The sequence below is a fragment of the Canibacter zhuwentaonis genome, assembly GCF_018531145.1.
In the GTDB taxonomy this organism is placed as follows: Bacteria; Actinomycetota; Actinomycetes; order Actinomycetales; family Microbacteriaceae; genus Canibacter; species Canibacter zhuwentaonis.
In genome coordinates this window covers 346,029-403,699 of sequence record NZ_JAHDSZ010000001.1, presented here as the reverse complement: position 1 = coordinate 403,699, position 57,671 = coordinate 346,029, and the positions used below count along the sequence as shown (strand labels likewise).

Genomic DNA, 57,671 nt, shown 5'->3' with positions numbered 1-57,671 from the left:
GAGATCAGAGGACGCCTGGGATTTAACCGGAAGAAGCGAGAGATACTAGGTGGCAAGCGCGAAAAAAAAGCCGGTGTGGGTAAATGGGCCGAATATTTTGACGTTGCTCAGAATACTGGCGACTCCCGTGGTGCTCTGGCTGATTCTTGAAGATAACGGCTGGAAAGGCGAGCTGCGCGTGTGGGGTGCAGCGCTGTTTATTGTGTTTATGATTAGCGATGGAATTGACGGTTACTGGGCGCGGTCGCGCAACCTCGTAACCGATTTGGGGCGCTTGCTTGACCCGATTGCCGACAAGTTTTTAACGTGCGGCGCGCTTGTTGCACTCTCAATTTTACAGGAGCTGCCCTGGTGGGTGACCGCGCTGGTACTGCTGCGCGAAATCGGGATAACGGCTGATCGGATTGTGCGGGCGAGCGCCAAAGAAATTGTAGCGGCCGCCTATTTGGGAAAGATAAAGACCGTGCTGCAGTCGATTGCGATTCCGCTGGCTCTGATGCCGCACCAGTTTGTTACAGGTGCTCTGCCTGGCTTCTGGCTTAATGTCATCACGATGACCCTGGCGGTTGTGTTTACAATTGTTAGCGGTCTTGACTATATTTGGCGTGCGACTAGAAAAAAGCGTGATGCGCGGTGATTAACGCCGATAGTTTTTGCCGGGAGGTTGTCGCTCTGAGCGATGCGGAGCTTGGGCAAAGCGCTGCGGATTTAGCCGCAGAGGTTGTTGCTCTGGCGGTATCTCAAGGCGCACGGGTGGCAGTGGCTGAATCACTTACGGGCGGACTGCTCGCCGCTGAGCTGGTTGCGGTGTCGGGCGCTTCTGCTGTGGTAACCGGAGCCGTTGTAGCCTATGACACTCGCATTAAAGCCAGTGTTTTAGGAGTGTGCCGGAAGCGGCTGTTACAAACAGGACCCGTTGACTGGCAGATTGCTGCCGAAATGGCGCAGGGGGTTGTGCGGTTGATGCGCGGTGATGGTGATGCTTGTGATGTTGATCGTGTCGACGATACGGGCGATGTTTACCGTACAGTCGGTGGTGGCGTTGCCGGTGCTCATGGTGAGGGCACATCGCTGCTAGGAATTGCGACAACCGGGGTTGCCGGGCCCGCTGTAGATTGGCAGAGTGGCGCGGAACCTGGGCTGTTCTACGTCGGTTTTTGTGCGCCAAATCGTGCTGAGAGCGTGCGGTTTTATGTTCCGGGTGAGCGTAACAGGGTGCGGAAAACGGCAGTTTTTGCGGGTCTTGTAGTTTTGAAACGGCTGTTGCAGCTGGAATCCTGCGCGGCTTAAAAATTGGTGTCTTACCCCGGGGATACTATGTTTCATAAAGTTACTCGCCTTCAGGTTTTATTGGATCGATGTCGGGTATTGTGGTTGATATTATTTTAGTAGGAGGCTCTCTGGATGGTGCTTTTGCGACAGCAAATTGGTGATGTGCTGCGAGACTTTAGAATGCGACGAGGTGATACCCTGCGTAAAGTTGCTGGTAGCGCTAGTGTTGCGCCTGGCTACTTAAGCGAGCTTGAAAGGGGGCAAAAAGAGGCTTCTAGCGAGGTGCTTGCCTCCATCGCTGATGCGCTCGAGGTTAATCTTTCAGAGGTTATTAACGAAGCTGGGCAGCGGCTTGCGCTGAGCGAGGCGCTTACGGTTTCCTTTGATGAGTCTGTGATGTCTGTGACCGATTTCAAAGAGTTTAGCGGGCGCTTTGTTGAGCGCGAACTCGTGTGAATACTTTGCGACTGAGCGAGTTTAAGCGTGCCTGTGAGCTTGAGTTTGGGGTCGCACAGGCGACGGTTTTAATCAGTGAATACTGGCTGCCGCAGTTGCGGGCGACCCCGGCAGAGGCGCTCTCCTCAAACGCCGATGTGAGGCGTGTTTGGCTGGCGCTGTGTGAAGAGATGAACGTGCCAGAAGAGAGACGCCACGGTGCGGGTAAAAACATCTAGCGCCACAAAGTATTTAGATACGCGCAACTTATTGGTAATTTTGTTCGATTTGTTGTATTGTTTTTAACAGGTCGTAAAACAGTAACTTTTGCACAGGTAAACCGTTAAAAAAATTACTGTCCTACCCCTTGTTTATCATGTAATTAGCGAGTTTGTTTGCTGCTTTAACTTGAGCAGAAAACCAGCTTGTTACTACAGGCGTTGTAAAACGCGCTAGCTAACCACCTTAGGAGTACACAATGAGTGATGAAAACAAAATCGCTTCGCTTGAATCAGCGCTTGCTGAAATTGATAAACAGTTTGGCAAGGGCGCGATTATGCGCATGGGTAAAATAGAGCGCCAGCAGGTTGATGTGATCCCCACGGGTTCAATTGCGCTTGATGCCGCTCTCGGCATAGGCGGTTTGCCGCGCGGTCGTATTGTTGAGATTTACGGCCCTGAGAGTTCCGGCAAAACAACTCTAACACTGCACGCAATAGCAAACGTACAACGCAAAGGCGGTATTGCCGCGTTTATTGATGCTGAGCACGCACTAGATCCTGTTTACGCATCAAAACTCGGTGTTGATATTGATGAGCTGCTTGTTTCACAGCCGGATACGGGAGAACAAGCACTTGAAATCGCTGATCTTTTGATTCGATCAGGCTCTGTTGATCTGGTTGTTGTTGACTCTGTTGCAGCTCTTGTGCCTGCGGCTGAGATTAAAGGCGATATGGGAGATTCTCATATTGGCCTACAGGCGCGTTTAATGTCGCAGGCACTGCGTAAAATAACGGGTGGGCTTAACAGCACTAATACCACCTGCATTTTTATTAATCAGCTGCGTGAAAAAGTGGGGGTTTTCTTTGGCAGTCCTGAGACCACCTCCGGCGGTAAGGCGCTGAAATTTTACGCTTCTGTGCGGTTAGATATTCGTCGTGTGCAGACTCTAAAAGAGGGCACAGAGGCTGTTGGTAACCGCACTAAGGTGAAAGTTGCTAAAAACAAAATGGCGCCGCCGTTTAAGGTTGCTGAGTTTGATATTTTATACGGTGAGGGAATCTCTCACGAGGGCTCTCTTATCGAGCTGGGGCAGGAGCATAAAATTGTTAAGAAGAGCGGCTCCTGGTACACCTACGAGGGAGATCAGCTGGGGCAAGGGCTTGAAAAAGCACGGCGCTTCCTAAAAGAAAATAAGGACGTGGCGGCTGAAATAGAGGTCAAAATAATGAAGGCTATGGGAATTGCTCAGGGTGAGGGCGAAGTCGATGAGCCGCAGGTTGCTGATACGACTGTGACCGAAATCAAGAAGGCAGTAGCATAGGTGAGTGTAAGACGGGAGGAATTGCAGCGCGCGGGCGCAAATGCTGATGGCACAAAGGTTGTCAGCCTTAACAGCTGGCGTTGTTACTCGTCAACCGCAGAAGCGTTAAAGTCTGTTTTATCCCTTGATGGGGCGCGCAAGGGTGAACAGGTGCTAGCTGAAATCAGGGATTTAGTAGCGTTAAAGAATGCTAAATTTCAGAGTGATGAAGCCAGCCCGGGTGAGGATTATCAGGATGCGCTCGCAGTAGCCTATAAAAAACTGTCACGCAAGGCTTTATCTGCACGGGAGATACGCCGTGAACTTAAGAAGCTTGACTACGCAGAACACACTGTGGAGCTAGTAGTTACTGAGCTGCTCGCCAGTAACTATATCGATGAGTTAGCAATGGCAGAAGCTATAGTTATTAAGCTGAGCGGAGCACAGGGCTCGAGCAAAGCAGAGATTCAGAGAAAACTTGCGCAGCGAGGTATTGCGGGTGAGGTTATCGATAAAGTCTTAAGCGGAATCGATAACGATGCCGAGCTGGAGCTGTTAAAAACAATAGCCTATAGTCGCGCATCAAAACTTACCGATCTGGACTATCAGGTTGCGTTGCGCAGGCTACTGGCATATCTTGCGCGACGCGGCTGGTCGGGGTATCAAGCCTTAGAAATAGCAAAAGAGGCTCTCGAAAACTGCCGACAGCGTCAATAGGTGTAGCTAAACTGTGTTTAATCTGAGGCTGTTTACGCTCTAGAAAGTTATAGCGGATAAAATGAAGGTATGAAAACTCAGTTGCTCGATGAGCCAGTTGATATCAAGCCGTCACTAGCAGCAGTGCGTGCTGACGGTGGTCGGCGCACATACGAGGTCGTTACTTACGGCTGTCAAATGAACGTGCACGACTCTGAGCGTCTTGCCGCATCTTTAGAAACCGCGGGATACGTTGCAAAACAGGCGGCTGAGCGCGCAGATGTAATTGTTATAAACACCTGTGCTGTGAGAGAAAATGCCGATAACAAACTATATGGCAATCTTGGATACTTGGCCAGTGTTAAACGTAAACACGAAGGAATGCAGATAGCTGTTGGGGGGTGTCTGGCGCAAAAAGACCAGAACAAGATTATTGAAAAAGCACCCTGGGTTGATGTTGTTTTCGGCACTCATAACATGGGTTCTTTGCCCGTTCTGCTCGAGCGCGCAAGACACAATAACGAGGCGCAAGTGGAGATACTGGAGGCACTTGAGGTTTTCCCTTCAAGTCTGCCCTCAAAGCGCGAGAGCGTATCAAGCGGATGGGTTTCTATTTCGGTAGGGTGCAATAACACCTGTACTTTTTGTATAGTTCCGAGTCTGCGCGGTAAAGAAAACGACCGTCGCCCGGGCGACGTGCTGGCAGAAGTGCAGGCGCTCGTTGACGCGGGTGCTATTGAAGTTACCCTGCTGGGGCAAAACGTTAATAGCTACGGCGTGGCCTTTGGCGACAGGCAGGCGTTTAGTAAACTATTGCGTACTCTGGGCACGGTAGAAGGGCTTGAGCGTGTTAGGTTCACAAGCCCGCACCCGGCGGCTTTCACTGACGATGTGATACTTGCTATGTCTGAAATAGCAAATGTTATGCCCCAGCTGCATATGCCGCTGCAGTCCGGTTCTGACCGTGTTTTACGGGCAATGCGGCGTTCTTACCGCAGTAAAAAGTTTTTAGGTATTCTAGAGCGAGTGCGAGAAGAAATACCAGATGCCGCGATTACAACGGATATTATCGTGGGATTCCCCGGGGAAACAGAAGAAGACTTCCAGCAGACACTGGAAATTGTTGCGCAATCAAGATTCCAGAGTGCTTTTACCTACCAGTATTCTGTCCGTCCGGGCACTCCTGCGGGCATAATGCAGAATCAAATTCCGAAAGAAATTGTGCAGGAGCGATACGAGCGTTTAACCGCGCTGCAAGATCAAATATCGCTTGAAGAAAACCAAAAGCAGATCGGCAAAACGGTTGAAATTATGGTAACACCAAGCTCCGCAGGGAAACAAACCTCGCGCCTCTCAGGCAGGGCTCGCGATAACAGGCTTGTGCACTTTAGCGTGCCCGAGCAGGCGGAAACGCCGCGCCCAGGGGATATTGTGAATGCAACCGTTACCGAAGCCGCGCCGTTCTTTTTAATAGCTGATGAACTAAGCAACTATAGTTTGCGTAGAACCCGTGCAGGAGATGCATGGGATCTTAGCCAGAAGGATAGCTGCGGTGCGCCCACACCGCAAACCGCCGGTAAGGGGGCTGTCAACCTTGGTATGCCCGAACTTCGGATTCGTCCGCGCACCTAAGCAACAGCATGGAGCATAAAGTCCCCCCGGTTATTACCGTTATCGGAGCAACAGGGGTTGGAAAAAGCGGATTTGCAATCAATCTTGCCCAAAAACTGCGCGCCGCCAACATTAGAGCTGAGATTATAAACGCCGACTCAATGCAGCTATATCGTGGCATGGATATTGGCACGGCAAAACTACCGCTTGCGCAGCGTGCAGGAGTTATGCACCATATGCTCGATGTTTTAGAGCCGAACGCTGAGGCAACAGTTTCAGCATATCAAAAGCAGACGGGTAAGTTAATTGATAGCCTGCGCACAGCAGGCATAGCGCCAATTTTGGTTGGCGGCAGCGGGCTCTACATAAACTCTGTTCTGTACAGAATGGATTTTGCGCCGCACAACGAAGAAATTCGAGCTCAGCTTGAAAGCCGGTATGCCAGCAGCGGTATTGATCCGTTAATTATAGAGCTTATAAAACGTGACCCAACAGCTGAAAAAATGCTCGACTTACAAAATCCGCGGCGGGTTATCCGCGCCCTTGAGGTGCTGCAAATTACAGGCAAGACTATTGCGGCGCAGCTGCCCCAAAAACCGGAGCTTTTAAGACCTACCAGACTGTACGGCATTTACGAGGATCGTGCGGTGCTTGTGGAACGGCTAGCCGAGCGTACGAGCGCAATGTGGCAACAGGGGCTTATTGATGAGGTTGCAGGGCTTCTTGACCTAGGAATACTAAAGAGCCGCACGGCGAGTCAAGCAATTGGCTACGCGCAGGCCATTGCCCAGCTGGCAGGTGAGCTGACACAGAGCGAAGCCATTGCGCAAACGCAGCTGCTAACTCGCAAGTATGCGCGCAGACAGGTGAGCTGGTTTAAGCGGCTGCACGATGTGACGTGGATAACATCCGCGCAGAGCTGCGATGAAAGGCAACTGCATGAAATCGGGGCAGATATCGCAGCTTCTGTGAACACTGAGATATAGAATTTTAGAGTGCTAGATTTTACAAAAGTTTCTGTTTTAGGGAACGACTTTATAGTTTTTGTGTCAGAAGCTGGCAATCTAAAGTTTGATCAGGAGCGTTTGGGCGGGCTGTGCGATAGGCGTAACGGGGTAGGCGGTGACGGTGTTCTGACCGCCGTTAAAATAGCGGCGGCAGATAACGGCGGTGCTAGTCTCAGCTACCCAGACCCTATCTGGCGGGTGTCGCAGTATGACCGTTTTGGTGCGATTGAAAAACTGTCGGGTAACGGCGCGTGCGCGGTTGTGCACTGTGTTAAAGAAAAAGGTTTAGTGGCGCATAAAAGGCGGGATACGATCGCGGTTATAAACGGCGAGCAGATTTTTGACGTGCTCGTGGGAGTTGGCGGCTACGGAGTCAACTTAAGCAGGTGGCAGCTGCTTACAAGCAGCGCGTCAAAATCGCACAGTGACGTAGAGCGCCGCGACGCTGACGGTCTTGATATTAGCATTGGTAAAACTCACAGGGTTGTACAGCTCGTTAATAAAACTGAGCTGCAGAAGATAGACTCTGGCGAGTTTAGTGAAGCTTGTCGGGTGAGCGGCTTTGATGCTGCCGTGTTTGCCTGCCTAGAAGAAAATCCTGTGCAAGACGGCATAGGGCAGATCCGCGCGCGATTTTATACCGGCAAAAACGGTGAATTGCCGGCTGATGCTGAAGCGGCAGCAGCAGCCGCGCTAACACTGCGCCGCAGTTTTGGGCGCGGCGGACTGTTGGTGCACAATTGGCGAGTTATTGTGCCGGGCGGGCAGGTTGCTGTGCGGATGTTTCCCACTCAGGATGGTGAGCATGTGTCGGTACGCACTCGCGCGGAAACGGTTTTTACCGGCAGCGTGGCGACTTAGTCGCGGGTTATTGCGAGCACGTGCCGGTACGCACCCGGGCGCGGGTGCTTTTTACTGGCATAGCGGAGGTTTATTACGGGTTACCGCGAGCACATAAAACCCCTTAGATTTTACGTGCAACTCGGTTGTAAAATCAGTAAAAGTGTCCGCGAGCCAGCGCTGCAGCGATGGCGCGCCCAAAGATTTGGCAACGACTAGGTACGCGGTGCCGCCTGACGCAAGCCGCGGCAGCCAGGTTAAAAGCAGCGCGTGCAAATGCTTTTTACCAATGCGAATAGGAGGATTAGAACGAATCTCTGAGAACTTCACACCTTCTGGAATCTGCTCCGCCGTTACAGTCTTTATGTTTGGCAGCTGCAATTGCTTAGCGTTCTGCGAGGTTAGCTCCAGGGCACGCTCGTTAATATCAAGCGCCCAAACTGTAGCTGCGGGGTTTTTCAGCGCGGTATCAAGCGCGATAGCGCCCCATCCGCACCCCATATCTAGAATATTACCGGCCTGCGGATCGGGTGTGTGCTGCAGCAGCACCGCGGTGCCACGATCCACTCCGGCACTACTAAAAACACCGGTATCGGTTGTGACAGTAACAGACCTGTTGCCAAGCTGCGTCTGAATCTCGCGCGCCTGCGATTTAACAAGCGGATTTTGGCTGAAATAGTGTTCGCTCACCATAAAAGTATGCCATTTTAGTGGCTTAAGCGCTAGCGAGCCATGCACTTAATTTTTCAGATTCTTTGAGTAATCTTAGAGTTAATGGATGATGAAGACGAATTTGATCCGCTTAAAAACGCGATCGAGCAAAGCGGTGATGGTTATTTTATTGACTCGGCAGATGCTGTGCGGGAGCTTTCTATAGCGGATATGCGGCGGATCATCTCCGCAACACAGAGTGCGGCGCACGTTATTACCGACGGCAAAGCGCAGGCGCTAGGTGATGCGAGCTATGACCGGTTGAGTGACGGCGACACCGATATTGCGCTTGAGCGTGAAGAGCGAGCCGGATTGCGTAGGGTTTCCGGGCTGTCAACGCAGCTTGACGATATTACCGAGGTGGAGTATCGCGAGCTGCAGCTTGAAAACGTGGTTTTAATCGGAGTGTATTCCCGCGGCAGCCTGCAGGATGCCGAAAACTCGATGCGAGAGCTGGCAGCGCTTGCAGAAACGGCCGGGGCGAAAGTTCTTGACGGGTTGCTGCAGCGCCGCCCGCACCCGGATCCCGCAACGTATCTGGGGCGGGGCAAAACGGAAGATTTGCGGGAGCTTGTAGCCAAGCTGAAGGCCGACACGGTTATCGCCGATTCTGAGCTGGCGCCGAGCCAGCGCCGCGCGCTGGAAGACGCGGTTAAGGTCAAGGTTATTGACCGTACTGCGGTGATTCTGGATATTTTCGCCCAGCACGCAAAAAGCCGCGAGAGCAAAGCGCAGGTGGAACTTGCGCAGCTTGAGTATTTGCTGCCGCGGTTGCGCGGCTGGGGGCAGTCAATGTCTCGGCAGGTCGGCGGTCAGGTTGGCGCGACCGGTGTCGGAATGGGGTCGCGCGGCCCGGGTGAAACCAAAATCGAGCTGGATCGTCGCAGAATCAACGCCAAAATGGCAAAATTGCGACGCGAAATCGCGCAGATGAAGCACTCGCGTGAGACTAAGCGAGCAATGCGAACGCGCTGTAAAGTCCCGGCGGTCGCTATCGCGGGATACACTAATGCTGGCAAGTCGAGCTTGTTAAACCGACTCACATCGGCTGGTGCGCTGGTGCAAAACGAGCTGTTTGCCACGCTCGACACCGCCGTGCGGCAGGCGACAACCACCGACGGCAGAATCTTCACCTACATTGACACCGTCGGTTTTGTGCGGAGCCTGCCGCACCAGCTGGTTGAGGCTTTCCGGTCTACTTTTGAAGAGATCGCCGCGGCGGATCTGATTCTGCACGTTGTTGATGGCTCGCACCCCGATCCTGCGGCTCAGTTGAAAGTTGTGCGTGAGGTTATCGCGGAGGTTAACGCATCAGAGATTATCGAGATTGTGGTTTTTAATAAAGCGGATCTAATTTCTGATAATCAACGCCTTGTTTTACAGGGGCTCGCAAGTGACGCGGTGTTTGTTTCTGCAAAAACCGGTGCGGGAGTAGCCGATCTGTTAGCGCGTATTGACGAGTTTTTACCTAAGCCAGAACATGATATTACTGCGATTGTGCCCTATGATCGGGGTGATCTTGTAAATCAAATGCACGAACACAATAGGGTTATTAGTTTTGATTATGTGACAGCGGGAACTCTTATGCACGCGCAGGTTAGTGATGAAATGCTGGCGCGGTTGCAGCAGTATTTAGTTTCTTAGTAGTGCGTTTAGTCTTTGACTTGGTACGCGGCGTTCTTATAGTGCCCGGAAAACCGCAACAACTTTACCTAAAATAGTTGCTTCGTTACCGAGAATCGGCTCAAACTGCGTGTTTTGCGGCAGCAGCCAAAGGTTTCCGTCACGGCGCTTAAGCGTTTTTACCGTTGCTTCTTCGTCAAGCATTGCGGCAACTATGTCGCCGTTTTCAGCGTCCGCCTGTTCGCGCACAACAACATAGTCGCCGTCGCATATAGCGGCGTCTATCATCGAGTCTCCAACAACTTTAAGCATAAAAATATTGCCGCTACCAACGAGTGATTTTGGCAGTGCCATAGTATCTTCAACGTGCTGCTGCGCGGTTATTGGCACGCCCGCTGCGATCTGCCCAACTAGTGGCACCGCAACATTTGAGCTGTCAATATCGTACGCCTCCGCAGTGCCGTACGATGTGTTTTGAGCGTCTGCTGTTTGCGCCGCTGGGGCGTCTACTATTTCAATAGAACGGCTTTTGCCGGGAGCGCGGCGGATGTATCCCATCGATTCCAGGCGGCTGAGCTGGTGTGAAACACTGGAAATTGACGCGAATCCACAGTGCTCTGCTATTTCACGCATTGACGGAGGATACCCGCGCAGAGTGTTTTCTGATAACAGATAGTCGTAAACGCGCTGCTGCTTTGCCTTGAGGAGCGGTTTTAAGCTGTTTGAGCTGTTTTGCAGCAAGGTGACCTCCTGCGGGGTGGTAAGCAGAGTAAATATTTGTTCTAAAAAAATAATACTTTAGTTTCGATAATAATTGCAACATAACCGGATATTCGAAACTTTTTCTCGAACACTAATTCGACAAACTTGCTATTAGGGTGTAATCTTGAAGCAGTGAAACAAATGTTCGATTTTGGAGTTTTGATGACCAGAGTAACCACAGTACCTGAAACTGCTTGTGGCGCAGTCGCAAGCGATGCTAGCTTGGGTGTTGCCTCGCATAAAATTACTCACACCAGAGGGCGTTTAGCGCGCGTTAGGCTAACGCCAAAGGGGTGCGTCTTTTTTGTTACGCTCAGCTTGCTAAGCGCAGGCATTGTGTTTGGTTTAACAGCTTTGGTGTTAAACACCTCGGCTGCGGTGGCTTCAAACGAGTCTACACACGAGCAGCAGTTTAGTTATATTATGCCTCTGCCGGGTGAGACCCTGTACGAGATCGCGCAGGAGCTTGATCCCGAGCGTGATCCGCGAGATACTGTGGCTGAGATTATTAAACTAAATAATCTCAGTGGTGGTCTCTTAAAAGCTTATGAGCCTATTGCGATTCCACTGCAGTACTCTGACTCTAAGATTACAGTTAGTGCGGCGGATGTCGGGCGATAATAGCGACGCGGCTTGATACCGCTAGAGAGTTTAACAAGAGAGCGCCGCTACAATAAAAGCGTCAGCTTTAAGTTTTCTTTTCACAACAGGATGTTGTTTTGCGTACAATAACTTTGCTTCCGGCTATTGACATTAAAGACGCGAAAGCCGTGCGACCTGTGCGCGGGGGTGTTGATCAAAGTATTGGTGAGAGCAATCCGCTGGCAATCGCCAGAGAGTTTATTGCTTCGGGAGCTGCCTGGCTGCACATTGTTGACCTTAACGCAGCCTACGAGAACGGGGGAAACACCTCTGTTATTAAAAAGTTGATAGCCGAGTGCGGTGGTGTGAAAATTCAAGTTTCAGGCGGCATATCATCCACGGCGGGGCTTACTCGAGCGCTGGCGCTGCAGGCTGACAGAATCAACTTCGCAAGTGATGCTCTGGGAGATGTGAACTGGCTAAAAGAGGCTTTTGCGCGGCTGGGTGACAGGGCGGCGGTCAGCCTTGACGTTTGCGGCGAGCAGGTACAAGCGCGCGGCACCGACCGCAAGTTTGGTAGTCTGTTGCGCTACCTAGAAGAGCTATCGGCTGCCGGGTGCGCGCGTTTTACCGTTACTGACGTAACCCGCGACGGTAATTTACAGGGGCCTAATCTCGAGCTTTTACGCACCGTGGCACAGCACACTGACGCAAATATTACCGCATCGGGAGGTATTGCAACGCTTGCTGATATTGCCGCCCTCAAAGAAATAAAGGGCGTTGATGCTGTGATTGTGGGTAAAGCGCTGTACGCAAACAGGTTTACGCTGGGTGAAGCGCTTGCAGCTGCGGTATAATTGGTTGTACTTGTTACTATGGCTATTAGAAAACTTCGTTCAACCGGCGATATACCGCAAAACTCAAAAACTCGTTCGGGGCTGCCGGAAGGTATACTGCCCGGAGGGTTAGCTGATTCCGCTGGCATAGCGTGGGCGGGCAGAACATTTGACCATCACAACACCGCGTTTGCTGATGATGACGGGCTTGCTTATCCGCAATACACCGAGGCGGTTGCAATTTTACGCGCCGCAGCTCAGCGTTATCGTGACAAACAGCTCAGCGGTGACGCACAGCAGATTTCGGCAAGTTTCCAAGAGCTGCTTAAAGCTCAACAAAAGGTGTTGCGAGCATTACAAGAGGTGCGAGTGCTTGTGCCGCTTATTGCGCAAGCTGGCGATTTTGGCACAATCGCTACGGGTAAAACGGTTGAAAAAACACAGGAGCTGTCAATAGTTACCGTGCTAGCTCCTGACGGCAGAAAAGCGCTGCCGGTGTTTTCAAGCACCGCAGCAATGCGGGAGTGGGATAGCTCAGCGCGTCCGATTCCTGTTATGATGCCGCAGGTGATGCTCGCGGCCGCACAAGAAAACAGCGAAATGGTTATTGTAGACCCAGCTTCCAAAACAAGCGAGCTGGGGATTCGCCAGAATCAGTACGAAGCGGTTGCCACGGGAGCGGATTTTACCCCGGCGTGGGCGCAGCCCGAGATTGCCGAAAGAGTAAATAAGTTGCTCATTAGTGACAGTGTTTTGGTTGTTGCCCTGCTTCCGGCAGATCCCGAGCTAAGACTCATTAGCGCCGAAACAGAGCTTGTTTTAGGTTTGCGCCCCGGTCTTTCAAACGGCGAGGTGACGACAATAGTTGATAACGCAAAACAGGCGTGGCAGCGCGAGGAAACGCTCGTGAGCGCGGTTGATTCTCTAAAAATCAGGGTTGTTTCGCTTTAAGTGAGGGCAACCGCCCGGGCTGTTTAAGCTAGATAACAGATCCTGTGTATTTTTCGCCCGGTCCTTTGCCGGGAGCATCGGCAATCGGTGAAGCCTCTCTAAATGCAAGCTGCACACTGCGCAAACCGTCGCGTAAACTTCTTGCGTGCATATCACTGATCTCGGGTGCTGCGGCGGTCACAAGCCCAGCCAGTGCGGTTATTAGCTTGCGTGCCTCATCCAGATCGATTTGAGTTTCTGGATCATCCGCGAGCCCCACTTTCACAGCGGCCGCGCTTAACAGGTGCACGCACGCGCTAGTGATTATTTCGACCGCAGCAACATCCGCAATATCGCGGGTTGCCTGTGCGGCTGCGTCGTTTGCTGTAGCTACACTGTTTGCTGTTTTATCCATACGAATATTTCATCATACTTAACCAAATAAAAAATTGGGATTAGCAGGGAAACTCGCAAAAACTGTTTATCAAAGCCGTTATCACGAGCTGTAATACTCTTCATCGGTGGCTGGTGTAACGTATGCTTGGTCTTCGGGCGTTACTTTTCCAGATATCATTGTCGCAGCGCATCTGCCGAGATAAAACGCTAAATTAACAGGAACAGCGTTTCCGATCTGTTTATATTGTGCATTCATTCCACCACTAAAACGCCAAGTGTCGGGAAAGGATTGAATACGCGCGTATTCGCGCACGTTTAGAGGTCGCGTATGTTTGGGGTGACATCTTTCAGTTTGCTTTTGAGCTGGTGAGCAGGTTAGGGTCAAAGATGGTTCATGCCAAGATAATCTACGTGCTATACCTGTTTTGCCGCCAGATAGATGATAAGATCCTGCTAGATATTCTTTCTGCAGTTTTTGCGGTAGGTCTTTCCAATATCCGCCCGGTGGTACTTGAGATAGTACATTATATTTAGCAACTGAGTACTTCTGACCGTCGCTTTGAGGATAGTCGCCAATAGCATCCCATAACGAGACGATATAGTCACGTTCTTTCGGAAAAAATATTTGTGACGATATATCGCTTCTGACTCCTATGATTATTAATCTTTCGCGCTTTTGCGGAACATCGTGGTACTGAGATCTTACAATTTTGTAAGCGATATTGTATTTTATTCCCGCCACTGGGTCGGAAATCTGAGAGAGTGTTTTCATCATAGTCGTAAGAGTTCGCCCGCCGTCGTGCCGAAGCAAGCCTTTTACATTTTCACCTATAAACACTTTGGGCATCACTTCTTGGATAGCCCGTGCAAATTCAAAAAAGAGCGTTCCTCTTGTGTCGGCAAAACCTTTGCTATTACCTGCGTAGCTAAAAGCCTGGCAGGGGAATCCGCCTTCTAAGAGATCTATTTGCTTATTAAAAGTTTTGAAACTAAACTCTGAAACGTCTTGTCGAATAATATTCCAATGCGGTCGGTTTAAAGCTAATGTATCAACGGCATGCCTGTCTATATCCATAAGTAATTTATGTTCGAAGCCCGCATTCTCTAGACCAAGGGCGGTTCCTCCTGCCCCGGCAAATAAATCTATGCAGCTGTATTTTTGTGTATCGGTAGTTACAAGAGCCGTTCCTCTGGGTAAAGAGTCTTCGTGGGTTTTGCAGTATCGTTTATTGTAAAGTCGCTGCAGTTCGTTCAGATCAAATTCGCGAACACCTGTTGCGCTGCGAGTTGCTTTTATTATTCCTGCTTTATCCCATCTCCTTAAGGTGTCTATAGAAACATTAAGTTTGGTGGCTGCTTCAGAAATTTTGATTTTCATTCACTTATTATAACCTTTGCATATGCAAAGGTTATAGAATTTATGCTTGTAAAATGATTCATAGTATTCTTAAATTTTATGAAAACATATAGTTATGGAATCGACTTCTTTGATGATGAAACTCTTGAATCTGAAGTTGAGAAGATATTCACTTCTCTTGACAGGGCGATTAAATCTAATCCTCACAAGAACATTATGGATCCGTTTTTAGCTATATTTGAGGCGACATATAACAAGATTTCCATAGAAGAGTGGTTAGATATGGAAACTTCCAGACAGTTTAATAAGACGTTAAGTAACGCAATAGGTGCTTTTCACCAGAATCTTTTGGGGGCGTTGCCTGGATGGACTAGTACTGGTAGGTCAGGCGGTGTGATTGATATTGTTCACAAAGAAGAGTTTGGTGTTACGGGCAGGCCGGCAATTGGTGAAGTTAAGAATAAATTTAACACTTTAAACGCCAGCGGAAAACAAACTCTATATGACAACTTTCAGGATGCCTTGAAATGGAATTATAAGGGATACAACTGTTACTTGGTTGAAGTTATTCAGAAAACTCCAAAACCACAACATCCTTGGAAAGTCGCAAACAGAGGCGAGCGGGAAGACATTCGTTTAATAAGCGCCTCCGAAGTTTACAAAATATCCACGGGTGACGATCAAGCCTTTAGTAAATTTTTTACTGCAGTCAATGAACTCCTGCTAAAAAAATATCAGTTACCATCCAATGAGCAGGCACAGCGCCTGTTTAAGCGAGCTTTTGGTAGTGCTGGCATGCCAGAAAACGCAACAGGCTGATAGCACCGCCACTACCGCAAATTAAGCCGGTCAATGTATTGCAGCACAATTCCCTCACGCAGCGCCCACGGTGAAATATCGAGTTTTTGTACACCAAAAACTTTCATCGCGGTGCGCAGCAAAACCGCACCCGCCATCAGCTGATAACCACGCTCAGGCGTCACCCCTGGCAGATACTCGCGCACGTTAGAGGGCATTTCGCGCAAAAACGGCTCCCACTCTTTGAGGTCGCTATAGTAGAGCGGCGCTTTTTCGCCGGTCACAGGATCCGCCGTCCCCGCAACAAGCCTCCCCAGCGAGCGGATCGTTTTCGAAGTACCAACAACGCGCTGCGGCGCGGGTCGATTCTGAAACAGCTCGCTTTTAACACGGCTAAACTCTGCGCGCGCGTATTTGCGCAGTTTTGAAACAGCGGCATACCCCGGCGGGTCATCCGGAATAAACTGCACCGTGGCGCGCCCCGCCCCCAGCGGCAGCGAAACCTTAGCGTCCGGGTATTCGTTTGACCCCTGTGCGATCTCAAACGATCCGCCGCCAATATCAAACAACAGCAGCTCACCGGCAGACCAGCCATACCAGCGCCGTACCGCAAGCATCGTAATCGCGGCCTCCTCTTCGCCAGATAACACCTGCACATTTTCACCGGTGGCGGTTTTGATCAGTTCAAGCACGAGCTGCCCGTTACTGGCCTCACGAATCGCGCTTGTGACGGTAATTATAAGATCTGCAACCTTAATTTTGCGGGCGGCAGCAACCGCCGCGCTAACAGCAGAGAGAATCTTCTGCATCCCCTCCTCGGTGATCGCGCCGCTCGCGTCAATATAGCGCATGAGCCTGACCAGATCACGCTGCGAATGGTATGGCACAGGGCTGGCCCCGGGGTGCGCATCCACAACCAGCAGATGCACAGTGTTTGAGCCTATATCGATTACACCAAGCCGCATAAATAACCCGTCTTTAAAATTGCTGTAAACTGGTAAGAGCGCCAAAAGCGCGGTATCAATTCTACCTAGCGCGCTCTAAAATCATGCACGGTGATTGCCGGTTCGCCCAGCTGATTGCTGAGTGCAAGATCGCAGCTGGCATAAATCGCCCAGGCATTATCCCGCTCGGGATCTAAAATAACCTGCTCGATCTGCCAGGTTTGCGTAGATTCCTTGTCGATCACGCACATCGCGCTGTTGCGCGCGCTGGCACCGGTCTCGATATAGTCGTATTCGCTGTAGTAAGCATCAAGCGCGCGATCCCAGTCGTGTTGATTCATGCTCTGGGGCAGCGGATGCGATAGCTCGGCTGTAATATATGGCTTGGAGAGATCGCTCAGCTGTTTCACGTTGTCGAGCGCGGCCGCGGTTACAAGCTGGAACAGTTTATTGCGCAGCATCCGCTCAAAAGCGGCTCTGTTGTCTGTGAGCAGCCCTGATGCGGCAGCCCCTGGTGGAAGCAGGTCACTCTCGTTGCAGGTTGCGCTCGCACTCTCCTGTGCGGCCGCTGTGCTACTGAGGCGCGCCCACTCGTCGAGCAGGCTTGAATCCACCTGCCGAATCATTTCGCCGAGCCAGTTGATAACATCGACTAGCTCTGCGGTTTTGTGTTTTTCTGGCACCGTGCGCACGAGCACGCGATAAACATCTGTGAGGTAGCGTAGCAGCACGCCCTCAGCTCTGGTTAGGCTGTAGTGGTTAATGAACTCGCGGAATCCGAACAGGTTTTCGAGCATATCGCGTAAAACGCTCTTGGGCGCAATCTCGCTTGCTCGCGCCGCGGGAGTGTGCGTCGCATACCGCTCAAATGCCTCGACCAGCAGTTCGCGCAGTGGCTGCGGGTGCTCGACCTGCTCTAGCTCGTTTTGGATCGTGTCGTAGGCGGCTCCGTCGGCTTTTAACTGCGCAACTAACTCGCGGCGCAGTTTTTGCTGCTGGGCAATTAGCACGGCGCGCGGGTTTTCAAGTGTGGCCTCCACAACCGAGACTATATCGAGTGTAAAAGAGGCAGCTGCCGGGTCTAGCAGCTCAAGCGCGGCAATTCCAAACAGAGACAGCGGGGAAGTGAGCGTGATATTCGTGTTTACTGACTCGTTAAAGCGCAGTAGCTTGCCGGTGTCAGTTTCCACGACTGTAATCACGCCCGCATTTTTCAGGCTGCGGATAATCTCCAAACTCTGTCGCATTAGCGTGTATTTACGCGGCGTGCTCTCGTGTGACATTTCGATTATTTTGCGCCCCTCGCAAAACAGCTCACCGGGCTCTGTTTCGCCCCGCGACAGGAAAGCAAACACAATTGGATAGCTCACCTGCATCCGGCTTGTGAGCGCTTCGGGCGCTGCGGCTGTGAGGCGCTCAAAAGTCTGGGCGCTGTAGTTCACCCCGCCCTTGGGCGCTTGTTTTTTAACAGGTTTTGCCTTTTTGCCGGTTTTCAGCTCTTTCGCCGCGGCCTTGCTCGCGGCGAGTGCGTTAGCGACCTCGTGTTCCGGCGCAACAACGATCACGTCACCCGCGGTGTCGTGTCCGGCACGCCCTGCGCGACCGCCGATCTGGTGGTATTCGCGCGCGCTCAGGCGGCGTTCTTTTGTGCCGTCAAACTTAATAAGGGTTGTCAAAATAACGCTGCGGATCGGCACGTTAATGCCAACTCCGAGCGTGTCAGTGCCGGAAATTATTTTGAGTAGCCCCTGCTGTGCCAGCTGCTCAACTAGGCGGCGGTATTTTGGCAGCAGCCCTGCGTGATGCACGCCAATTCCGTTCTGCAGCAGTTTTTTGAGGGTCGGACCGTATCCGCTGTTAAACTTAGCGTCCTGCAGCGCTTTACTCAGAGCTGATTTTTCGTGTTTTTCAAGCGGCGCAAGGCTCATTAGTGCGTTTGCCTGCTCGATTGCGTCAGCCTGTTTGAAGTGCACCAGGTAGAGCGGCGCGCGCGAGCTTTTAAGCGCCAGTTCAACGGTTTTTTGCACCGTCTCAAGCTCGTAACTGTAGCTTAGCGGCACGGGCCGATCCACTCCCGTTATTTCTGCGGTTTCGCGTCCTGTGTTTTGATTTAGCGTTGCCACAACGGGCGTAACATCACCGAGAGTTGCGCTCATTAAAACGAACTGGGCGTGGTGCGCTGTGAGCAGCGGCACCTGCCACGCCCAGCCGCGCTGCTTGTCGGCGTAGTAATGAAACTCGTCCATAATAATCTGGTCGATACCGCAGCAGGCGAGGTCGGAGAGCGCAAACTGCGCGATAATTTCAGCGGTTGCGCACAGCACCGGTGCCTGCGGATTAATTGCAACATCTCCTGTGAGCATCCCCACATTTGCCGCGCCAAACACCTCTGCCAGCTCAAAAAATTTTTCGCTCACAAGCGCTTTTATCGGGGCGGTGTAAACGCTGCGCTTGCCCTGCGCCAGCGCGTAAAAGTGAGCGCCTAGCGCAACCGTTGATTTGCCTGTGCCAGTTGGCGTTGCCAACACCACATTTGCGTCCAGCATTACCGCAGTGAGCGCCTCTGCCTGCGCGGGATACAGCTGAAACCCCCGGTGCTGTTGCACCCACGAGGTGAACTCGTCGTAGGCGGCATCGGGGGTATTTTCACGTAAGAGTTCCGCGGCTATTTGCGCAAGCGCGGGGGTTTCTGACATTATAAAATCCTTGCAGTGGTTAGGAGAGTGGATTACGAAGACATTGAATTGATACCAGTTTAGCCTTCCAGCGGAGTATCATGCGATGATTTAACAGCTTGGCGATGTTACAATGGAAACGCTAGCATCGGGCAAAATTGGTATTCGCCGGAGTTGGTCGAAGCTTGCGCCAATATTGCAGAGCTTTACAAATTAGGATTCTGCAATGCACTGATTATACAGACCAAGGAAAATGGAGCGTAAAAATGCGCGTTGGAGTGCCAACAGAAATTAAAAACAACGAGAACCGCGTTGCAATCACTGCTGCGGGCGTTGTGGAACTCGTGAAAAACGGTCACGAAGTTCTGATTCAGTCAGGTGCTGGTGTGGGATCCTCGATCTCTGATGAGGAGTTTCGCGATGCCGGAGCCGTTATTGTTGATTCTGCTGACGAAGTGTGGCAGAAAGCTGAAATGGTGCTCAAGGTTAAAGAGCCTATTGCACCAGAGTATGACAGGATGCGCAAGGGGCAGGTGCTTTTCACCTATCTCCACCTTGCGGCTTCTAAGGAGTGCACCTACGCTGTGATCAAGAGCGGCACAACCGCTATTGCTTACGAGACAGTGCAGCTTCCTAACCGCGCGCTGCCTTTACTTGCGCCGATGTCTGAGGTTGCGGGTAGGCTTGCGCCGCAGATTGGTGCGCACCACCTGCTAGCTCCAAACGGTGGCAGGGGTCTGTTGCTGGGTGGTGTAACAGCAACTAGCAAGGCGAACGTTGTTGTAATTGGTGGCGGCGCAGCCGGTGAGCAGTCGGCTCGCATGGCTTATGGTCTTGGCGCGGCTGTTACCGTTATCGATATCTCACTGCCTCGTCTGAAGCAGATTGAAGATATTTACAACGGCGGCATTTCAACGCTGACTTCAAACTCGCTGAACATCACCAATGCGCTAAAAGACGCTGATCTTGTTATCGGATCTGTGCTGATTCCTGGAGAGAAAGCCCCTAAACTTGTAACCGACGAGATGGTTGCAAAGATGAAACCGGGCTCAGTGCTTGTTGACATTGCGATTGACCAGGGCGGATGCTTTGAGAACTCGCGTCCAACAACGCACGATGATCCAACCTACAAGGTGCACGATTCTATTTACTACTGCGTTGCTAATATGCCAGGCGCTGTTCCAACAACATCAACAGTTGCGCTCACAAACGCAACACTCCCTTATGTTGTGGCACTCGCCAACAAGGGCTGGGTTAAGGCGTTGCAGGATGATGAGTCACTTGCAAAGGGTCTTAACGCGCATGAGGGTGTTATCACCTATAAGGGAGTGGCGGATGCTTTCCCAGAGCTGGAAAGCGCAACCGTTGCTGAGGTGCTAGAGCGCGCATAGTGTTTTAACCTAGAGCTGTGGGCGGTAACGTGAGTAGCGTTACCGTCCACAGTTTTTAGTATATTCGCAGTCGGTAGTGTGATAAAAGCGCTGGTTGTTTGATGCCGTGGTATGATTATAGCCAGAAATTACGCCACAGCTTGTGGTTGTGGTTTCACATACTAAAAAGTAAATTACATCGAGTGAGGGACTATGAATTACGCTGAGGATTCTAGCGGTGAAAACTTTTACGGCACAAAAGATCCAGATAACCTTTTGTTGCCTTATTACAACGCACCTGCGCTCACAGCTGTAAAACGGTTTTTTAAGAACTATGTCAATTTCAAAGGGCGTGCGTCTAAGAGCGAGTACTGGTGGTCAGTGCTGTTTGTTAACATCGTAGGTTTAGTGCCGGGGGTTGGCGTTGTCTTGCCAGCTGCTCTTGCTGGCGAAGTTGGCGGTTTACTTTTGAGCTTGCTAATTATGCTCATAGTAGGTCTTGCGTTGACTCTGCCAACCCTGTCAGTATCCTGGAGAAGACTGCAAGATGCAAATATAAACGGTGTTTTTGCACTGTTTATTTTTGTTTTTTCAACTATCACAACTATTGTTATCGGACTGCTGAGCACAAATGCTGAGGGTCGCGTGTTCGACGCACCTGCGGCACGACGCTAATGACCTAATGACGTCTAGCCGAATTCATCCGAGCATTCTTGCTGCGGATTTTGTTAATTTGCAGCAAGAACTCGCTCGGATTGAAACCGCTGATTCCGTGCATGTTGATGTTATGGATAATCATTTCGTGCCAAATCTCACCTTTGGTCCTCCGGTTGTGGAGCGAATCTTAGATGTTTCGCCGATTCCACTTGATATGCACCTGATGATAACGGATGCTGACAGGTGGGCGCCCGAGTACGCTGAAATGGGAGCGGATTCGGTTACTTTTCACGCTGAGGCCACTGACAACCCGGTGGCACTGGCTCGGGTGATCCGTTCTTTTGATGCTCGCGCTGGAATTGCGATAAAACCCGGCACACAAGTTGAGCCGTATTTAGAGCTGCTGCCAAACTTTGACATGGTGCTTGTGATGACGGTTGAGCCCGGTTTTGGCGGGCAGGCGTTTATGCCGGAAACAATGCCGAAGCTGAAAATGTTAAATGAGGCTCGTAAGCGCCACGGAATTGATCTGTGGTTGCAGGTGGACGGCGGTATAACCGTTGACACTATTGGAATTGCAGCCGCACACGGCGCGGATACCTTTGTTGCGGGATCCGCTGTTTATAAGGGTAATCCGGAGTTGCAGATTGCAAGCCTGCGAGCGGCCGCTAAGCAACATCGCAGCTGTTGCTGAAAGTTTATACTATCCGGGTATACTTCTTAGGATAGCCGTTACTCGTAGACAGTTTGGAGTGTTATGCCCGTTACAACTTTGCGCTCAGAGTTTAACGCCCTGCGCGATTCGCAGATGGTTGTTTCAGTGTGCCGCGAACTTTTTGCGGACGCCGACACTCCGGTAAACATTTATCGCAAAACAGCGGCGGATCGCCCCGGAACATTCCTGCTTGAATCCGCGGCTCAGGGAATATTCGACCGCTACAGCTTTGTTGGCGTTAACGTTTTTGGTGTGCTCACAGAAGCGGCTGGGCGCGCCAAATGGATCCCGGGATTGAGTACTCCGATTGACGAGCAGCGCCTGTTCCCGCATAGTCTTGCGCAGCTCGATCCTGTTGCCGCGCTGGCTGCCGTGTACGAGCGTTGGCAGAGCGCAGCACATCCGCAGTTGCCGCCGCTCGTGAGCGGATTTGTTGGCTATCTGGGATGGGATTCCGTTGCCGAGTTTGATGGCGTTGCGCTGAAGCACGCGCCGGCGGCAGATTCGGTGCCACGGCAGTATTTAGGTTTTGTTGCAGACCTTGTGGTTATTGACCATCTTGAGGGGCGGCTGATTCTGATTGCTAATGTGCTCTGCGACGATGCCGCCGAAAGCGCGGATGCGCAGTGGGAGTGCGCGCAGCAGCGCCTTAACAAGATGCAGCACGCACTGGCAAAATCGAGCGCAACTCCGCTGGCAACAATCGATGATTCTGCGCTGACTGCAGCCAGCAGTGCTATCACAGCCGAACGCTTCACCGAGATGGTGACGGCCGCTAAAAAACACATTGTTGACGGTAATATTTTCCAGGTTGTCTTATCGCAGCGCTTTGAACACGAGTGCACGGCTGCGCCGCTTGATGTTTACCGGGTCTTAAGGCACCTCAACCCGAGCCCGTACCTGTATCTGCTAAACGCTCACGACGCGGCAGGAATCGCGCTGGCGATAGTTGGGTCAAGCCCCGAAGCGCTTGTCACTGTTAAAAACGGTGACGTGCTCACGCACCCCATTGCCGGCAGCCGCCCGCGCGGCGCAAACATACAGGAAGACGCGGCTCTTGCGGCAGAGCTATTGGCGGATCAAAAAGAACGCTCCGAGCATCTAATGCTGGTTGATCTTTCCCGCAACGATCTGTCGCGGGTTTGCGAGCCTGGGTCGGTAAAGGTCACTGAGTTTATGCAGATTGAACGCTTCAGTCATGTAACCCACATTTCTTCAACTGTAAAAGGGTGCTTGCGAGCTGACAAAACACCGGTTGACGCGCTTATTGCAACATTCCCGGCGGGCACACTCTCAGGAGCCCCAAAACCCTGGGCGCTGCGCATTATTAACGATTTTGAGCACACACCTCGCGGGGTTTACGGCGGCGTGGTCGGCTACTTCGGGCTGGGCGGCAGTGCGGATCTGGCAATTGCGATCCGCACCGCAACTATTAAGAACGGAGTTGCTGTTGTGCAGGCGGGAGCTGGAATTGTGGCGGATTCTGTCGCCGTAAACGAGGCTCAGGAGTGCCACAATAAGGCGGCGGCACCGCTGCGCGCAGTTGCCCTTGCGAACTCGCTAACAGACGCTGCAGTTGGCTAAATGAATACGGTTTTAAGCAAGCGCGGGCTTATTTCTGCACAGCTTTTGCTGTGCGCTGCGCTGCTGTTTAGCAGCGTAAACACGTGGGCTACAGTGTCACTGGCAGCTCAGGCTGCCGACACTGTAGCCGTTGCGGTATCTGGCGGTACGGTCTTTGTTTGGTTTACGCCGGTTATTGCTGCGATTGCAATATGCGCTACGGTGCTCGCGCTCACCCGTGGATTTTTGCGCTATGTGCTGGCAGGGCTGAGCCTTGCGCTGAGCGCTTTAACAGCGTGGCAGCTGGTTTTGGTGGTGGTTGATCCGCTAGCTTATGCGAATTCAGAAATAACCAAAACAATAGGCATTGCGGGGCAGACGCGGCAGGAGCTGGGAGCCGAGGCTAGCCTGAGCTGGGCTGTTTTTGTCGCGCTCGCCTGCGTTGGGCTGCTGTTTTGCGCGCACGTGGCGCAGCTGCTACTGTTGCCGCGGTGGGCTGCTAAGAGCCCACAAAAAAGCAGATATGAAACAAAAACTGGCGGTTTTGAGTCGGGCGGGGCGCAGGAAGCACCCGAGACTGACAGAGTGTCGGACTGGGATATGCTCAGCAGCGGTCAGGATCCTAGCGCTCCGCGCTAGGTGAGCGGCGCGCGGGATCGCATTTTATGCGGATTTTATTTTAAGCGGGAGCGTTTGCGTGGGACGGTTCGTATTTTATACGAGAGTGCTTGGTGCTGCGCGTATTCTACGCGGATTGCGTTTCTGTCGGCACAGATTTTACGCGGCGCGCTGCAAGCTCGCGGCGCAGTTAAGATTTGCGGGGCGTGATCCGCTGGATTTGTCCGCGCTCAGCAAGCTTACAATAGGCGTGACATACCGATTATTTTTAATTAATGCACATCTGAGCGGGTATGCTTGATGTATTAAATAACAATTATAAACAAGGAGTAGAGTTGCCAGGAACTAATCTCACTCGCGCCGAGGCTCGCACCAGGGCGGAGCTTCTTAGAGTTGAAAGCTACGACATTAAATTGGATCTAGCGCGCGGGGAAAAGCAGTTTGGCAGTGACACAACCGTGCGTTTTAGCGCAGCAGAGACTGGCAGCAGCAGCTTTATCAGCCTGATTGCAGATTCTGTTGAGAGCGTCGAGCTTAACGACGTGCAGCTTGATCCTGCAACGGTTTATCAAGATTCTCGGGTGCTGCTTGAAAACCTGCAGAAGGAGAACGTGTTGCGTGTTGTTAGCACGCAGGCTTACACCAACACTGGCGAGGGAATGCACCGTTTTGTTGATCCGGTTGATGGCGAAGTTTACCTGTACACGCAGTTTGAAGTGCCTGATTCACGCCGTGTCTTTACAGTGTTTGAGCAGCCAGATCTAAAGGCGAAGTTTAAGTTTACAGTTACCGCTCCGGCAAACTGGTTAATTGTTGGCAACCAGCCAACACCTGAGCCAGTTGATGCCGGCATTAGCGAGCTTGGCAACGGCAAGCCAAACACGCCAATTGCAACCTGGAGCTTTGAGCCAACCCCTGTTATGTCAAGCTATATTACGGCGATTATTGCAGGGCCTTATAAGGGCAAGCGCAGCGAGCTAACAAACTCTGAGGGGCGCACAATTCCGCTCGGTGTGTTCTGCCGGGCATCGCTCGAAGCGCATCTTGACGCTGACTACATAATTGAAAAAACCCGTCAGGGATTTGAGTTTTTTGAGCGCGAGTTTAATTTTCCGTATCCGTTTGCTAAATACGATCAGGTGTTTGTGCCCGAGTTCAACATGGGCGCAATGGAAAACATCGGCGCGGTAACCCACACCGAAGCTTACGTGTTCAGGGGCAAAACAGAAGAGGCGGTAAAAGAGCGCCGGGTTGTTACAGTGCTGCACGAGCTGGCGCACATGTGGTTTGGTGACCTGGTAACCATGAAGTGGTGGAACGATCTGTGGCTTAACGAGTCTTTTGCCGAGTACACCTCAGTTTTGGCAACCGCCGAAGCAACCGAGTACACTGACTCGTGGACAACATTCGCCTCGCACGAAAAGAGCTGGGCATACCGCCAGGATCAGCTGCCATCAACCCACCCGGTTGTGGCCGAGATTCTTGACCTTGAAGACGTTATGTCAAACTTTGACGGCATCACCTACGCAAAGGGCGCTGCCGTGCTGAAAGCGCTTGTTGCCTACGTTGGCAGAAAAGACTTCTTCCTGGGAGTGAGCGAGTATTTCCGCAAGCACCAGTACAAAAACACCGAACTGCCAGATCTATTACAAGAGCTAGAGCTCACAAGCGGACGCGACCTCAACACCTGGTCACAGGCATGGCTCGAAACAGCGGGCGTAAATACCCTGAGTGCGCGTTTTGAGCTTGACTTGGCAGGTAATTACAAGAGTTTCGAGGTTGTGCAGAGCGCACACGAAAAGTACCCAACGATCCGCCCGCACCGTGTCGCGATTGGTTGCTACAACGTGGTTAATGGCAGGCTTGAGCGTACCGCGCAGGTTGAAACCGATATTGCAGAGTCGGTGACCGAAATTGCCGAGCTTGTTGGAGCTGCGCAGCCTGATTTGCTGCTACTCAACGATGACGATCTCACCTTTGCAAAGGTTCGTTTTGATGAGCGCTCGCTGCAAACTGCAAAAGAATATCTTGGTAGCTGCGAGGATTCCCTCGCGCGGGCTGTAATCTGGGGCGTGCTGTGGGATACAACGCGCGACGGCGAACTACCAGCAAGCGAGTTTGTGAAAACCGTGCTCGCCAATATCAGCGGTGAAACGCAGTCTTCGACCCTGCGCACAGTGCTAGGGCAGCTGCACACAGCTCTTAGCATTTACACCGCGCCTGAAAATCGCAATGCGCTAACAAGTGTTGTGGCAATAAAACTGCTTGAGCTGGCAGAGCAAGCGGCAGCTGGCTCAGATTCACAATTCCAACTTGTTAAAGCCTTTGCTGAGGTTGCTGCGAGTAAAACACACCTTGCAACGGTGGCGGATCTACACAGCGGCAAAAAACAGCTCGCCGGATTAGAAGTTGACACCGATCTTGCCTGGGCTTTCTTGATTAGCCTTGTTGCCGGGGGAGCTGCGGGAGAATCTGAGATTGCAGCCGCGCTTGCCGCCGATAACACCGCCAGCGGAAACCAAGCTGCGGCAAAAGCGAGAGCTGCTATTCCAACTGCGGCAGGAAAAGCTGCGGCGTGGAAAGACAACGTGCTATCGGGCGAAGTTCCCAACCTAATTGTGCGTTCTTCCGGAGCTGGTTTCCAGCGGGTGCACAACCCTGAGCTGCTGGCTCCTTACGCGAAAGAGTTTTTCAAGGAGCTTAATACGCTGTGGGAGCAGCGCAGCTTTGCGATAGCAGAAGAGATTATCGATTCTTACTATCCGCTGCCTCTGGCTAACGCAAAACTGGAGCGGGAGGCCGCAGCATGGCTTGCAGCTAACACTAACGCGCCGCGCGCACTGCGACGCTTCATTCTAGAGGCGCACTCTGACACTGCCCGCGCTTTGCGCGCGCAGCAGGCAGATGGCGCGGTGCTAAACTCTTAATTTGGTTAAAGCTTAGAAATAGAGAAGATTTACAAACGGTATGAGTGAATTCTGGCAGCAAGTAGCCGCGTTTTTTGCAGAAAATGACGCTGCCTGGCGGGTCTTGCTGATTATGCTGGGAGCGATTATCGCGAGCTGGGTGCTGCGGATTTTAATCCAGCGCGGCGTAAACAAAATAGTTCGTGGAGTTAAACGCAGTCAGGCAACTGATTCAACGCAGGAGATTTCAACATCCGGTGTTGTGCGTGAGCGTGCCATTCAGCGCACGCGCACGCTCGGCGCGGTTGGTCGCAGCATTGTAACCTGGGTTGTTGGCATTATCGCGGTTGTGCTAATTGCACGCGAGTTTGGCATTGACCTCACAGCTATTCTGGCTTCCGCTGGTTTTGTTGGCGCGGCTCTCGCCTTTGGTGCGCAGTCCATCGTAAAAGACCTGCTCAACGGCATTTTTATGGTGTTTGAAGACCAGCTCGGCGTTGGCGACTGGGTTACAATAGGCAACATTGAGGGTACGGTTGAGGATCTGGGCGTTAGAATCACACAGGTGCGCGGGCTTGACGGCACGCTCTGGTTTGTGCGCAACGGTGAGATTCTGCAGCTTGGCAACTCTTCGCAGGGTCACGGGCAAGCGATTATCGATATAACCCTTAAAAACAGCGAAAACATTGATGAAGCGCAGGAGGTTATGCTCATGTGCGCAAACAATGTAATTAACACACCCGAGCTGCGCCGCAAGGTTACCGGCAACCCCGATATATGGGGTGTGCAGAGCGTTTACGGTGACCGTGTTACGATCCGTTTCACTATCCGCACCCGTGCCGAAGCCCACTGGGAAGTGCAGCGTGCTGTGCGCAAAGAAATTAAAGCTGAATTTGGTCGTCGTGGAATTGAGATGGCAAGCCAGATTCCTGAGGGGCTGCTGTAGTAATGAACTCGCAAGCTCCCGCCGGTCAGTCGCCTGTGCAGCACAGCCTGTGGCAGGCAGTTGGCGGGAGCGAGTTGTTTGCTGAGCTTGTTGACAAATTTTACACGAACGTACGCCGGGACGAGGTGCTCGCCCCGATGTACGCGCATGACGACTGGGATGCCGCAAAATGGCGTTTGCAGGCGTTGACCATTACACTCGCGCGGCATACTAGCTCACCAACACTTTTGAGCTGCGCCCGCCGCCGCAGGCAACGCTATAAAACCTGAGATACACACAGTATAGGAGACAATATGCGCATTCACATCGCAACCGATCACGCCGGTCTTGAGTTCAGCAGGCTCGTGCAGGAGCACCTTGCAGCAGCGGGGCACGAAGTAATCGACCACGGACCGCAGGAGTATGACGCGCTCGACGATTATCCGGCTTTTTGCATTAATGCGGCTACTGCTGTTGCGGCGGATCAAGCGCGTGACGTGCAGGCACTCGGGGTTGTTTTTGGCGGATCGGGAAACGGCGAGCAGATTGCCGCAAATAAGGTTGCCAGCGTGCGCGCAGCGCTGGTGTGGTCGCAGGCAACCGCGGTTTTAGCGCGTGAGCACAATAACGCGAACGTTATTTCTATCGGCGCAAGACAGCACACGGCGCAGGAGGCTATTTCCTTTATCGACACCTTTATCGGCACTGAGTTTACTGGCGAAGAGCGGCACGCGCGGCGCATCGGACAGCTTGCCGAGTACGAAAAAACCGGCGATATTGCTGGTAAGGGCGTTGTTAAACCAGCGGTGAAATAATGCCCGAGGGGCACTCTGTGCACCGCATTGCGCGCCAGTTTGCGCGCAATTTTGTTGGTAAAAAAGTTGAGGTTTCAAGCCCGCAGGGCAGGTTTGCTGCGGGTGCGCAGTTGATTACCGGCGCAGAGCTTATTAGTGTACACGCAGTTGGTAAACAGCTCTTTTTAGATTTTGACAACCAGCTTTGTCTGCGTGTACACCTTGGCATATACGGCGCCTGGGATTTTAGCGGAGACATTAAAATACACCCCAGTATTCAGGTGCATGCAGTAAGCGATCTTGAGCCTGTTATAAGCTCTGCAAAACGGCAGGCTGACGAGGTTGTGCCGCGCGATGAGGCGGCAGAAGACTCGGTAACATCAATTGGCGCGCCCCGTCGTGCGCGGCTGAGAATGGCGGAAGCTGACAGCACAAAAACTGCGGACACCGCCTGGCCGCCAGAGCCGGTGGGACAGGTGCGAGCGCGCCTGCTGAGCGATACGGTGTGTGCCGATTTGCGCGGCCCCACCGTTTGTGAGGTGATATCCGCCGCAGCAGTTGAGAGCGTACTGCAGCGGCTCGGACCGGATCCGGCGAACTCGGCAAGTCCGGAAGAAAAACAGCGCTTTCTTGCCCGCGCGACAAAAAAGAAAACCGCGATCGCTGCTGTGCTTATGGATCAGGCTGTGATTGCGGGAATCGGCAACGTGTATCGTGCTGAAATGCTCTTTCGCGCGCGATTAAACCCGTTCACCCCGGCAAACGAGCTGAGTTGTGACACACTTGCGCGGCTCTGGGATGACTGGGTGAAACTGCTTGAAATCGGGATTAGAGTTGGGCAGATGATAACCAAAGACGATCTTGACGCGGCAGCATATCAGCGAGCCCTGCGGGAGCGCGACGCGCGGCACTGGGTGTACAAAAAAGAGGGCATACCGTGTGAGGTTTGCAGCACGGAAATAGCGCTCACCGAGTTTGCCGCGCGCAAACTGTACTGGTGTCCGGGCTGTCAAAAATAGCGCTCGCAGGGCGCGTGACCTTAGAGTTGCAAGAAACAGTGCTTGCTTAGCTCGTTACGTGCGGGGTTTGCGAAAATAGTGCTCACAGCGCTTGGTACGCGCGCATGATGCCCGATCCACTATATAAATAGTGCTTACAGAGCTTGGCACGCATGATCCTGCAAAAGGGCGCTCGCGCTATAGCATATGCAGTTTGCGCAGCTCCTTTAGCAGCTCCGCGCCGTTTCTGCCATAAACCCACGGTACGCCGTTGACTGTGTGCTGCATACCAGCTTTAGAACGACCACCGGCAAGTATAGCTTCACCGGTTGACAGGCGGCGGATCGCAACCGCGCTAATATGATCGGGGAATTCGAGCGCAAACTCGCGGTATATCGGCTCATCATGCTGCCCGTCATCGCCAACGAGCAGCCATTTAATGTGTGGAAACTCGTGCGCCAGGCGACGTAATTCGCGTCGCTTGTGGGCTTTACCGCTGCGGAACCACCTGTCGGGCGTTGGACCCCAGTCGGTGAGCAGCAGCGGACCCTCCGGGTAGAGGTGCCGTTTGAGAAACCGACTGAGTGCGGGTGCGGCGTTCCACGCGCCGGTGGAAAGGTAGATTACGGGCATGCCCGGGTGTGCGCGTTTTAGGTGATCGAGCAAAACCGGCATTCCCGGAACGGCAAGACGCGCCTGCTCAGAGAGCACAAAACTGTTCCACGCGGCAACGAGCGGTTTGGGAAGCACCGTGTTAATAATAGTGTCATCAACGTCGCTAATAATTCCGATTGTTTTATCGGGGGCAACTATATAAATTCGGGTTGCTGAATAGTTGCCGGTCGAAGTGATATACTCGATTGTGTGCCATCCCGGGTCAAGCTCTATTTGAAACGTTGCGTCGAGCACACCGCCGTGATCGCTTGTAGCAATGCCGATAGTTTTTCCTTCAATAACAACTTTAACCTTTTCGTTAGCAGCCGCCACGCTCATAAAACTGCGCCAGCCTCGTAAGCTTTCGTTGTAGAGCAGCTGTTCTGCGTCTTGTGTGTAGGGGCTGTTTAGCAGCAGAGTACGCCCGAGCACACGCAGCCAGGTGGTTGATCCGTAGCTCATAAACGGCACGGTTGTGGGGGTCTTCCCTTTACCCCTGGCATGCTGTTCGCGTTTCTGACTAAGCCAGGTGTCTAAGCGCATAATCAGCTTGCGGGGGGTTTTCACAGTTATTGCTGGACTCACTCGGTCAATTTTACGAGATTTTTTGGCTTTGCGCTATTTTTGAATATAAACTTTATAAGCTTTGGTGATAGAGTGTGACCCCCGGTCGGCTAATTGCTGCTTTGGTGTGAGCGGTGGCTTAAGTTGATGTGCTAACAGCACCTAGACTTAATTTACAAAGAGCGGCTTAACCTAATCCGCTAACGATGCAAGCAACCTGCCGCGCTATCTAAAATGCGCGGTTGCGTTTTGTGGTGTGCGCACTGCGCTGTAAGTGCTGTATATTAGAGTCTTTAGAGTGTTTTAACGCTATTATTTTCACTGACGCTAGAGCGCATATTGACAAGGAGCCATCGTTGAATCGGCAGCTATTGAATTATGATTTTCAGAGGATCCAGGATAAATGGTTGCCTGTGATCCAAGAGCTCGGTCCGTTTAACGTCTCGAACGAGCCTGGCGAGAAGCCGCGCAAATATGTGTTGGATATGTTCCCGTACCCATCTGGCGATTTGCACATGGGGCACGCAGAGGCCTTCAGTATGGGCGATGTTATGGCGCGTTATTGGCGTCTGCGCGGATATGAGGTGTTGCATCCCATCGGGTGGGACAGCTTCGGGCTGCCCGCTGAGAACGCGGCGATTAAGCGCGGTGTTGATCCTAAGGAGTGGACGTACGCAAATATTGCGCAGCAGCGAGCCAGTTTTCAGAAATACGCCCCGAGCTTTGACTGGAATCGTATTTTGCACACGAGCGATCCGGAGTATTACCGCTGGAATCAGTGGTTGTTTTTGCAAATGTATGAGCGAGGGCTTGCGTATCGCAAAGACAGCTGGGTGAACTGGGATCCGGTGGATCAGACCGTGCTTGCAAACGAGCAGGTTTTAGCTGACGGCACGAGTGAGCGCTCGGGCGCAGTAGTTGTTAAGAAAAAACTAACCCAGTGGTATTTCAAGATCACAGATTACGCCGATCGCCTGCTTGACGACCTTGACAAGCTGGAGGGCAAATGGCCCGAAAAAGTGCTGCAGATGCAGCGCAACTGGATTGGTCGTTCAAATGGCGCAGCAATAAAGTTTGAGATTGATGGCAGGCAAGATCCCGTCACAGTTTTTACAACCCGCCCGGACACTCTGCACGGAGTTACTTTTATGGTTGTTGCCCCCGACAGCGAGCTTGCGGCAGAGCTTGTGGCGAACGCTCCCGAGCAGGTGCAGCGTGATTTTGCCGAGTACCTCGCAAAAACCCAGCGCCAAACAGATATTGAGCGGCAGAGCACAGACCGTGAAAAAACCGGGCTGTTTCTTGAGCGGTACGCGGTGCATCCGCTAACTGGTGAGCGCTTGCCAATATGGGCGGGTGATTTTGTGCTAGCTGATTACGGGCACGGCGCGGTTATGAGCGTGCCCGCGCACGATCAGCGCGATCTTGATTTTGCGCTGCGGTTTAAGCTCCCTGTGAGATGCGTGCTGGAGGTGCGCGATGACAACGGCGAGCTGTTGCCAGATCCGGCAGAATCGGGTGTTGCTGTAAGCGGTGACGGTGTGTTGATTAATTCTGGCGAGTTAAACGGTCTGACAAAAGCGGCGGCTATTAAAAAGCAGCTCGAGCTTCTCGCCTGGCAGGGGAAGGGTACGGCGGCAACAAACTATCGCTTGCGTGACTGGTTGATTTCACGGCAGCGTTACTGGGGTACTCCGATTCCGGTTTTGCACGGTGCAGACGGTGAAATTCGCCCTGTTGCGGTTGCAGAGTTGCCGGTGCTGCTGCCTGACGCGGCAGGTCTCGACCTGCAACCTAAGGGCACATCGCCGCTCGGGGCAGCGGATCTGTGGCGTCAGGTTGTTGCAGCTGATGGCACCGAGTGGCAGCGCGATCCGGACACAATGGACACCTTTGTTGATAGCTCGTGGTACTTTTTACGGTTTCTGTCGCCGCATGACGAAACGCGGGCGTTTGACCCGGCGGCGGCAAACAGCTGGGGTCCTGTTGATCAGTATGTTGGCGGGGTTGAGCATGCGATTTTGCACCTTTTGTACGCGCGTTTTATCACCAAGGTGCTGCACGATCTGGGGTATCTCGACTTTGACGAGCCGTTTAATGAGTTGCTTAACCAGGGCATGGTTTTGCTTGACGGTTCAAAGATGTCAAAGTCAAAGGGTAATCTGGTTGAGTTTGCTGAGCAGCTGCGCGAAAACGGGGCTGATGCGCTGCGTGTTGCCTTGATTTTTGCCGGCCCGCCAGAGGATGATATTGACTGGGCGGATATTTCGGTGCAGGGCGCGGCAAAGTTTTTGGCGCGCGCGTGGCGGCTTTCTCAAGATGTTACAGCTAAGCCGGGCGTTGATTTTACCCTCGGTGATAAAAAATTGCGCGCTTCAACCCATAAGCTGTTATCGCAGATTCCGGAGCTTATTGAGCAGTATAAGTTCAATGTTGTTGTGGCGCGACTCATGGAGCAGGTTAATGTGACCCGCAAGGCAATTGACGGTGCTGTTGGGGCTGGTGACGCGGCGGTGCGGGAGTCTGTTGAGACAATCGCTATTGGGCTTAGTATGTTTGCGCCGTACACGGCGGAAGATATGTGGCAAAATCTTGGCTACGAACCAACTGTTGCGCTCGCTTCGCTGCCCGAAGCGGACATTTCTTTAACCGTGAGTGAGCAAATTACAGTTGCGGTGCAAGTGGATGGCAAAATGCGCGCACATCTAGAACTGCCCGCAGATACGAGCGAAGCAGACGCACAGCGTGCGGTGCTGTCAGATAACAGAGTGCAGAGGGCGCTGGCGGGGCGTGAGATTGTAAAGGTTATTGTGCGCCTGCCGCGTATTATCAGCATCGCTTCTAAGACGGTTTAGGCGCGCAATCCGGTTAATACGCGAGCTCGCTCATGGGTAGCTGTTAGCAACAGCGGTTTTGGAACTGTTTGCAACAGGTGCTAAAATCACTGTTTTTATAGAGTTATGCACAGCTAAACACAATTATTGCTTAGTGTGTGCTTAGTATTGCCAAAATAGCGGTATGGCACGATCAAAGAAATCTATTATTCCACCTTTGGCAGATCTGGCTGCGCCTGACGCTAACCCAAAACTTTCGAGTTTAGAAGCTGCGCACGGCGCCAGGTGGGATCTGCAGGATCATCTGCTCGCGTACCGCGAGGGCACAATAGGGCAGTATCAGGGCGGGCAGCCGCGTTTTGGCGATACTGGCGGGATAGCGGGCTTTAACAGCGATGGCGGAATGGCGGCGAGCACTCAGCCGCGTTTTGACAGCACTGGTGAACTCGTAGGCGCTCGTTGCCGCTTTAACGGCACTAGCGAAGTGACTGCGAGTACGTCGGCAAAGCGGCAAAATACGGTGCCGGATGATGTTGTTGACTATCAGCTAGCGCAGGCGCTTTACGGAGCAGATGCAGAGGCCGTCTTGGCTCCCGAAATTACCGTTACCGACCGTATCAAAAAAGCGTTAAAAACCCCCGTTGGTGCGGCTTTGGCATTTGCGGCGGTAATTGCCCTGGCGGTGTGCGTCTGGCTGCTTTGGGAGGCACAGGCACTCGGCAGCCTAGCTGGTGATAATAAAACAGCGCTGAGTGCAACAGCGGAGTTCACGTCACTGGGCGAGCTAAAAACAGATTCTGCCACAGACACAGCACAAGATACACTTAATCAAACATCCCCGTCGCAAAAACTTGTTGTGCACGTTATCGGCGCCGTTAATAAACCGGGACTTTATGAATTACCCGTTAACTCGCGCGTGAGCGATGCGATTACCTTGGCTGGCGGGGCAACCGACTCGGCAGAACTGGCAAAAATTAATATCGCGCGTCCGCTGGTTGACGGTGAGCAGATCCGTGTCCTGGCTCGGGGAGAAGACACTACACCAGTGGCAGAATTGGACGGTTCAAAGTTGCAAGATGGCGCAGCTGCTAAGGGCGTAAGTCTGAACACGGCAAGTGCCGAGGAGCTGCAAACTCTGCCGAAAATAGGGGCGAAAACTGCGGCAAAAATAGTTGCCTGGCGCAACTCGCACGGCGGGTTCAAGCGCGTTGAGCAGCTTTTAGAGGTGGCGGGAATAGGCGAAAAAGTGTTTGCGAATCTAAAACCTATGTTGCGACTATAACTATGCGAGCAACACACACGCTAAAGACGGCGCGATCAGTAACTGCGCTGCAGGGCGTCGCGCGTTTAATGCCTGCGGCGGTCACTGTGTGGGGCGCAGCGTTACTGTTTTTGCTCACGCCGGGCAGCAGCGCTGACTTTGCGCGTGTTACTGCGGTTATTGCGGTGGTCACAGTGGTTGTTTTAATCTTTCTGCTGTGGCGGATCGGGCGCTTCGCGTGCAGGCGTGCAACCGTCAGCATAAGCAGCGTTAAGCTATATAAAATACTGCCAGCGTTTGTTATAGCACTTGCAATGTTTGCGCTGCTGGCCACTCACCTGTGTGCGCAGCTAACAGCCCGCGAGCACTTGCAGGAACAGCTCTCAGACGGCATACACGAGTTAGAACTGCAGCTTGTTGAGTATCCCAAAACTAAACTCAATGAGGTTTCAAGTGTGCGCTATATGGTCGCAAAAATTACTGGTGTTGTGCAAAAAGATAAAACTGTGCGGACAGTTCCGAGTGGTGTGCGAGTGCGGGTTTGGCTTCGCGATGCGCCTTTAAATAAATGGGCTCCTGGTTCTGACATCACAGTTTTTGGGCGATTACAAAAACAACCGCTTAACGCCGCGGAGGGGTTTACGCTGCAGGCGCAAAAAATCACCGATTCAACGCGCGGCGCTGACTCAACACTCGGTATTGATTTAACGCGCGGCACCGGTTCAAAACACAGCGTGGGCGTTGTTGCAACACTGCAGTCTCAGCTGGCAGTGCTGCGCTATCAGCTGAGAGAGCGCAGCTCTAAACAGCCGGGTACGCAACTACTGCCGGGATTTGCAATAGGGGATACCTCGCTGCTGGATCCGCAGCTAGCAGAAAATATGCAAACGGCAGGTCTTACCCATTTAACAGCCGTTTCAGGAGGCAACTGCGCGCTTGTGATCGCTGCCGCAAGTGTTATTGCAAGCCGCGCGGGAGTGCCGCGCAGCGTACGAATATTTTTAATGCTCGGCGCGCTGCTGTTGTTTGCGCTGCTTGTTGGTCCTGATTCTTCGCTGGCTAGGGCAGCAGTTATGGCGGGGGTTCTGCTGCTGGCAAAGTTTGGCTCGGTGAAAAGCGCCGGAATAACAGCCCTCAGCGTCGCCGTTATCGTGCTGATAATTTACGATCCGTGGCAGGCTTTGAAACCGGGGTTCGCGCTATCTGTTGCAGCAACCCTCGGGATTTTAGTGGGGTCTCCCGTTTTTCAAACGCTTTTTACCGGGTTGAAACTTCCGCAGATTGTCGCGCTGCCACTGGCTGTGACAGTTGCCGCACAAATAGCGTGCGCTCCGATACTGCTGTTTTTACAAGAAAATGTGTCGCTGGTTGGCGTGTTTGCAAATCTAGTCGCGGCGCCGATTGCACCGTGGTTAACAGGGATGGGGTTGTTGGCTGTTATCGCTATTGCCGTAATTCCCATGCTTGCTGGACCAATTATTTTCGTAGCCGCAATATTCGGCTGGGTAATAGCTAAAATAGCCTGGGTGTGCAGCCAGATTCCGGGCGGCTCAGTATCCTGGCAGGGCGGATTTAGCGGCTTTTTAACAATGTTAATAGCCCAAACAGCTTTGCTGCTTGCCTGGCGATACAGAGAGTATTTAAGACGTTTACGCAGCGGCGCTCACCCCTGGGTCGTAAAATACGCTCCTAGCCTAAAACAGCGCATTTTAATAGCGAGCGGATACCTGCTCGCAGGCGTTATTATTGCAATAAATACCATTATTGCTCCTGTTAGCGCGCAGCTGAGTGTGCCTAAAAACTGGATAGTTGCCGGTTGTGACATTGGCCAGGGGGATGCCGTTATGGTGCGCGATCCTGCGTATCCCGACGCTGTTATGCTGATTGACACGGGAGAAAACCCGGAGCTGCTCAAAAAGTGTTTTGAAACATTCGGGGTGCAGCATCTTGCGCTAATTATGCTCACGCACGACGATAAAGACCATGTTGGGGCCGTTCATGTTGCTGCAGAGCGTGGTGAGTATGCACTGATTGCACCGCCAACAACAGAACAAAAACGCACCGGCAAAAGAACGCTTTTAACAACTCTTAAGCGCTTAAAATTAAAGAGTAAATACGGCGTTGCAGGTATGAGTGGGGTAATAACCAAGAAGGGCGAGATTCTGCTGCGCGCGGCTGGCGACGAGACCGCTATAAGTTGGCAAATATTAGCGCCCGATGCAAACAAAGCAGATAAAGACACCAACGCTATTAGCCAGGTGGCAATAATCCACGTTGCCGGACTTAAAATTTTAATGCTTGCCGACACCGGCAGAAAGGAGCAAACCGAGCTGTTGGCAAAATATCCCGCAGCAATGCTGCGCGCGGACGTGTTAAAAGTTGCTCACCACGGCTCAAAAAATCAGGATCCGTTATTAACAAGGGCTGTGCAGGCAAAATGGGGAATTATCGGGGTCGGGGCGCGTAATAAGTATGGGCATCCTAGCCGTGAGACGTTGCGGAGCCTGCACGACGCGGGCACGAATGTTTTACGAACTGATATTATGGGTGCGGTCGCAATTACAGCGGATGAGCAAAACCGGGTGTGGCAACAGCGTGTTCCTGAGAATATCCCGGGGGTTGCTATCACTGGTGAAAGTAGCAGAGTAAAATTAATTGCGTGGGAAAGAAGATGTCGAACGAAATACTCGCTATTAGAAATAAAATCATGCCCTACAAATGGGGCATGATAGGAGGCATTAGCAGCCGCCTCAAATACGACAAGACAGCTCAGGTCGAGGCTGAGCTATGGATTGGCGCGCACCCAAAAGCACCCAGTGAGTTTGTTGCGCAGCAAAACGCAACGAGCAATACGCTGCTGGACTACGAAAAATCTAGCGGGCAAACCCTGCCGTTCCTACTTAAACTGCTCGCCGTTAACGAGGTTTTATCGCTGCAGGCGCACCCTACAAAAGAGCAGGCCGCTGTTGGACACGCTGCAGAAAATAAATCTGAAGTGCCGTTTAACTCGCCGGTGCGTAACTATCCTGATGCGCAGGCAAAACCCGAAGTTTTAGTTGCTTTAGAAAGCGGATTCGAAGCGCTCTGTGGGTTTCGACAAGCGCTCGACAGCGTGCAGGTTTTTGAAGCTCTGGGCGCACACCCGAGCCTGCGTAAAGCCGCGCGCGATGTTATTAAAGAGTACATCAGGATGCTCCGCGGTGAAGGCATCTCTGGAGTTGTGACGTGGGCACTTGAGCAGCAGGCTAAGCGCATCGCAGAAATTGCTGCGGCAGAAGAGCGCGCGGCTTTAACGGCGGATAATCATAATGCTGATCCGCTGTCAGATATCGCAGAAGATACCGCAGCTGAGGCAATTAAGAACGCTGCTGAAACAGCTGACGATGCGACAGAAGATACCGCCGGAGAAGCAGAAATTGACATTTTTCACCTGCGCGATGATGAGCTTATCGGGGTGCTAAAAACCCCGCGCATCGGACGGGGACGGCTTATAATGCAGGAGGTTCTTGCGGCGCTGCAAGAAGCGGCACTAACACACACTGCGATTCCGCTGCCGGGCAATAATCCACAGCTGACAAGACTCGTGACGTTGCTGCTGAAGCTCAACTCACAGTATCCACAAGATGCCGGCATAGTTGTTGCGAGCCTGTTAAACCATCTAACCTTGGCTCCTGGTGAGGCGCTTTGGATTCCGCCGGGCACGCTGCACGCCTATGTTCACGGCTACGGGGTTGAAGTTATGAGTCCCAGCGATAACGTTTTGCGCGGCGGGCTCACCGTAAAGCACGTAAACCCGGCAGAGCTTGCTAAAATTATCGATTTTAATGGTAGCGCCGCGATCCGCTTTATCCCTGAAACTAACGGCAAAAACTCGCGCTATGCGCCCGATCAAAACGGCGAGTACGCAACTCCTTTCGAGCTTGTGCGCGTGCTCGAAGACTGCGTTATTGAGAGTGATTTTCCGCTGAGCGTGCTGGTTGTTAACGGCAAATACGAAATTGTGGCGAGGGGCTCTAAAGCAGCGCTTAAAATCGGCGATAGCGTGTTCATTCCAGGCGGTAAAGTGTCTCTGACTGGGTCGGGCGAAGCTTATGTTGCCACCGGGCAGATTAAGAGCTGGCGCTAACAATGTCGCGTGCCGCTGCAAACAGCGTTGCTTACGACAGCGTGCGTATTGCCGAGGTCACTTTGTTGTATGGTAAAGAAACGGTTTTGGCCGACAGGGCAGCAAGGCAAATCACAGAACTGTTGCGCAAAGAGTATCCCAACCTAGTCACACACGAAATAAGCGCAGCAGAGTACTCGCGCGGCACGCTTTTAACATTTGCAACGCCGTCGCTCTTTGGCGAGCCGCGGCTAATTAAAATCAGCGATCTAGATAGAGCCAGCGCGTGCTTCACAGAGGAATTCGCGCAGACCACGTCGCAGCTAGACGGCGAAACCTTTTTCTTGCTGCAGCATCCGGGCGGTGTTAGCGGCAAGGCTGTGCTGCGTCAGGTGCGGCAAACCGCAGGGCTTATCGAGGTTAACTGCGCCAAAGTAGAACTCTCTGAGCGCCCCAACATTATTACGCGCGAGGCTAAAAGACTGGGGGTGCGGATCGCGGCAGAGCCGCTTAGACAGTTGAGCAGCGCATTCACAACAGATCTGGGAGAGCTGTTTGCCGCTCTCGAGCAGCTCGCGCATCACGCGGTAAACTGTGAAATAACCTTACAGAGCGTGCAGGATCTAACCGCAGGGCGAGTTGAAACGAGCGTTTTTGCTGTTATTGATGCCGCGCTAAACGGCGATGTTGCGCAGACCATGATCCTGATTAGACACGCGCTGCACACCGGCATTGACCCCGTTTTTATAGTTGCCATGATCAATCGCTCACTGCGAGATTTAGCGCGTGTGCACGGGCGAGCCGAGCCCGTGCAGCAGCTCGCTAAAGAGCTGGGCATGCCGCCCTGGATGGTTGACAAAGTGAGAAGACGGGCGGCTAAATGGCAGCGCACCAATCTTGCAAAAGTAATCTTACAGGCAACTGAAACCGATATGGCGGTAAAGGGCTTTGCAAAAGACCCCGAGTATGCCCTAGAGCGACTACTGCTCACAGTAGCTGTGCGCGGCAACATTTAACGCCTGAAATCATGCTATCGCACCTCTGCGTATAAAAATATGCTAGGGTTATTAACTGACTTGCTTGTGGTGTGAATAACCACAGTGGCGCGTTTTCCCCTCTCTGATTGCGCGTCGGATAAGTATTAATCGTAAACTTTTGAAGGAAGCTAAGTGGCAAACATTAAGTCGCAAATTAAGCGGATTCGCACCAATCTCGCAGCAACCGAGCGCAATCGCGCTTACAAGAGCGAGCTACGCACCTTTGTGCGCAAAACTCGTCTTGCTGTTGAGACAGGAGATAAAGACGCAGCTGTAAAGGCACTGCAGGAAGCTAGCCGTAAGCTAGACAAGGCTGTTAGCAAGGGCGTGATTCACAAGAATCAGGCTGCTAACCGTAAATCAAAGCTTGCTAAGAAAGTAACTGCTCTCTAAGCTACCTAAGCTTGAGACAGTTTCGGCACGCATACCTGTTTTTACGGTGTGCGTGCCTTTGTCTTAAATTTAGCCCCGTGTCCGTTTTAAGATAGGTGTTGAATGTCTCCTCGCAGTGTTAATCCGCCGCGTCCCTCACAAACTCCTGCGTCCGCGATCCGCAATTTCTGCATTATCGCGCATATTGACCACGGCAAATCAACGCTCGCAGACAGAATGCTGCAGATTACCGGCACAGTGTCTGACCGTGAGATGCGGGCGCAGTATCTCGACCGCATGGATATTGAGCGCGAGCGGGGCATCACAATCAAGTCGCAGGCGGTACGGATGCACTGGGAGCTTAACGGCACTGATTACGCGCTGAATATGATCGACACGCCCGGGCACGTAGATTTCAGCTACGAGGTTTCACGCTCGCTAGCGGCCTGTGAAGGCGCTATTCTGCTGGTCGACGCGGCACAGGGCATTGAGGCGCAAACGCTCGCGAACCTATACCTGGCAATGGAACACGATCTTGAGATTATTCCGGTGCTGAATAAAATCGACCTTCCCGCGGCGGATCCGGTGCGCATTGCGCAAGAAATATCCGAGCTAATTGGCTGTGATCCGGCGGATGTGCTCGCTGTCTCCGGTAAAACCGGCGCGGGTGTTGAGGCGCTGCTTGACTGTGTTGTTGCTAAAGTTCCGGCGCCAGTGGGAGAGCTGACAGCGCCCGCGCGAGCTATGATTTTTGACTCCGTGTACGACCCGTATCGCGGGGTTATCACCTATGTGCGGATGATTGACGGCAAGCTGTTACCGCGCGAGCGCATTTTGATGATGTCAACGCTGGCCGAGCACGAGGCTCTAGAAATAGGCGTTTCTGCTCCCGAGCAGATTCCCACAGCGGGGCTTGCTGCCGGTGAGGTGGGCTACCTGATTACGGGTGTTAAAGACGTGCGGCAGTCTAAAGTTGGTGACACCATCACAACCAAGCGCGCGCCAGCGAGCGACGCGCTGCCGGGGTACATCGATCCGAAGCCGATGGTTTTTTCCGGTATCTACCCGATCGACGGCAGCGATTATCCGGTGTTGCGCGAAGCCCTTGATAAGCTTAAACTCTCAGATGCCGCGCTGCAGTACGAACCAGAAACCTCAGTTGCGCTGGGGTTCGGTTTTAGGTGCGGTTTTCTGGGGCTTTTGCACCTTGAAATCATAAGCGAAAGGTTGCGCCGCGAGTTCAATCTTGATTTGATCGCGACCGCGCCGAGCGTTGTCTATCGGGTTGTGCGCGAAGATGGCAAAGAGGTTACCGTTACAAACCCGAGCGAATACCCCGACGGTAAAATCTCAGAAGTTTACGAACCCGTTGTAAGTGCCGCAATTCTTACGCCCAAAGACTATGTCGGGCAGATTATGGAGCTGTGCCAGGCCAGGCGCGGCAGCCTGCAGGGTATGGAGTATTTCGGCACAGAACGGGTTGAGCTGCGCTATAAAATCCCGCTCGGTGAAATCGTGTTTGACTTTTTTGATCAGCTCAAAAGCTGCACCCAGGGGTACGCAAGCCTTGACTACGAGTCGGCCGGCGAGCAGAATGCGGATCTTGTAAAGGTTGATATTCTGCTGCAGGGTGATAAAGTTGACGCTTTTAGCGCGATTGTGCATCGCGATAGCGCCTACGGCTACGGTACCATGATGTCGGAGCGACTGCGTAAGCTAATTCCGCGCCAGCAGTTTGAAGTGCCGATTCAGGCAGCTATCGGGGCTAGAATTATTGCGCGCGAAAACATCCGCGCAATCAGAAAAGATGTTTTAGCAAAGTGCTACGGCGGTGATATTAGTCGTAAGCGCAAGCTGCTAGAAAAGCAAAAAGAAGGCAAAAAGCGGATGAAAATGGTGGGGCGCGTGGAAGTGCCGCAGGAAGCCTTTATCGCCGCGCTGTCTGGCGAAGTTGAGGGTAAAAAATGAGTTCTGAGCCAAGACGCCGCAGTACTTTTGTAGATTCTGTTCTCAACTACGCTGAAGTTGGTGGTAGCCAGGCGCCCGACCTGCTTGATTATCCGCCAAACGGGGCGTATCCATTTGCCGAGAGCGTCAGGCTGGGAATTGGCAAAAATCGATTCGATGACGCTGTTGGGCAGTTAATGACGTGGCGCGTGTTCGAGCTTGCCGGGTACAGCGTTACCGTGCTTGACCAGGGAAGCATACCAGCGCGCCCGAGCCTGAACGAGACCGTGTACAGCGCGGAGGGAACAGCGTATCTGCTCACGGGAGCAAAGGCAGAGCTACAAAGCGCAACAACAGTCGCTAAAAACGCGGTCGATTTAAGCGGTGTTTACAGTGTTGTGCGGCTTTTAAGGGGAGATAGGCAGGAAGATTTAACCGGCAGCGCAGAAACTGGCGCAGAGCCGGTGTTGCGCTCCGGGGTGGTGCTCGGCACGGTGTCATCCGCTCGCGAATTTGCCGGCGAAGTAAGCTTTGAGGTGCAGCTGCTCGCTGATGACAGCGTGCAGGCTGTCGCGCGCGGATTCTTCCACCTGCCAAAACGCTCCCGGTTCAATTTTTTGTGCGACGGCAAAAACGGGCAGAAACTATCCGCCGAAATCAAAGAAACGCTCTCCTGTCTGATACCCGGTTATGCCTCTCTGAACAGAGTAAACGGCGGCGCTGCCAGCGCAAAAACAGAGTTCAAAACACAGCCCCAGCGCCCGTCACAGATGCCTCCTAGCGCGCTGCTGCCGGGCGATCCAGTACCAGCGGATGGCAGACTCCCCGCGCAGGCGGCCGTTAACTCCGCAGAGCGTGGCTTTGGAGCCTATGTACACGTGCCATACTGCCGCGTGCGCTGCGGGTACTGCGATTTCAACACCTACACGGCAACCGAACTTGGCAGCACAAACCAGAGCAATTACACTGCAGAGGTGCTGCAGGAAATTGCCTTTGCAAAAACCGCGCTGCAGCTTAGCCAAGTGCCGCAGCGGCCGTTAGATACGGTATTTTTTGGCGGGGGCACGCCCACGCTTTTGCCCGCGGGTGACCTTGTTAAAATGTTTAACGGGCTAAAAAACACCTGGGGTTTGACCGCAGATGCCGAGGTCACAACCGAAGCCAATCCGGATTCTGTTGACTACAGCTATCTAGAAGAGCTGCGCGATGCCGGTTTTACTCGTATTAGCTTTGGGATGCAGTCTGCGGTTGCTCACGTTTTAGAGGTTCTGGAGCGCACGCACGATCCGTCGCGAATTCTGCCGGTTACAAAATTTGCCCGCGAGTTGGGCTTGCAGGTGAGCCTCGATTTAATCTACGGCACCCCGCACGAAACGCTCTCCAACTGGCGCGAATCTGTGCTCACCGCACTGGCGTGCGAGCCTGATCACATTTCAGCGTATGCGCTAATTATCGAGCCGGGCACCAAGCTTGCCGCGCAGATTAAGCGCGGCAAGTATCAAATGCCCGACGATGACACACAGGCTGATATGTACGAGCTAGCAGATAAGCTCTTTAGTGAGGCGGGCTACCGCTGGTATGAGATCAGTAACTGGGAACGGGGCGGGTCATATTCGCGCCACAATTTGGGATACTGGCAGGGTGCCAACTGGTGGGGTTTCGGGCCCGGCGCGCACAGTCACGTAGGGGGCGTGCGTTGGTGGAACGTGAAACATCCGCGCGTGTACGCAGCTCGCGTACGTGCTGGCGTGTCGCCAGGGTATGCGCAAGAGGTGCTCGATCCGCACGCGCGCCATACAGAGCGAGTGCTGTTAGAAAGCAGAATCCGCTGGGGGCTTCCGTTGCAGGCGCTCACCGCGCAAGAGCGCTCGCGAGTTGCCGGACTGCTCACACAAGAGCTGGTGCAGCCCGAGCCGCTGTTTGCGCAGCAGCGAATTGTGCCCACGTTAAAAGGGCGGTTGCTAGCAGATCAGATAGTGCACCAGCTGCTGGGATAGCTGAGTTTTAAGTTTCACAGGGTAAACTAGCACTCTATAGGTGACAGTGCCAGATTTTGCTGTTAGCGCTGGTGGCGAGATATTTCAGGGGGTGCATTATGGTTTCTGAGCGTAGCTTGCAGGTTTTACGGGCAATTGTCAACGATTATGTGGTGCACCACGAACCGGTCGGTTCTAAGCGGATCGTGCAAAAATACGCTTTTGACGTGTCTGCGGCCACTATCCGCAGCGATATGATGGCGCTTGAGAAGGCGGGGCTAATAACCGCACCGCACACTTCGTCGGGGCGCGTGCCAACCGATAAAGGATACCGTTTACACGTGGACACACTGACTCGCTTGCAACCGCTCTCTGCAGCTAAAAAGCTCGCGATTGAACGGTTCCTGGGGGAGACACACGACCTTGACGAGGTCTTAAACCGCACCGCCAGGATTTTGTCGCTGCTCACAAATCAAGTTGCGCTGATTCAATATCCGGGTGTGCCGAGCGAGCGGGTGCGGCATTTTGACCTGGTGCAGCTGTCTGCAAACAGGGTGTTGGCAATTCTTGTAAAAAGCAGTGGGGTGGTGGCGCAGCAGCTAATAGTTTTTAATGCGGATGAGCTGCGGCATCTGAGCCTGCCCACCGTACGCGGGCAGATTTACCGGGCAATTATTGATAAGGATCTAAAAGCTGCGCTTGCCACTCTTGCCGCAGAATATAAAAATATTATACTGCCACAGCTGCCGCCCGTAGCTAAAGCGCCGGCGGCAATTATCTTTGATAGTGTGTGCGAACAGTTAGCGGTTAGCACAGCTGCTAAACTAAAGGTTTCAGGAACGGCAAATATATCACGCGCGGCGGTTGCAGAGCTGTCGGCAGAGGTCGTTTTAGAAGCGCTCGAAGAACAGGTGACGCTGTTGCAGCTGTTTAACGAGTTTGCGCTGCAGCAGGAGCGTGAAATTAGCATTAGTATCGGGCGCGAGAATGAAACCTATGGGCTGCAGGGAACCGCGGTTTTAGCCACGAGCTATGGTAACGCCAACAGCACCGGCTCACAGCTCGGGGTTATCGGCTCACTGCACATGGATTACGCAGAAAACATTGTTGCGGTGCAGGCTGTGGCGAGTTACCTCAATAAAATTTTAAGCTAGTAAGAAGATTTTAAAAGGAGAACACAAATGGTCAATCACTATGAAACCCTCGGGGTCAGCAGGGATGCGAGCGAGCAGGAAATCAAAAAAGCCTACCGTAAGCTCGCTATGAAGCTGCACCCTGATCGCAACCCGAGTCCTGAAGCGGCAGAGCAGTTTAAAGAGGTAACTCGCGCGTATGATGTGCTGAGTGATCCGCAACAGCGCCGCGAGTATGACACGGGCGGATCGCAAGGTGGATTCACCGACCTGGGTGATTTTCTCGGGAATATGTTTGGCGGCGGTTTTGGTTTTGGCGGTGGCGGAACTCCCAATTCGCGCAAACAACCCGGCAATGACGCGCTGATTCAGATGCGAATCGAGCTTGCCGATGTGATCTTTGGCGCAACCCGCGATATTGACATCACAACCGCGGTTGTTTGCGCAAACTGTGATGGGAAGTGTTGCGCGCCCGGTACCACACCCCGCACCTGCGATATGTGCCAGGGAACAGGTCACGTGCGCAGGCAGGTGCGTTCAATTCTGGGGCAGGTTGTGACCAGCAATCCGTGTAGCAACTGCCAGGGCTACGGCACTGTTATTGATAATCCGTGTGGTGACTGTGGTGGGCGCGGCAGGGTGCGCGAAAAACGCACTATTGAAGTGCAGATTCCGTCGGGAGTTGCTGATGGTACCAGGTTGCAGATGCGCGGCGCGGGCGAGGCTGGTCTCGGTGGCGGCACAAACGGCGACCTGTTTATTGAGTTTATGGTGGCTCCTCACGAGCAGTTTAACCGTGACGGCAATGACCTGTTAGCAACCCTGGAAATCCCGCTAACCGCGGCCGTGTTCGGCACGCAGATAACACTGCAGATACTTGACGGAGAGGCGCAAATAACAGTTCCCGAGGGCGTTCAGTCCGGCGATATAATCACCGTCGCAGGGCGTGGTATTACAGAACTACACGGCGAAAAGCGAGGTGATTTAAAGCTGATTGCAAAGGTTATAACCCCTACAAACTTAAACCGTAAACAAAAAGAGCTGCTGCAGGAGTTTGCTAACAGCCTTGACAAACAAAGCACTCGGCTGGGCGCGCACAAGCAGGGTTTCTTTGAAAAAATGCGCAACAAGTTTTTCGGGTAGATGGCGCATTTATACTATGACAGTGGCTTAATAGGCGCACCTATTAAGCCGGGCAAGACCCTTACGCTAACCGGTGAGGAGGCACGTCACGCGGTTACTGTGGCGCGATTGCGCGCCGGTGAGCAGGTTTATCTGGGAGATACCGACGGCAGAATTGCAACCGTACAGGTTACGAAGGTGCTGCCTGGCAAAAATCCGCTGTTTCACGCGGAAGTTCTTAGCGTGCGCACGGTTACAAAGCACCCTGTTGAGCTGGTTTTAGCGCAGGCGCTGGTCAAGGGCGGGCGCGATGAAATGGCGGTGCAGCAGAGCACGGAGTTTGGCGTTAACCAGATTCTGCCGTGGCGGGCGCAGCGCTCTGTTGTGCAGTGGCAAGATTGCGCAAAAGTGGATAAAATGCTCACTAAGTGGCAAAAAATAACGCGAGAGGCATCTAAGCAGTCACTGCGCGCGCGAGTGCCTAAGGTGCACAAACTGCACAGTCCTAAGCAGCTGGCGCAGCTGGCGGCGGATGAGCATACTCTCGTGCTTGTGCTCGATCCGTGGCAAAATCTGCGGCTGAGCAACGAGCTAGTAGGGCTGGGTGAAGCCGGGCTAAAGCATTATTCAAGAATTGTTTTTGCAATTGGTCCAGAGGGTGGCATTACCGAATCAGAATTGCAGCTGTTTGCAGATCACGGCGCGCGCGCTGTGACGGTTGGGGAAACGGTGTTGCGCTCTGCAAGCGCTGCCGCAGCGGCGCTTGCGGTGTGCAACCTTGCGCTGGGGGTGTGGTAGTTAAGCTGTGCCGTGTGACGACTGCGCTTTGGCGCTTAAAAATTACTGTCAGAGGGTGGCACTAGACTTTAGGCTATGAGTAATAAAACTGTTTTTGGGCAAATTGTATCCGGTGAGATTCCCGTTAAAAAACTTGCTGAAACCGATAGGGTTTTGGCTTTTTACGATCAGAATCCGCAGGCTTCCGTGCATATTCTGGTGATTCCTAAAACCACAGAGTACGCAAACGTAACGGAACTGGCTGCGGGTGATCCTGGGCTGCTAGCCGAGATTGTACAGGTTGCTAAAAAACTTGCGACCGTGTACGCTGACGGTGATTACCGCCTGGTTTTCAACAACGGCGCGGGCGCGGGGCAAACGGTATTTCACGTTCACGCACACGTACTAGCGGGAGATCTAACAGAAAGCAGCGCGGGTGGATAAAACCTTCTATCCCGAAATAACACGCTCCGTGTTGTTGTCGGGAGTGCATTTATCCGATCTGCTAGGTGCTAATGAGTCGCTGCTTGGCGAGCTTGAGCGGGCCTATCAGGAGGTTAATTTTCACCTGCGCGATCATTTGTTAACCCTGCGTGGCACGCGCGAAAGCGTTGCTGAGGTTGAGCGTGCAGTACTCGAAATACTCGCCGCTCACAAAACCGCTGCGGCGGTAGATAGTCGCGATATTAAGCAGTTTAAAACGACTTCTCTTGAAAACGGTAAAAAATTGCCGGAATCGATTTTAACCGTGCGAGGGCGGGGAGTACGCCCGCAAACAGCGGGGCAGCGTGATTATGTGAAATCACTTGAAGAGTGTGAAATAGTTTTTTGCGAGGGTCCCGCCGGAACGGGAAAAACATACCTCGCCGTTGCTTTTGCCGTGCGAGCTTTGCAGCGGCGTGAGGTAGCAAAAATTGTTTTAACAAGGCCTGCTGTTGAAGCGGGCGAAAAGCTGGGCTATTTGCCCGGCAGTTTAGAAGACAAAATTGACCCTTATTTGCGTCCTTTGTTTGACGCTCTGGCGGCTATGCTCGATCCTGAAACCGTGGCTAAGCTTGTTGAATCCGGCGCGGTTGAGGTTGCTCCTCTTGCCTATATGCGCGGGCGCACTCTTAACGAATCTTTTATAATTCTTGACGAGGCGCAAAACACGACTGGGGAACAAATGAAAATGTTTTTAACCAGGCTCGGTTACGCCTCGCGCATGGTTATAACCGGTGACAGCTCACAGGTTGATTTATCACACAACATAAGCGGCCTAGCTGATGCAATGCACAAGCTAAGCAATATTCCCGAAATCGGGATAACACATCTCGACGCTGAAGATATTGTGCGCAACAGCTTAGTGAGCCAGATTGTCGCAGCTTATGAGGGCAGGCTGTGACAGAAAATATAACGATTAACGATAACAGCGGCGCTCTGGGTGTTGCAGACGATGCCAGTTACAGCGACTGGCTGCTCCCAGAGCTTGTGAAATACGCCTTTACAAAACTCTTTTTAGACCCGGCAACAGAAGTTGCGATAACCTTTGTTGACGCAGCAGAAATGGAACGCCTACATCTTGCCTGGATGAATCTTGCAGGACCCACTGATGTTATGAGCTTCCCAATGGATCAGCTTGTTCCCGGCACGGCAGGGCAGCTCACGCCGCCGGGGGTACTCGGTGATATTGTGGTGTGCTTTGATGTTGCAAAAGACCAGGCGCTGGCTGCGGATCACGAGCTACAAACAGAGGTGCGGATGCTTATTACCCACAGTTTGCTGCACCTTGTTGGATATGATCATGACACACCCGTTAAAGAGGCTGAAATGTTCGGTTTACAACGCCAGCTGCTAGCCGAGTTTGAACAGGATATAACATCGTGAATCCGCTGTTTGCAGGAATCCTGGTTGTTGTTTCAATAGTGCTTATTTTGCACGCCGGACTGTTGGCAGCCGCTGAGGCAGCATTAAACGTGCGCTCGCGCGCAGAGCTTTTGAAACTCGCAGAGAGCGCCAAAAAAAGTCGTCGCGCAATTGTGCAAATCGCAGAGGATGAAGTATCACACCTGCTGTCGATAGCCTTTGCAAGAATTGCCGGCGAGAGTTTAGCCGCCGTGTTTTTAACGGTTGTCTACACAACCGTGTTCACCAATATTTGGGTTGTTTTAAGCCTGTCATCGCTAACGGTTTTGCTGGCAACATTTGTGCTCGTTGGCACCAGCCCCCGCAGAATCGGGCGTGCCATACCCAGCGGGGTTATCCGCTTAACCGCTCCGTTGGTGCGAGCTGTGCGGGTTATTCTCGGTCCGCTCGCAATTGCAATTATGCGCTTTCACACTGCGGTTCTTAACGGAGGCGTGAGCCAGTTTGAGCGCGAGAGCCTGTCCGGCGACAGTGAGCTGCTGTCGCTCGTTGATCGCGCCGCAGAGCATGACGCGCTCGAGGAAGAAGACCGCGACTATATCCACTCGCTGCTAAAGTTTGGCGACACACCCGTGAGCGAGATTATCGTGCCGCGCACTGATATGAAGACGCTCGAGTATAAAACGGATATTTGCGCGGCTCTTGATACCCTGCTCGCTAACAGAACCTCACGTATGCCGGTGATCACTGAAAATGCTGACGATGTAATCGGGATCATCCACCTGCGCGATGTTGCGGGATTCTTTTTTAGGCACAGCACCGAGGCCGCCACTGTGCCGGTCACCAAGCTGATGCGGCAGGCGTTGTTTGTGCCGGATTTAATGCGTGCGGATGATCTGCTTGCGCAGATGCAGCGCGAAAACAACCATCTGGCGCTAACGGTTGACGAGTATGGCGGTATTTCTGGGCTAGTAACGCTCGAAGACCTGATAGAAGAGCTAATCGGCGATATTTACGACGAGCACGATCGGGCGGATCAGGGCTACACCGAAAACGTCGACGGCAGTTTTAATATTAGTCCGCGCCTGCTGGTTTCTGAGTTGGGAGATTTGTTCGAAATAGAGCTCACCGACGAGGACGTTGACACCGCCGCCGGACTTTTTGTGAAGGAGCTCGGCCGGCTCGCCGAGGCAGATGATTCCGTTGTAGTTGCGGGAATTAAACTCACCGCAACTAAGGTTGACAGGCGTGGCGCGGTGCAGCACATAGTTGCAAAACGCCAAACCGTTGCCGAATTGGCGGTCGCTGATACCGATAAAATAGAAGCGGCAGAGGGCTAGTTTGGCGTGTGCGGTGCTAATTTTACAGAAAGAGATTTCAATGTTAGATAAACATTTACAAAACCTCGATTTTCGCGCGGGTTTTGTAAGCTTTGTGGGCAGACCAAACGTTGGTAAATCAACTCTAACAAACGCTCTTGTGGGGCAGAAAATTGCTATAACCAGCTCCAAACCGCAGACTACCAGGCGGGCAATTAGGGGCATAGTCCACCGGGATTCTGGGCAATTAATTATTGTTGACACTCCCGGTATTCACCGTCCCCGGAAGCTAATTGGAAAACGCCTTAACTCGCTGGTGCAAAGCACTCTTTCTGATGTTGATGTGATCGGAATGTGTTTCCCGGCAAACGAAAGAATAGGACCGGGTGATCGTTTTATTTTTGAACAGCTAGAGCGCTTAAAAAACGCTAAAAAAATTGCGATCGTCACCAAAATTGACCGGGCGAGCAAAAGCCAGATATTTGAGCGCCTACAGGAGGTTAACGAGCTTGGCGAGTGGGCGGAAATTATCCCCGTATCCGCTGTTTCGGGAGAGCAGCTTGAAATACTTGTTTCCCTGCTGCTTAAGCTAATGCCGCTGTCGCCGCAGCTCTATCAATCAACAGTTGTAACAGAAGAGGGAGAGCACGAGCGGATCGCCGAAATAATAAGGGAATCTGCCCTTGAAAACGCCCGCGAAGAGTTGCCACACTCGCTCGCCGTGAGCGTTGAAGATGCCGTCGAGTCTGACACGGGGCTGCTCCACGTTTACGCCACGATTTTTGTTGAGCGCGCCAGCCAAAAAGCAATTGTGATCGGTCACAAAGGCTCTCGTATAAGTCAGATAGGACGCGACTCAAAGCCTCAAATCGAAGAGATTATCGGTCGCAAAATATATCTTGTGCTGCACGTAAAAGTGCTAAAAGAGTGGCAGAACGATCCTAAAATGCTCACCAGGTTAGGATTCTAATGATCTCCGCTCTAACAGGAAACGTGCTCGTGCGAGAGCTTGATTTTGTTGTGCTTAACGTGCATGGAGTGGGCTATCGGGTGGAGGCTCCCGGTAACGTTTTAGCCGCCTGTGAAAAAGGGCAAACCGTTAGCCTGCAAACTCAACTGGTTGTGCGCGAAGACTCTTTAACCCTGTTTGGATTTTTAGATAGCACATCGCTACAGATTTTTAATCTGCTCTTGAGCGTCAGCGGAATTGGTCCGCGGATCGCGCTCGAGGTACTAAACGCAATGAGTGCGGCGCAGATTATTGCGGCCATCAGCGGTGACGACTATAAGCCTTTTACAGCGGTGTCCGGCATTGGTCCAAAGGGAGCAAAGCAGATTGTGCTCTCGCTTGCGAGCAAAATTAGACAGCTGCCGAACACCGCCGCACTCGCAGCTGCCGCGAACTCGCCTAAGAGCGCGAACAGCGCTCTTAGCGCACAGGTTGTAACCGCGCTGACGGGATTGGGGTGGGATGAAACCACCGCGCTTAGTGCTGTTACTGCTGCATCCGCTGCCAGCGTCGAACACAATAGCCAGAGCCTGTTGCGAGCTGCGCTGCAAATTCTGCAACAGAAGTAGGCAAATATGAGCGAACTTTCAGCTGAAATACAGAGTAGCGAAATAAGTTTTGAGGGTGCTCTGCGCCCTAAAAACCTACAGGAGTTTATCGGACAGTCAAAAGTGCGCGGGCAGCTTGACCTGCTTTTGAGCGCGGCGCAACTGCAGCAGCGCAGCCCCGACCACATTCTGCTTGCGGGTCCTCCAGGGCTTGGCAAAACAACGCTCTCGATGATCGTAGCGGCAGAGCTGGGCAAGCCGCTGCACCAAACTTCGGGCCCTGCAATTCAGCACGCGGGCGATCTGGCGGCTGTTTTGAGCGCCCTCAGCGAGGGGGAGGTGCTGTTTATTGACGAGATTCACCGCATGGCGCGTGCCGCAGAAGAGATGCTTTACCTTGCGATGGAAGATTTCAAAATAGACATTATGGTCGGCAAGGGGGCGGGAGCAACCTCCATTCCGCTCGAAATTGCCCCGTTTACGCTCGTGGGTGCAACAACTCGCGCGGGATTGCTGCCCAGTCCGCTACGTGACCGCTTCGGCTTCACCGCGCACCTGGAGTTTTACAGCGACACCGAGCTTGAAGATGTTGTGCGACGTGCCAGTAAACTAATTAACTGCCCGCTGGAGGATGCCGCGCTCGCACAAATAGCGAGCCGCTCGCGGGGCACTCCTCGAATTGCGAACCGACTTTTGCGTAGGGTGCGTGATTACGCGCTAGTGCACGAAACTCCTGCCAACATCGAAACCGTTAATGCCGCGCTCGCGCTCTACGACGTTGACGAAAAAGGGCTGGATCGACTGGACCGTGAGATTCTTATAACACTCATTGAACGCTTTAACGGCGGACCGGTTGGGCTAAGCACTCTGGCAGTTTCTGTTGGAGAGGAGGCCGAAACAATCGCCTCCGTTGTGGAGCCCTTCCTGGTGCGCGCGGGATTGCTCGCTCGCACCCCTCGCGGACGTATTGCAACACCTCTTGCATATAGTTTTTGTGGGATTACGCGACCTAATAGCGTATAGTTGATTAGGTTATCATTTTAACTTAGAAAGGTTACTGCTTATGGATCCGCTTATGCTCATGTTGCTTGTTTTACTCGGTGTTATGATTGTTTTCGCTTTTATCAATGGTCGTAAGCGCAAAAAGGCTATGGAAAAGCTGCGCGAAAATATGAACCCCGGGGTTGAAGTGATGCTCGGATCAGGTATTTACGCCACTATTGTCAGCGTTAACGAAACAACACAAAGGGCTCGCGTCCGCACCGGTGAAGCGGTTATTGAAGTTCACACCGGCGCAATTGCGCAGCTGGTGCCAACCACTAACGCTGCTGATGTTGCGGCGGATGAGTCAGTTGTCGCAGCTGCAGAGACTGGCGACCAGGTTGCAGAGAATAACGCTACTGAAACCCCAAACTCTGCTAACAAGCCATAAGAAATAGCGAAAAATACATAGTTTTTAATCGGTACAAGCAGAAAGTAGAGATAGTTGGCGTCCTCACCAATTGTGAAGAGTGCTAGGCGATCGCTCGGGTGGTTTGCCGCAATTATTGTGGTTTTGATCGGTCTGATCACGCTCGGTGTAACGCGTAACGAAGCAACCCTGGTTCCAAAACTTGCGCTCGACCTGCAGGGCGGCACACAAATACTGTTAGCGCCAAAAAACGTTGACGGTGCCAACGTATCCAGCGAGCAGGTGCAGCAGGCCGTTGCGATTATTAGACAGCGTGTTGACGCGGCTGGCGTGTCCGAAGCTGAGGTTACAACCCAGGGCGGATCTAACATTCTGGTGTCCATTCCTGGTAAAGCTGATGAGGCAACGCTCGCGCGTATTGAAGCGTCTGCACGGCTTGATTTCCGTCCGGTGCTGAGCATCGGTCCGGGACAGACTGCTCCGGAGAAGCCGAAAGACAATCCAGACACTCCTGAGAACGAAGCCGAAGCAGAGCCGGAAAAACCGGCAGAGGCTTCCGGTGAGCTGTATCCTGATCCGCTACCGGAAGGCGCCGGTGATCTTGCCTGGATAACACCTAAACTGCGGCAGCAGTTTTTAGAGTTTCAGTGCACCACGGAGTCTGTTGCAAAGCTGAGCGAGGCTCCTTCGGATCGTCCTTTGATCACCTGTGACGGCACGGGCGTTGTAAAGTATCTGCTGGGTCCTGTTGAGCTCACGGGTGATTCAATCGCTGATGCGTCTGCCTCCGTTGTAACAACCCAGACCGGCGCGAGTACGGGGCAGTGGGGTGTTAATCTGCGCCTTAACGAGGCCGGTACCGAAACATTCGGAAAAATCAGCCAGCGCCTTGTGACACAGCAGGGGCCGCTAAAACAATTTGCGTTCGTGATTGACGGACGTGTGCTGTCTGCGCCGAGTATGAACGGCACAATTCTTGACGGCAGACCGCAGATCACAGGCGGGTTCACGCAGGAAAGCTCTGAAGCGCTAGCGGATCAGCTTAAATATGGTGCGCTGCCGATTAGCTTCCAGGTGCAGAGCCAGGAAGATATTTCCGCAACGCTAGGCAGTAATCAGTTACAGGCGGGTCTGATAGCCGGTATTATTGGTCTGCTGGTTGTTGTGCTGTACTCTATTTTCCAATATCGTGCTTTGGCATCTTTAACTGTGGCGTCACTGCTAGCATCCGCTATTGTAATCTATCTGCTGCTAACATTCTTCTCATGGCGCTACGGCTATCGTCTCTCGCTTGCGGGCGTTACGGGTATTATTGTGGCGATTGGTTTTATTGCCGACAGCTTTATTGTTTACTTTGAGCGTGTGCGTGACGCGCTGCGTGATGGTTTTATAGTGGATCAGGCGGTGCACCAGGGCTGGAAGCGAGCTTTCAGAACAGTGCTTGCTTCTGACGCGATTAACTTTTTGGCAGCGGCGATTCTGTTTGCATTCGCCATTGGTAACGTGCGTGGCTTTGCGTTTACACTGGGTTTGACAACGCTGGTAGACATTATCGTTGTTGCGCTGTTCACTCACCCAATGCTGATGCTTATGGCTCGCACCAATTTCTGGGGTCAGGGTCACCCCGCATCGGGTCTCAATCCGGATATGCTTGGAGCGGTCTACAAGGGTAGGGCGCGATTTGTGAGCGCACCAGCAGCTTCAGAAAAAATTGCGCGCCGCCGTAAAACAAGTGATAAAGAAGCACTGCGCAGGAAAACAATTGCCGAGCGCAAAGCTGCTCTGAAGAGTAAGGAGAGCTAAGAATGGCAAAAAAATCTTTTGGGCAGTTTGGTAACGACCTCTACATCGGCAAAAAGTCGTTTAACTTTGTTGGTAAGCGTAAAACCTGGTATGCCATCGCAATTATTTCAATTGTACTCTCTGTGGCAGCGCCGTTTGTGCACGGTGGCTACTCGCTCGGCATTGAGTTCACCGGTGGTAGCCAGTTCCAGATCCACGTGGGAGCAGATCGCGAACGCGAAACGCAACCGGCTAAAGACGTTGTGCAGCAGATCTTGCCAGGCTCCGAATCACGGGTAACCCTCGTTGGACAGGGCGATGTGCACGTGCAAACAGAACAGCTAGAGGCCAACGAGACCAACAGCCTCGCAAAAGAGCTAGCAAAGGCATATAACGTTGCTGAAGAGCAGGTAACCTCTTCGTTTATCGGCGCGGTATGGGGGCAGGATGTAACCCGTCAGGCACTAATCGCCGTTGGTGTGTTCTTGTTATTTGCAACCATTGTGATGGCGATATACTTCCGCACCTGGAAAATGAGCGTGGCAGCTCTTATCGCACTGCTGCACGACCTCGTGCTAACGGCTGGTGTTTACGGTCTGGCAGGTTTTGAGGTAACGCCGGCCGCTGTTATTGGATTCCTCACAATTCTTGGTTATTCCCTCTATGACACCGTGGTAGTTTTCGACAAGATCCGCGAAAACACGCGTCCGGATGTTATGGGTAAAACTCATACCTTTGCAGAGTCTGTTAATCTCGCGGTAAACCAGACTCTGGTACGCTCGATTAATACCTCGGTTGTAGCGCTGCTGCCAGTTGGTTCGATTCTGTTCATCGGTGCTTTTATTCTAGGCGCTGGCACACTGCGTGACATCGCGCTGTCGCTGTTTATTGGCATTATGGTTGGTGCATACTCGACAATCTTTATTGCCGCGCCAGTTTACTCCCATATGCGAGAGAACGAGCCGGAAATTAAGAAGCACGACACCCAGACCCTGAGCGCGCGGGCATAAGGTTACGACGATAAAGAACGAGCGGATCATCTTCTAGATGGTGCGCTCGTTCTTTATCTTTAATTCTGGTGTATCCTACATATATAAAAAAGAAAGGTGTGTTTATGAACAGCAACAGCGCGCTCAAACGTTTTGTGCCTCGAGTTTTTTCGCGTTCTAACGCACCTGACGCGGTTGAGCGGATGGTAAAAACCGTTAAAGCAACGCACCCTAAAGCGGATATTCCAATGATTATGCGCGCTTACGAGGTTGCGGCAAAAGCGCACACGGGGCAGCTGCGCAAAAGCGGAGAGCCCTATATAACGCACCCCGTTGCGGTTGCACAGATACTTGCTTACCTGGGTGTTTCACCCGTTGTTGTGGCAGCCGGGCTGCTGCACGACACAGTAGAAGACACAGAGTATACGCTTGACAAACTGCGGGCTGATTTCGGAGAAGAAATAGCTCTTCTAGTAGACGGCGTTACAAAACTCGATAAATTGCAACACGGCAACGACGCGCAAACCGAAACAGTGCGCAAAATGATCATCACAATGACCAAAGACATCCGTGTTTTGGTCATTAAACTTGCCGACAGGCTGCACAACGCGCGCACCTGGGGATTCATGCCCATCGAAAAGGCGCGCGCAAAGGCTAAAGAAACCCTTGAAATATATGCTCCTTTAGCGCACCGTTTGGGCATTCAGCCGCTTAAAACAGAGCTTGAAGATCTTTCTTTCGCTGTTATTAACCCAAAGCTCTACGAGGAGATTAAAAACCTGGTGACGCTGCGCAACCCCGGGCGCGAAGAGGTTACTGACAAGGTTATTGCCGCTGTTGAACAGGAGCTGCGATCCGCTAGGATAAAAGGCAAAGTTACCGGGCGTCCAAAAGAAATATATTCTATCTACCAAAAAATGGTTGTGCGCGGGCGTGATTTTGACGATATCTACGACCTGGTGGGAATTCGTGTTATCGTCGATACGGTCGCTGACTGCTACACGGTTTTGGGCGCTGTGCATTCTAAATGGACACCCGTTCCTGGCAGGTTTAAAGACTATATAGCAACCCCGAAGTTTAACCTCTACGAGTCTTTGCACACGAGCGTTTTAGGCCCGGGCGGGCGTCCCGTTGAAGTTCAAGTGCGTACTGAGGAAATGCACCAGCGCGCCGAGTACGGTATCGCTGCGCACTGGAAATACAAGTCACGCCAGTCTGAGGGCAGCAGATCCAAAAAAGAACTAGATATGACGTGGCTCTCACACATTAATGACTGGCAGCAAGAAACCGCAGATCCACAGGAGTTCCTAGACGCTTTGCGCTATGAAATAGGTGCAAAAGAAGTTTACGCCTTCACCCCGAAGGGTAAAATAATTGGGCTCCCAGCTGGCGCAACCCTGGTTGATTTCGCGTACGCGGTGCATACCGAGGTTGGGCACAGGA

The 57,671-nt window shown here is 52.5% G+C and carries 54 protein-coding genes (2 of these 54 cut by a window edge); 47 read left to right on the top strand and 7 right to left on the bottom strand.

Annotated elements, in window-relative coordinates; translation table 11 throughout:
- The 10 genes from KJY78_RS01865 to KJY78_RS01820 all read left to right on the top strand — a co-directional run.
- Positions 1-49: the 3' end of a DNA translocase FtsK gene (locus KJY78_RS01865; protein WP_431732318.1), read on the top strand. It extends 2,870 nt beyond the left edge of the window; 49 of the gene's 2,919 nt are visible here — the last part of the coding sequence; its start codon lies beyond the left edge, outside the window; the stop codon is at positions 47-49.
- Positions 50-637, top strand: coding sequence for a CDP-diacylglycerol--glycerol-3-phosphate 3-phosphatidyltransferase (gene pgsA / locus KJY78_RS01860; protein WP_348771155.1), 588 nt, complete (start codon positions 50-52; stop codon positions 635-637). It abuts the gene before it with no gap.
- The gene (locus KJY78_RS01855; RefSeq protein ID WP_348771154.1) at positions 634-1,290 is read left to right on the top strand and encodes a CinA family protein; all 657 of its coding nucleotides are present in this window, start codon (positions 634-636) and stop codon (positions 1,288-1,290) included. The genes pgsA and KJY78_RS01855 overlap by 4 nt, the downstream gene beginning before the upstream one ends.
- Positions 1,291-1,404: 114 nt before the next feature.
- Complete coding sequence (locus tag KJY78_RS01850) at positions 1,405-1,728, top strand: helix-turn-helix domain-containing protein (protein WP_214336809.1); 324 nt, start codon at positions 1,405-1,407, stop codon at positions 1,726-1,728.
- Positions 1,725-1,946, top strand: coding sequence for a DUF3046 domain-containing protein (locus KJY78_RS01845; RefSeq protein ID WP_348771153.1), 222 nt, complete (start codon positions 1,725-1,727; stop codon positions 1,944-1,946). The genes KJY78_RS01850 and KJY78_RS01845 overlap by 4 nt, the downstream gene beginning before the upstream one ends.
- A 239-nt stretch (positions 1,947-2,185) precedes the next feature.
- The gene (gene recA / locus KJY78_RS01840) at positions 2,186-3,250 is read left to right on the top strand and encodes a recombinase RecA (protein WP_214336808.1); all 1,065 of its coding nucleotides are present in this window, start codon (positions 2,186-2,188) and stop codon (positions 3,248-3,250) included.
- Entirely contained in the window at positions 3,251-3,946 is a 696-nt protein-coding gene (locus KJY78_RS01835; protein WP_214336807.1) for a regulatory protein RecX, read from the top strand.
- A gap of 69 nt (positions 3,947-4,015) precedes the next feature.
- Complete coding sequence (miaB, locus tag KJY78_RS01830; protein WP_214336806.1) at positions 4,016-5,557, top strand: tRNA (N6-isopentenyl adenosine(37)-C2)-methylthiotransferase MiaB; 1,542 nt, start codon at positions 4,016-4,018, stop codon at positions 5,555-5,557.
- Positions 5,558-5,565: 8 nt separating this feature from the next.
- Positions 5,566-6,522: a tRNA (adenosine(37)-N6)-dimethylallyltransferase MiaA gene (gene miaA, locus KJY78_RS01825; protein ID WP_214336805.1), complete on the top strand. Its 957-nt coding sequence runs from the start codon at positions 5,566-5,568 to the stop codon at positions 6,520-6,522.
- Positions 6,523-6,531: 9 nt separating this feature from the next.
- Positions 6,532-7,404 (top strand): diaminopimelate epimerase, encoded by an 873-nt coding sequence (locus KJY78_RS01820; protein WP_214336804.1) that lies wholly within the window; start codon positions 6,532-6,534, stop codon positions 7,402-7,404.
- Positions 7,405-7,455: 51 nt separating this feature from the next.
- Here KJY78_RS01820 and KJY78_RS01815 read toward each other — a convergent pair whose 3' ends face one another.
- On the bottom strand, positions 7,456-8,076 hold the full coding sequence (locus tag KJY78_RS01815) for a class I SAM-dependent methyltransferase (protein ID WP_214336803.1): 621 nt from the start codon (positions 8,074-8,076) through the stop codon (positions 7,456-7,458).
- Between the two features lie 189 nt (positions 8,077-8,265).
- On the opposite strand from KJY78_RS01815, the gene hflX reads away from it, so the two are divergent.
- On the top strand, positions 8,266-9,738 hold the full coding sequence (gene hflX, locus KJY78_RS01810; protein WP_214336927.1) for a GTPase HflX: 1,473 nt from the start codon (positions 8,266-8,268) through the stop codon (positions 9,736-9,738).
- A 36-nt stretch (positions 9,739-9,774) separates the two neighbouring features.
- Here hflX and lexA read toward each other — a convergent pair whose 3' ends face one another.
- Positions 9,775-10,455, bottom strand: a complete 681-nt coding sequence (lexA, locus tag KJY78_RS01805; protein ID WP_214336926.1) for a transcriptional repressor LexA — start codon at positions 10,453-10,455, stop codon at positions 9,775-9,777.
- A 165-nt stretch (positions 10,456-10,620) separates the two neighbouring features.
- Between lexA and KJY78_RS01800 the strand changes: the two genes are divergently transcribed.
- The 3 genes from KJY78_RS01800 to KJY78_RS01790 all read left to right on the top strand — a co-directional run bounded on the left by KJY78_RS01800 (position 10,621) and on the right by KJY78_RS01790 (position 12,848).
- The gene (locus KJY78_RS01800; protein ID WP_250544019.1) at positions 10,621-11,100 is read left to right on the top strand and encodes a hypothetical protein; all 480 of its coding nucleotides are present in this window, start codon (positions 10,621-10,623) and stop codon (positions 11,098-11,100) included.
- A gap of 98 nt (positions 11,101-11,198) precedes the next feature.
- Positions 11,199-11,918, top strand: coding sequence for a HisA/HisF-related TIM barrel protein (locus KJY78_RS01795; RefSeq protein ID WP_214336802.1), 720 nt, complete (start codon positions 11,199-11,201; stop codon positions 11,916-11,918).
- 18 nt (positions 11,919-11,936) lie between these two features.
- Positions 11,937-12,848: an SseB family protein gene (locus tag KJY78_RS01790; RefSeq protein ID WP_214336800.1), complete on the top strand. Its 912-nt coding sequence runs from the start codon at positions 11,937-11,939 to the stop codon at positions 12,846-12,848.
- 28 nt (positions 12,849-12,876) lie between these two features.
- Here KJY78_RS01790 and KJY78_RS01785 read toward each other — a convergent pair whose 3' ends face one another.
- Positions 12,877-13,242 (bottom strand): DUF1844 domain-containing protein, encoded by a 366-nt coding sequence (locus tag KJY78_RS01785; RefSeq protein WP_214336798.1) that lies wholly within the window; start codon positions 13,240-13,242, stop codon positions 12,877-12,879.
- Between the two features lie 81 nt (positions 13,243-13,323).
- Positions 13,324-14,601, bottom strand: a complete 1,278-nt coding sequence (gene dcm / locus KJY78_RS01780; RefSeq protein WP_250544018.1) for a DNA (cytosine-5-)-methyltransferase — start codon at positions 14,599-14,601, stop codon at positions 13,324-13,326.
- A gap of 78 nt (positions 14,602-14,679) precedes the next feature.
- Here dcm and KJY78_RS01775 point away from each other — a divergent pair, with 78 nt between their 5' ends.
- Positions 14,680-15,399: an Eco47II family restriction endonuclease gene (locus KJY78_RS01775; protein ID WP_214336797.1), complete on the top strand. Its 720-nt coding sequence runs from the start codon at positions 14,680-14,682 to the stop codon at positions 15,397-15,399.
- Positions 15,400-15,410: 11 nt separating this feature from the next.
- Here the strand turns inward: KJY78_RS01775 and KJY78_RS01770 are convergent, their stop codons facing one another.
- A complete protein-coding gene (locus tag KJY78_RS01770) occupies positions 15,411-16,343 on the bottom strand; it encodes a Ppx/GppA family phosphatase (RefSeq protein ID WP_214336796.1) in 933 nt (310 codons plus the stop codon).
- A gap of 65 nt (positions 16,344-16,408) precedes the next feature.
- Positions 16,409-19,018: a DEAD/DEAH box helicase gene (locus KJY78_RS01765; protein WP_214336795.1), complete on the bottom strand. Its 2,610-nt coding sequence runs from the start codon at positions 19,016-19,018 to the stop codon at positions 16,409-16,411.
- A gap of 245 nt (positions 19,019-19,263) precedes the next feature.
- Between KJY78_RS01765 and ald the strand changes: the two genes are divergently transcribed.
- The 10 genes from ald (at position 19,264) to KJY78_RS01715 (ending at position 29,564) form a co-directional block, all read left to right on the top strand.
- On the top strand, positions 19,264-20,388 hold the full coding sequence (gene ald / locus KJY78_RS01760; RefSeq protein WP_214336794.1) for an alanine dehydrogenase: 1,125 nt from the start codon (positions 19,264-19,266) through the stop codon (positions 20,386-20,388).
- Between the two features lie 192 nt (positions 20,389-20,580).
- On the top strand, positions 20,581-21,042 hold the full coding sequence (locus KJY78_RS01755) for a DUF805 domain-containing protein (protein WP_214336793.1): 462 nt from the start codon (positions 20,581-20,583) through the stop codon (positions 21,040-21,042).
- Between the two features lie 7 nt (positions 21,043-21,049).
- The gene (gene rpe, locus KJY78_RS01750) at positions 21,050-21,718 is read left to right on the top strand and encodes a ribulose-phosphate 3-epimerase (protein WP_214336792.1); all 669 of its coding nucleotides are present in this window, start codon (positions 21,050-21,052) and stop codon (positions 21,716-21,718) included.
- Between the two features lie 63 nt (positions 21,719-21,781).
- On the top strand, positions 21,782-23,323 hold the full coding sequence (locus KJY78_RS01745) for a chorismate-binding protein (protein WP_214336790.1): 1,542 nt from the start codon (positions 21,782-21,784) through the stop codon (positions 23,321-23,323).
- Positions 23,324-23,941, top strand: a complete 618-nt coding sequence (locus tag KJY78_RS01740; RefSeq protein WP_214336788.1) for a Trp biosynthesis-associated membrane protein — start codon at positions 23,324-23,326, stop codon at positions 23,939-23,941. It abuts the gene before it with no gap.
- A 314-nt stretch (positions 23,942-24,255) separates the two neighbouring features.
- The gene (gene pepN / locus KJY78_RS01735) at positions 24,256-26,847 is read left to right on the top strand and encodes an aminopeptidase N (protein ID WP_214336786.1); all 2,592 of its coding nucleotides are present in this window, start codon (positions 24,256-24,258) and stop codon (positions 26,845-26,847) included.
- Positions 26,848-26,887: 40 nt separating this feature from the next.
- A complete protein-coding gene (locus tag KJY78_RS01730; RefSeq protein WP_214336784.1) occupies positions 26,888-27,772 on the top strand; it encodes a mechanosensitive ion channel family protein in 885 nt (294 codons plus the stop codon).
- Between the two features lie 2 nt (positions 27,773-27,774).
- Positions 27,775-28,041 (top strand): globin domain-containing protein, encoded by a 267-nt coding sequence (locus tag KJY78_RS01725; RefSeq protein ID WP_214336783.1) that lies wholly within the window; start codon positions 27,775-27,777, stop codon positions 28,039-28,041.
- 24 nt (positions 28,042-28,065) lie between these two features.
- Positions 28,066-28,566, top strand: coding sequence for a ribose-5-phosphate isomerase (locus KJY78_RS01720; protein ID WP_214336782.1), 501 nt, complete (start codon positions 28,066-28,068; stop codon positions 28,564-28,566).
- The gene (locus KJY78_RS01715) at positions 28,566-29,564 is read left to right on the top strand and encodes an Fpg/Nei family DNA glycosylase (protein WP_214336781.1); all 999 of its coding nucleotides are present in this window, start codon (positions 28,566-28,568) and stop codon (positions 29,562-29,564) included. Before KJY78_RS01720 ends, KJY78_RS01715 begins: the two co-directional genes overlap by 1 nt.
- Before the next feature lie 177 nt (positions 29,565-29,741).
- Here the strand turns inward: KJY78_RS01715 and KJY78_RS01710 are convergent, their stop codons facing one another.
- Positions 29,742-30,782, bottom strand: a complete 1,041-nt coding sequence (locus KJY78_RS01710) for an App1 family protein phosphatidate phosphatase (RefSeq protein WP_348771152.1) — start codon at positions 30,780-30,782, stop codon at positions 29,742-29,744.
- A gap of 335 nt (positions 30,783-31,117) precedes the next feature.
- Between KJY78_RS01710 and leuS the strand changes: the two genes are divergently transcribed.
- From leuS to KJY78_RS01600, 22 genes are all read left to right on the top strand, one after another.
- A complete protein-coding gene (gene leuS / locus KJY78_RS01705; protein ID WP_214336780.1) occupies positions 31,118-33,616 on the top strand; it encodes a leucine--tRNA ligase in 2,499 nt (832 codons plus the stop codon).
- Between the two features lie 163 nt (positions 33,617-33,779).
- Positions 33,780-34,877 (top strand): ComEA family DNA-binding protein, encoded by a 1,098-nt coding sequence (locus KJY78_RS01700; RefSeq protein WP_214336779.1) that lies wholly within the window; start codon positions 33,780-33,782, stop codon positions 34,875-34,877.
- A 2-nt stretch (positions 34,878-34,879) separates the two neighbouring features.
- Positions 34,880-37,585 carry a ComEC/Rec2 family competence protein gene (locus tag KJY78_RS01695; protein ID WP_214336778.1) on the top strand — a complete coding sequence of 902 codons (2,706 nt, stop codon included), beginning with the start codon at positions 34,880-34,882 and terminating at the stop codon, positions 37,583-37,585.
- Positions 37,528-38,982: a mannose-6-phosphate isomerase, class I gene (manA, locus tag KJY78_RS01690; RefSeq protein WP_214336777.1), complete on the top strand. Its 1,455-nt coding sequence runs from the start codon at positions 37,528-37,530 to the stop codon at positions 38,980-38,982. The genes KJY78_RS01695 and manA overlap by 58 nt, the downstream gene beginning before the upstream one ends.
- A gap of 2 nt (positions 38,983-38,984) precedes the next feature.
- Positions 38,985-39,977, top strand: coding sequence for a DNA polymerase III subunit delta (gene holA, locus KJY78_RS01685; protein WP_214336775.1), 993 nt, complete (start codon positions 38,985-38,987; stop codon positions 39,975-39,977).
- Positions 39,978-40,130: 153 nt separating this feature from the next.
- Entirely contained in the window at positions 40,131-40,391 is a 261-nt protein-coding gene (rpsT, locus tag KJY78_RS01680) for a 30S ribosomal protein S20 (protein WP_214336773.1), read from the top strand.
- A gap of 102 nt (positions 40,392-40,493) precedes the next feature.
- Positions 40,494-42,338 carry a translation elongation factor 4 gene (gene lepA, locus KJY78_RS01675; RefSeq protein WP_214336771.1) on the top strand — a complete coding sequence of 615 codons (1,845 nt, stop codon included), beginning with the start codon at positions 40,494-40,496 and terminating at the stop codon, positions 42,336-42,338.
- A 749-nt stretch (positions 42,339-43,087) separates the two neighbouring features.
- Entirely contained in the window at positions 43,088-44,314 is a 1,227-nt protein-coding gene (hemW, locus tag KJY78_RS01670) for a radical SAM family heme chaperone HemW (protein ID WP_214336921.1), read from the top strand.
- A gap of 98 nt (positions 44,315-44,412) precedes the next feature.
- Positions 44,413-45,447, top strand: a complete 1,035-nt coding sequence (gene hrcA / locus KJY78_RS01665) for a heat-inducible transcriptional repressor HrcA (protein WP_214336769.1) — start codon at positions 44,413-44,415, stop codon at positions 45,445-45,447.
- A 27-nt stretch (positions 45,448-45,474) separates the two neighbouring features.
- Entirely contained in the window at positions 45,475-46,569 is a 1,095-nt protein-coding gene (gene dnaJ, locus KJY78_RS01660; protein WP_214336767.1) for a molecular chaperone DnaJ, read from the top strand.
- Complete coding sequence (locus KJY78_RS01655) at positions 46,570-47,346, top strand: 16S rRNA (uracil(1498)-N(3))-methyltransferase (protein WP_214336765.1); 777 nt, start codon at positions 46,570-46,572, stop codon at positions 47,344-47,346. It begins immediately after the preceding gene.
- A gap of 75 nt (positions 47,347-47,421) precedes the next feature.
- Positions 47,422-47,769, top strand: coding sequence for an HIT domain-containing protein (locus tag KJY78_RS01650; protein ID WP_214336763.1), 348 nt, complete (start codon positions 47,422-47,424; stop codon positions 47,767-47,769).
- Complete coding sequence (locus KJY78_RS01645) at positions 47,762-48,709, top strand: PhoH family protein (protein WP_214336762.1); 948 nt, start codon at positions 47,762-47,764, stop codon at positions 48,707-48,709. The genes KJY78_RS01650 and KJY78_RS01645 overlap by 8 nt, the downstream gene beginning before the upstream one ends.
- Positions 48,706-49,191: an rRNA maturation RNase YbeY gene (gene ybeY, locus KJY78_RS01640; RefSeq protein WP_214365148.1), complete on the top strand. Its 486-nt coding sequence runs from the start codon at positions 48,706-48,708 to the stop codon at positions 49,189-49,191. Before KJY78_RS01645 ends, ybeY begins: the two co-directional genes overlap by 4 nt.
- Positions 49,188-50,510: a hemolysin family protein gene (locus tag KJY78_RS01635; protein ID WP_214336760.1), complete on the top strand. Its 1,323-nt coding sequence runs from the start codon at positions 49,188-49,190 to the stop codon at positions 50,508-50,510. The genes ybeY and KJY78_RS01635 overlap by 4 nt, the downstream gene beginning before the upstream one ends.
- Positions 50,511-50,550: 40 nt before the next feature.
- Complete coding sequence (gene era / locus KJY78_RS01630) at positions 50,551-51,459, top strand: GTPase Era (protein ID WP_214336758.1); 909 nt, start codon at positions 50,551-50,553, stop codon at positions 51,457-51,459.
- Positions 51,459-52,067 carry a Holliday junction branch migration protein RuvA gene (ruvA, locus tag KJY78_RS01625; RefSeq protein WP_214336756.1) on the top strand — a complete coding sequence of 203 codons (609 nt, stop codon included), beginning with the start codon at positions 51,459-51,461 and terminating at the stop codon, positions 52,065-52,067. Before era ends, ruvA begins: the two co-directional genes overlap by 1 nt.
- Positions 52,068-52,073: 6 nt before the next feature.
- A complete protein-coding gene (ruvB, locus tag KJY78_RS01620; RefSeq protein ID WP_214336755.1) occupies positions 52,074-53,069 on the top strand; it encodes a Holliday junction branch migration DNA helicase RuvB in 996 nt (331 codons plus the stop codon).
- Between the two features lie 40 nt (positions 53,070-53,109).
- Positions 53,110-53,478, top strand: a complete 369-nt coding sequence (locus tag KJY78_RS01615; protein WP_214336754.1) for a preprotein translocase subunit YajC — start codon at positions 53,110-53,112, stop codon at positions 53,476-53,478.
- 54 nt (positions 53,479-53,532) lie between these two features.
- Positions 53,533-55,260 carry a protein translocase subunit SecD gene (gene secD / locus KJY78_RS01610; protein WP_214336753.1) on the top strand — a complete coding sequence of 576 codons (1,728 nt, stop codon included), beginning with the start codon at positions 53,533-53,535 and terminating at the stop codon, positions 55,258-55,260.
- Between the two features lie 2 nt (positions 55,261-55,262).
- Positions 55,263-56,249 (top strand): protein translocase subunit SecF, encoded by a 987-nt coding sequence (gene secF, locus KJY78_RS01605; protein WP_214336752.1) that lies wholly within the window; start codon positions 55,263-55,265, stop codon positions 56,247-56,249.
- Between the two features lie 104 nt (positions 56,250-56,353).
- A protein-coding gene (locus KJY78_RS01600) for a RelA/SpoT family protein (RefSeq protein WP_214336751.1) crosses the window boundary here: on the top strand, positions 56,354-57,671 show its 5' portion. The gene runs 911 nt beyond the window's last position; the window shows 1,318 of its 2,229 coding nt (coding positions 1-1,318); its start codon is at positions 56,354-56,356; its stop codon lies beyond the right edge, outside the window.

Bases quoted from the DNA above. Each gene is read 5' to 3' on its own strand.
- KJY78_RS01850 (WP_214336809.1), top strand. From the start codon at position 1,405: ATGGTGCTTTTGCGACAGCAAATTGGTGATGTGCTGCGAGACTTTAGA.
- recA (WP_214336808.1), top strand. From the start codon at position 2,186: ATGAGTGATGAAAACAAAATCGCTTCGCTTGAATCAGCGCTTGCTGAA.
- miaB (WP_214336806.1), top strand. From the start codon at position 4,016: ATGAAAACTCAGTTGCTCGATGAGCCAGTTGATATCAAGCCGTCACTA.
- miaA (WP_214336805.1), top strand. From the start codon at position 5,566: ATGGAGCATAAAGTCCCCCCGGTTATTACCGTTATCGGAGCAACAGGG.
- KJY78_RS01815 (WP_214336803.1), bottom strand. From the start codon at position 8,076: ATGGTGAGCGAACACTATTTCAGCCAAAATCCGCTTGTTAAATCGCAG.
- hflX (WP_214336927.1), top strand. From the start codon at position 8,266: ATGCGGCGGATCATCTCCGCAACACAGAGTGCGGCGCACGTTATTACC.
- KJY78_RS01800 (WP_250544019.1), top strand. From the start codon at position 10,621: ATGTTCGATTTTGGAGTTTTGATGACCAGAGTAACCACAGTACCTGAA.
- KJY78_RS01790 (WP_214336800.1), top strand. From the start codon at position 11,937: ATGGCTATTAGAAAACTTCGTTCAACCGGCGATATACCGCAAAACTCA.
- KJY78_RS01785 (WP_214336798.1), bottom strand. From the start codon at position 13,242: ATGGATAAAACAGCAAACAGTGTAGCTACAGCAAACGACGCAGCCGCA.
- dcm (WP_250544018.1), bottom strand. From the start codon at position 14,601: ATGAAAATCAAAATTTCTGAAGCAGCCACCAAACTTAATGTTTCTATA.
- KJY78_RS01775 (WP_214336797.1), top strand. From the start codon at position 14,680: ATGAAAACATATAGTTATGGAATCGACTTCTTTGATGATGAAACTCTT.
- KJY78_RS01770 (WP_214336796.1), bottom strand. From the start codon at position 16,343: ATGCGGCTTGGTGTAATCGATATAGGCTCAAACACTGTGCATCTGCTG.
- KJY78_RS01765 (WP_214336795.1), bottom strand. From the start codon at position 19,018: ATGTCAGAAACCCCCGCGCTTGCGCAAATAGCCGCGGAACTCTTACGT.
- ald (WP_214336794.1), top strand. From the start codon at position 19,264: ATGCGCGTTGGAGTGCCAACAGAAATTAAAAACAACGAGAACCGCGTT.
- KJY78_RS01755 (WP_214336793.1), top strand. From the start codon at position 20,581: ATGAATTACGCTGAGGATTCTAGCGGTGAAAACTTTTACGGCACAAAA.
- rpe (WP_214336792.1), top strand. From the start codon at position 21,050: ATGACGTCTAGCCGAATTCATCCGAGCATTCTTGCTGCGGATTTTGTT.
- KJY78_RS01745 (WP_214336790.1), top strand. From the start codon at position 21,782: ATGCCCGTTACAACTTTGCGCTCAGAGTTTAACGCCCTGCGCGATTCG.
- KJY78_RS01740 (WP_214336788.1), top strand. From the start codon at position 23,324: ATGAATACGGTTTTAAGCAAGCGCGGGCTTATTTCTGCACAGCTTTTG.
- KJY78_RS01730 (WP_214336784.1), top strand. From the start codon at position 26,888: ATGAGTGAATTCTGGCAGCAAGTAGCCGCGTTTTTTGCAGAAAATGAC.
- KJY78_RS01725 (WP_214336783.1), top strand. From the start codon at position 27,775: ATGAACTCGCAAGCTCCCGCCGGTCAGTCGCCTGTGCAGCACAGCCTG.
- KJY78_RS01720 (WP_214336782.1), top strand. From the start codon at position 28,066: ATGCGCATTCACATCGCAACCGATCACGCCGGTCTTGAGTTCAGCAGG.
- KJY78_RS01715 (WP_214336781.1), top strand. From the start codon at position 28,566: ATGCCCGAGGGGCACTCTGTGCACCGCATTGCGCGCCAGTTTGCGCGC.
- KJY78_RS01700 (WP_214336779.1), top strand. From the start codon at position 33,780: ATGGCACGATCAAAGAAATCTATTATTCCACCTTTGGCAGATCTGGCT.
- KJY78_RS01695 (WP_214336778.1), top strand. From the start codon at position 34,880: ATGCGAGCAACACACACGCTAAAGACGGCGCGATCAGTAACTGCGCTG.
- manA (WP_214336777.1), top strand. From the start codon at position 37,528: ATGTCGAACGAAATACTCGCTATTAGAAATAAAATCATGCCCTACAAA.
- holA (WP_214336775.1), top strand. From the start codon at position 38,985: ATGTCGCGTGCCGCTGCAAACAGCGTTGCTTACGACAGCGTGCGTATT.
- lepA (WP_214336771.1), top strand. From the start codon at position 40,494: ATGTCTCCTCGCAGTGTTAATCCGCCGCGTCCCTCACAAACTCCTGCG.
- hemW (WP_214336921.1), top strand. From the start codon at position 43,088: ATGCCTCCTAGCGCGCTGCTGCCGGGCGATCCAGTACCAGCGGATGGC.
- hrcA (WP_214336769.1), top strand. From the start codon at position 44,413: ATGGTTTCTGAGCGTAGCTTGCAGGTTTTACGGGCAATTGTCAACGAT.
- dnaJ (WP_214336767.1), top strand. From the start codon at position 45,475: ATGGTCAATCACTATGAAACCCTCGGGGTCAGCAGGGATGCGAGCGAG.
- KJY78_RS01655 (WP_214336765.1), top strand. From the start codon at position 46,570: ATGGCGCATTTATACTATGACAGTGGCTTAATAGGCGCACCTATTAAG.
- KJY78_RS01650 (WP_214336763.1), top strand. From the start codon at position 47,422: ATGAGTAATAAAACTGTTTTTGGGCAAATTGTATCCGGTGAGATTCCC.
- era (WP_214336758.1), top strand. From the start codon at position 50,551: ATGTTAGATAAACATTTACAAAACCTCGATTTTCGCGCGGGTTTTGTA.
- ruvA (WP_214336756.1), top strand. From the start codon at position 51,459: ATGATCTCCGCTCTAACAGGAAACGTGCTCGTGCGAGAGCTTGATTTT.
- ruvB (WP_214336755.1), top strand. From the start codon at position 52,074: ATGAGCGAACTTTCAGCTGAAATACAGAGTAGCGAAATAAGTTTTGAG.
- KJY78_RS01615 (WP_214336754.1), top strand. From the start codon at position 53,110: ATGGATCCGCTTATGCTCATGTTGCTTGTTTTACTCGGTGTTATGATT.
- secF (WP_214336752.1), top strand. From the start codon at position 55,263: ATGGCAAAAAAATCTTTTGGGCAGTTTGGTAACGACCTCTACATCGGC.